Source organism: Paenibacillus sp. QJM3NY_38 (assembly GCF_056173265.1).
This window is the reverse complement of sequence record NZ_CM149665.1, coordinates 5921698-5979368: the sequence shown is the minus strand read 5'-3', so window position 1 is coordinate 5979368 and position 57671 is coordinate 5921698. Positions and strand designations below refer to the sequence as shown.

Sequence of the window (57671 nt, the reverse complement as noted above, 5' to 3'; positions counted from 1 at the left end):
TGAGGAAACTGAGATGTAAGGTACACAGAAAGATATCAAAAGCCCCCTTCACAATTCATAGAAGGGGGCCAGAAAATATTACTTATTAATTAAATGCTGATAAGGCTTGTAGTCGATTTCCTTCTTCTGGAGGAAATTCATCAGGAATTTGTAATCCCGCTTCGGCGTAGCCACGATGTAACCTTTGATGCAGTGATCCCGGGTGACTTCGGTTGCGCCGGATTCGACGGCGATTTTGCCGATTTCGGCTGCAATGGAGTGTTTGGCGATATCCCGGAACGGTCCCGGAACAGGCTGCACCAGCTCGTCCAGAAATGCTTTGGATTCATCCGTCCACAGCGGGCGGCTTCGCTCTACCCAGTAATTTTGCCAATCGAGCTTCGATTTGCCGTCAGCCTTGGGAAGCACTTTCAGAAACTTGCGGAACATGAAAAATCCGCCGATGCCCATCAGCCCGAGCATGACCCATCCCCAGAAGGCAATGGAGTTCATGAACCATGACGGCGGCGCACTGGACGACAAATAGCCCATGACGGCCCCTGTGCTCTTCATCTGTATATCACCTCAACGATTATTGTCACATGACACTTTCATGAGAATTATAACGCATTTCTAGATTTATTTCGATATACAAGCTAAAATAGGTGTAATTGTGTGTTAAAAAAGGGGGATGCAGCATGTTGAAAATTGGTTCCCACGTGTCGTTTTCGGACAAGGGATTGCTGACTGCGACGGCTGAAGCCACGTCATATGGCTCAAGCTCGTTCATGATATATACCGGCGCGCCGCAAAACACGCGCCGCAAGCCGATCGATTCGATGTTTATCGAAGAAGGCAAAGCCGCCATGCAGGAAAGCGGCATTGAGGAGATCGTGGTCCATGCGCCGTACATTATTAACCTCGGATCGTACAAGCCCAACACGTTTGAGCTGGCGGTAAGCTTTTTGCAAGAGGAGATTCGCCGTACGCATGCGGTCGGCGTGAAGAATATCGTTCTCCATCCCGGTGCGTATACCGATAAGGATGCTGAATACGGCATCGACCGAATTGCCGAAGGCCTTAATGAAGTGCTCGGCGGTACGGATGAGACCGAAGTGAAGATTGCACTGGAGACGATGGCAGGTAAAGGCACCGAGATGGGACGCAGTTTTGAAGAAATTGCTTCCATTATTGATAAGGTGAAGTACAATGACCGCTTGGCCATCTGCCTCGACACCTGCCATATTCATGATGCGGGTTACGATATCGTAAATGATCTGGACGGCGTGCTGGAGCAGTTCGACAAGCTGATCGGACTTGACCGGTTAACGGTCGTGCACGTGAATGACAGCAAGAATCCGCGTGGAGCGGGTAAAGACCGTCATACGCCGATTGGAACCGGATGGATCGGCTATGAAGCCATTCAAAGAGTGGTTCATCATGAGAAGCTTCAGGGCAGACCGTTCATTCTGGAGACGCCGTGGATCGGTAAAGATCCGAAAACGCAGCGTCCGATGTATGAGATCGAAATTGCGCTTCTGCGCGGGGATGTGGAAGGCCGTTTCGGGCCGACTTTTGCTCAGCAAGTAGAAGAACTGGGTGCTTTCTTTGCGAAGGAAGGCATCGACTCCCGTTCGTTCGTGCTGGATACCTGGACGCTTCTGAAGAATGATGCCAAAGCCAAAAAGGCGGATCCTCGCGAACCGATGGAGCGTCTGTATGATATGGTCATGGCAGCCGGCCTGCTGTCCGACCTTTCGGAGGAGCAGATCAATCAGCGCCTGATCGCTTGGTTGTCCGGTGTTTCCCTGACTTCATAAGCTTCATTAAATGGCTTTATAATCAGAATACTAAGGCATTCTTCGGGATAACGTCCGCAAGTCGCGGCATGTTTTCCTGAGAGGCCGATTGACGTTAATTGCAGATTTAAAAGGAGGATCACCAAGTCTCATGGAAATTCACATCAAGAAGGATCTGTCGTCTGCGGCAGGTCAGTACCCTAATCGTGCCCGCATGCTGATCTCCTGTCCGGATGGACCGGGAATTGTGGCGGCGGTCTCCCAGTTTCTGTACCAGCATGGCGCCAACATCGTCCAGTCTGATCAATATACAATGGATCCGGCCGGCGGCATGTTTTTTATGCGGGTTGAATTTGATCTGGAGGATTTGAACACGAAGCTTCCCCAGCTGGAGGAGTCCTTCCGGGAAGTTGCCGATCAATTCCGTATGGAATGGAATATCTACCATGCGGTCCGTAAGAAACGGCTGGCGATTTTTGTTTCAAAAGAAGATCACTGCCTTGTAGAGCTGTTGTGGCAATGGCAGGCCGGCGATCTGGACGCGGATATCGCGCTGGTGGTAAGCAACCATCTGGATATGAAGGAATACGTGGAATCGTTCGGTATCCCGTATCACCACATTCCGGTTACGGCGGATACGAAGCCTCAAGCGGAGCAGCGTCAGCTGGATGTGATCGGCGATGATATCGACGTGATTATCCTTGCGCGTTATATGCAGATTATTTCGCCAACCTTTATCGAACATTACCGCAACCGGATTATCAACATCCACCATTCATTCCTTCCTGCCTTTGTCGGCGGCAAGCCTTATGCGCAAGCCTATAACCGCGGGGTGAAAATTATCGGAGCAACCGCCCATTATGTAACCGAAGAGCTGGATGGCGGGCCGATTATTGAGCAGGACGTGCAGCGCGTTAGCCACCGGGATGATGTCAACGAGTTGAAGCGTATTGGCCGTACCATCGAACGCGTGGTGCTTGCAAGAGCCGTCAAATGGCATGTCGAGGATCGGATTCTGGTGCATAACAATAAAACGGTTGTATTCAACTAACGGTCTGCAAAAGATTTGCAAGCGTGTGTATGATCAGACAGGAAGACAGCCAGCAGGTTCGGAAACAGCACGAACACGATGGCGAGCGATGCCAGAGTAACCGGGCATATGCCTGAGATACAAGTAAGATATGAGGCTGTATTCGGACGATTCATCATAGATAGTACAATGGAGCAGCCCAACACTTTAACGCTGCAATGGATTACCCCTTGATCCCGCTCCTCTTATTGGAGTGGGATTTTTATTTATGGAAGGAAACGTCAAACTTTTTATAGATTCGACTCGTCAATATAGTTGAACTTGTGAAGAGAACCTTTACATACGTCTTCTGAACATAGGTGTCATTTGTCATGAGAAAGCAATTTATATGTGGAGAGGGGAATCATCAGTTGTCGTTTTATACAAAAAAAACGTGGATGTTGCTGCCGATGGTGGCGCTGCTGATTGTTGCAACGTTATCCTTCTCGTTCCCGGCCGGAAACGTCTACGCCGACGGAGCGAAGATTGGCATTCAATCCGAAATGGGTTATCAAGGCAAGATTAAACATGATAAATGGAATCCGCTCAAACTGACCTTAACCAGTGACCGGGATATATCCGGTGACGTGGTCGTGCAGATTCAGAACTACAATGGCTTCGGATATCAAACCTCCTACGTCCAGCAGGTGGACCTGCCGAAGGATACGCCGAAGGAAGTCGTGATCGGCATTCCAGGGGCTGTGCTGAATAAAGATAATAACCAGATCCTCTTCTATGAAGGATCTTATACCAAGGGGAAGCAGATTCCGTTTGCCTCAGGTAAAAATTACGTGCAGGCTTCTCCGTATCAAGGCGCACTCATTGCCGTGTTATCCGATGATCCGGATACGATGAATTTCATGAATGTCCTTAACGGCAAGGGCAACAGCGTGAACGTGTTCCCGCTTAAGAACGCCAGCGTTCCATCGGATGGAATGCTGCTGAACGGACTGGACGTCATCGTGATCAACAATTTTGCTTCCGATACGCTGTCAGAGCCACAACGCAAGGCGATTACAGATTGGGTGAATGGCGGCGGCACCCTGATTCTGGCCGGCGGCGCGGGATATGCCAAAACAGCGGCACCGTTTGCCGACATCACGCCGGTCGTTGCGGATGGAACCACCACCGTTCATTCGCTGGCTGAGCTGGAGAAGCTTGGCGGGAAGCCGCTGAACCTGGATGGGGCATTTACCATTTCCACAGCGAAAGCGGTGGAAGGCGCTCAAATCGGAATTGAAGCGAACGGACAACCTTTGTTTGCCTCGAAAGGCTATGGCCAAGGGAGTGTTCAATATGCGGCCTATGATCTGGCCATGGAGCCGGTGAGCTCATGGGCAGGCCATCCGGATGCTTGGGCATCGATATTGCGCAATAACCTTCCCATGGTGGGCGCGCAGAATGGCATGTACTACAATTCGCTGATGGACAGTTTGAATTACGTTCTGGAGTATTTTCCATCACTGAAGATGCCTTCCTTCACGCTGCTGCTGTGGATGCTCATTATTTATGCGGTCGTCGTTGCCCCGCTGCTCTACTATATCTTGAAGAAGGCGGACAAGCGGGAATGGGCGTGGTTCTTGATCCCGATCATTGCCGTCATCGCGAGCGGTTCCGTTTACGTGGTCGGTTCATCGGACAAGACGCGGGAACTCGCGCACACCATCAACTTGATTGAACTAAACGGTCAGGGGGATGCGGTTAAATCGACGGCTTCCGCATTTTTCACGCCTCGAAGCGGGAACTATGCTTTGGAATTTCCGGAGAATACGTATTTGAAAACGGGGCAGTCCCAGACCAGGTTTGGAGGAATGGGCGAGAATAAGAGTTTTGTCCGAGTGGAGCAGGCGTCCACGACGCTGGAGCTACGCGACATGTCCCAATGGTCATTAGCCAAGGTCTGGGTGGACCGTCAAGGAACCGAGGAGATGGGGCGTCTGGGCATGGATTTGAAGCTGGATGCCAAAGGAGAATTAAACGGTAAGGTCACCAATGACACGATTAACGATTTGACCGAGGTTGTGCTGGTTGTCGGGGGCAAAGCCTACAAGCTGGGAGATATCAAGAAGGGGGATGCTGCAGCCGTTCCTCAGGACCCGAAACAAATCATCAAGTTTACGGGCGGTGACTTGTCCGGGATGCTGTACCCTTATTCGCAGAATGATCCGAAACAGCGTGAGCGCGATATTATGTCCCAATACGGATATTCCAACAGAATGGTCAACAGGGATGCTTACATTTTGGGATGGAGCAAGGACCATTTGACGAATTATACGCTGAAAGGCGCTGAGGTGGACAGTGATCAGCTCAATTTCTGGATACAGCCGGTGGAGATGGATTGGGGACTGAACGGGAAGATCAACATTCCTTATGGCTTTCTGTCTCCCGAGATATCGCAGGTGAATGCGCCGATGTTCGGGGTTTACCCTCATGGAGTTGAAATGGGACAGGGCAGCTTGATCGCCGAGTTCCCGTTAATATCGGAAGGCAACGTGAAGTATTCGGAATTGTCCGTGAAAGGCACCAAATTCAACAACAACGTTACGATGGAGATCTGGAACTCGAAGAAGAGCGCATGGGAGCCTGTTACAGACGCGAACAATGTGTTTACCATTACCAAGAATCCGGAGCAGTATATCGTGGGGAATCGGATCCGCTTCATGATCACCGCCAAGGATCAGACCAACTTTATGATGCCGGAGCTGTCTGTGAAGGGGGAGGCCACTCAATGATCGAGATTAGAAACCTGAGTAAAAAATACGGAACTTTCCATGCGTTGAAGGACATCAGTCTTCATATCGAAAAAGGGACGGTGTTTGGATTTGTCGGTCCGAACGGAGCCGGCAAATCCACAACGATGTCCATATTGGCCACCCTGATGCTGCCAACCTCGGGTGTTGCCAAGGTCGGCGGCTTCGACGTGACCCAGCATCCCAAGGAGGTCCGCAAGCGGATCGGCTACATGCCCGATTTCTTTGGCGTGTATGACCAGCTGAAGTCTACCGAATATTTGCATTTTTACGGGGCAAGTTACGGCATTCCGCGCGCCGAGCGGGAACAGCTCATTCCGCAGCTCCTGGAGCTGGTCAACCTGAGCGACAAAGCGGATACCTACGTCGACAGTCTCTCGCGGGGCATGAAGCAGCGGTTATGCCTTGCCCGGTGCCTGGTGCATGATCCGGACGTCTTGATTCTGGATGAGCCGGCTTCGGGGCTGGATCCGCGGGCGCGGATCGAGATGCGTGAAATATTGAAGGAATTGAAGCTGATGGGCAAGACGATAATCATTTCGTCGCATATTTTGCCTGAGCTGGCGGAGATGGTGGATGAAATCGGCGTGATCGAGCACGGCGAGATGGTTGCCCAAGGCAAGGTGGCCGATATTCAGAGCCGTCTCCGCGTGAAAAAAGTCATCCACATCCGCACGCTCGAGCGTGAAGAGGAATTGGCCGAGAAGCTGCGGGACGAACCGTTTGTCACGTCGGTATTAACGGATAACACCGGCGTCCATGTTCATTACGGCGGGGATGACACGCAGCAGAGCGCTCTGCTGCGACAGGTGGTCTCCTGGGAAATTCCGATTGTCTCGTTTCAGGAAGCGCAGAGCAATCTGGAGGATGTATTCCTCGAAATTACCAAAGGAGGGTCCCGCGAATGAATTGGAGCAGAAAGCTAATTAATCCGGTCATTGACAAGGAATTTCGGCTGCGGATGCGTTCTACGCGTTCCATGCTGTCGGTGTTGTTTTATGTATTGGCGCTCGGAGCCGTTGCGATGGGCTTCATTTATCTCTTCTTATATTTGGGACAGCGGGGACCACAGCGATTCGATCCGCAGATGAGCCAAATGATGTTCTACGTGCTGAGTTTTGCCCAGCTTGTCCTCATCGCATTCATGGCGCCCGCTCTTACCGCCGGTGTCATCAGCAGCGAGCGGGAGAAGCAAACGCTGAGCATGCTGCTGACAACGCAGCAGAGCTCGGCCACGATTGTGCTGAGCAAGCTGGTGTCGGCACTCAGCTTCATGACACTGATCGTGCTGGCCACCCTGCCGGTATACAGCATTGTTTTCCTGTATGGGGGGATTTCGCCGAAACAGCTCATATCCGTCTTTGTTTTTTATTTATTCGTGATGCTGCTGCTCGGTTCGCTTGGGGTGATGTTCTCGACTTTATTTAAAAGAACCATTGTCGCAATTATTGTCACCTACGGTGCGGGACTGATTATCTTCCTTATAACAGGACTTCTGTATTTGTTCTTCATGGGAATTGAACAGCAGAATATGTATCAAAGCGGGCAGGCGCCAACGCCAGGCAGCTATTCCTGGGTCGGATATTTGCTGGGCTTGAATCCGGCTGGGGCGATGATGAGTTTGTTTAACCCGTCCTTCTCAAAAGACGTGTTCCTGCTGCACGGAGGAAGCTTGAACAGCAAGGCTCCCATTGAATTGTGGCTGGAATTTTTCATCGTCTATTCGGTTGTGATCGTTCTCGCCCTGTGGGTTGCCGTACGGAATATCCGTCCTGTCGCCAGGCGGAAGCGTAAGGATAAGAACGAAGAACAGCTCCCGCAAATATCGGAAATGACGCGGGACGAAGCGTAACCTAAAGCATAACAGCAGGGTAAGGAGGAAGAGCAATGGACAACATCATGCGTTTTATCGAAGCCGCGAGACGGCGGCTGCAGCGATTCCGCGTCATAACGTATGTTTTATACGGACTGATGGCAGGGTTTGCCGCACTGCTGCTGCTTCTGGTGCTGGGGAGATTCGTGCCCATAGCCTGGCTTCCCGTTGCATCCGTCGCCATTCCCGTCGGGGCAGGATTCGTGGGTTTGTTATGGGGATGGCTGCATCGGATTCCGATCGAAGAGGCTGCTTCTGCGATGGATCATGTTCCTGACGGAGCGGAGCGAAGTGACATGATGGTGACGGCACTATCGTTCAAAGAAGAGGAGTCGCAGGCCGCAAAATGGCAGCGCGAGCAGGCGGAGCGCTATGGCGCACGTTTTGCAGAGCAATTGCCGGAGCGTCTTCCTTACCCTAACCGTAAAAGACATCTCTTGATCTGTGGCGCTTCGTTGGCTGCCGTGCTCATCCTTGTTTTTGTTCCAAACCCGATGGATAAGAAGGTAGAAGCGGCAAAAGAAGCTCAGAGCTGGATGAAGGAGCAGGCAGCCAAAACCGAAAAGCTGGCGGAAGAACTCCAGAAAGAAACGATCGATCCTGCTGACAGGAAGAAGCTGCAGGAGAAGCTGGATGCCTTGAAAAAAGCGCTGGAGCGTGAGAAGCATCCCGAGCAAGCGCTGGAGAAGCTGGAAGAAACCATGAAAGAGCTGGAGAAAATGGCGAAACAGCAGGAGGAAAAAGCGAAGGCATTGTCGGAGCTGGCCCAAAAAATGCAGCAGGAGAAGGCGTTGTCCCAGGTAGGGAAAAAGCTAGCCGAGGGCATGGCCGATGAGCTCAAGCAGGAAATGAAGAAACTCACCGAGCAGGTGAAAAAGATGTCCCAGGAAGAGAAGAACGAGCTGGCCGATGCTTTGAAAAAGTTGGCTGAGGAAGCGGCCAAGCAGCTGGAGGACGGGAAGCTGGAGCAAGAGCTCAAGAAAGCGGCAGACTCGCTGAAGGAAGGCAAGCTGCCGAAAGAGCTGGAAGAAGCGCTCCAGCAGCTGGCCGAGGAGCTGGCTAAAGCGGCCCAAGCTAAAGCCGCATCCGACAGTCAATCGCAATCCGCCGCTTCGCTGGCGTCCTCCCTTGCTTCGCAAGGACTGAGCTTGGCCGATCAGATGACGGCTGCCGGGATGTCGGTATCGGATGCCTGGAGTAACGGCGGCAGTGCGGAGGCGTTGGCGCAGGCGGGATCCGGGGAAGGCTCGGGAGAAGAAGGCGAAGGCTCGGAGGGAAGCTCCGGGGAAGGCGGCTCCGGGGCCGGTCAAGGTCAAGGCGCCGGCAGTGGGTCCGGTTCGGGGAGCGGCTCTGGATCAGGAGCAGGCTCCGGCTCAGGCGGCAGCGGAGGATCGGGAAGCGGAACCGGAAGCGGAGCCGGCTTCGGCTCAGGCGGTCGCGAGCTTGTGACGATCCCTAGGGATTTCAAGGGCAGCGGCAATGTGCAGAACGATTCCGGCGAGATCAAGGGCAGCGGCGGAGATATTCAGAAGGGCGGCGTTTCGCCGACCGTTCCGGGTATGTCCAGGCCTTATGAGGAAGTGTACCGCGATTATGAGACCGAAGCGCGCAAAACGTTAGATCGCAATCCGCTGCCTGACCAGATGCAAGGGTTGGTTGAGGAGTATTTCATACAGATCAATCCGAATCCGTAGGGGATCGAGGAACCGATAACGAAAAGCTATATAGATTAAACTAAAGAAAAGAAGAACTTCAACGAAAGAAGGCGGAATTATTCTGGAGAAACGAAGTGGTCGCCTTTGTCCCCGGATTTTAACCATGCTATGGATGTATAGAAGAAATCTGGGGGCAACAGTGATCGGAAGAATAATCCGCATTCGTAGTGATGCTCAGGCTAAGAATCTTTAGTTCAACTTATATAGAATGAGTACTTGAACTTTACCAAGAAGATGGAGGTTTCGTCCATGTCGGATATAGCAGTGAGACCACAGGAATGGATGGAGAAAATATCAGGCCTGCGGGAACATATCGGCAAGGTGATTGTCGGGCAGCAGGATGTTGTGGAGCAAATGCTCTGGTGTATCTTTGCAGGAGGGCACGCCCTCCTGGAGGGGATTCCGGGTCTCGGTAAAACGATGCTCGTCCGCACGGTGTCGGAAGCGTTGGAGCTGTCTTTTTCCCGCATACAGTTCACGCCGGATTTGATGCCGAGCGATATAACGGGTACCAATATCCTGTCGTTCGGGCAGCATGGGGACACCGGGATGACCTTTCAAAAGGGTCCGCTGTTCAGCAGCATTGTGCTGGCCGACGAGATTAACCGGGCCACGCCCAAAACCCAAAGTGCCTTGCTGGAGGCCATGCAGGAGAAGACCGTCACGGTGGGTGGGGTAACCCACCAGCTGCCAAAACCTTTCTTCGTTCTTGCCACGCAAAACCCGCTGGAAAACGAGGGAACGTATCCATTGCCGGAGGCGCAGCTTGACCGCTTTCTGCTGAAGATCGAAGTGTCGTATCCAAGCGCGGATGAACTGAAGGAAATCGTGAAGCGAACGACATCCTCCCACGAATTCCAGGTGGAACGGCAAATGACCGGCGACGAGCTGCTGGAAATCCAGCGCGGAGCCCGGGAAGTGCTGGTTGCCGAGGAGATTTTGGACTATGCGGTTCGTCTGCTCATGATGACGCATCCCGAAGAGGCAGCGGCCCCGGAGGCGGTGCGAAAATACGTCCAGTTCGGTTCCGGACCGCGGGGCATTCAGTCCATCATATCAGTGAGCAAGGTCCGTGCATTGTGCAGCGGGCGGATGCATGTATCGACAGGGGATATTCGCGCCGTGGCTTTATCTGCGCTGCGCCACCGTTTGTTCCTGAATTTCGAGGGGCAGGCGCTCGGCATTACGACAGACCATGTCATTCAGGAGGTTCTGCAAGCGCTGGAGGCATCCGCGTGAGCGGGGGCGGGCACCTGCTTCCTCCGGAATGGCTTCCGCGTCTGGAGCGCCTGAGCCTGGGTGCCAAGCGGCGGGTTGCCGGGACGCTGCAGGGAAAGAGGCGATCCCGCCGGCTCGGATCGTCTCTCGAGTTCGCCGATTACCGAGTGTATGCACCCGGCGATGATGTCCGCAGGTTTGACTGGGGCGTCTATTCTCGTACGGGAAAAGCATTCGTGCGTCAATTCATGGACGAACAGGAGCTGACGGTCAGTCTATTCGTGGATTGCTCGGCATCGATGGGGGCTGTCATGTCATCGTCATCCGAACTATCTGCTGCAGATCCGGCAGGAACGAAGGAAAGTCCGAAATGGCTGCTCGCACGTCAACTCGCCGCAAGCATCGGCTACATGGCATTGTCCTCTTACGACAGGCTGCAGATCGCCTGTTACAGCCGTTCGATTAACGCGCGCCTTCCGATCATGAGAGGAAAGGGCTCGGCCCATCGCCTGTTTTCGTTCCTGCAAGGGGCAGAAACGGGAGGCGAGGGCAGTTTGGGCGCAGCGCTTGCGGTTCCTGGCGCACTCCCCCGGCAGCCGGGGATGACCTGGGTGTTCTCGGATTTTTGGCTCGAGGGCGGCGAGGAGGAGTTGTTCAGGGCGCTTTCCCTTTTATCCGGCACCGGGCAGGAAGTGGTGCTGGTGCATGTGTTGTCAAGGGAAGAACTGGAACCTAAATTGACCGGCGATTTGCGATTGGTTGACAGCGAAACGATGAGCGGCAAGGAAGTGGCGTTGACGGGTAAAGTGCTCGATGCTTACAAAGAGGAGCTGGAGCGGTACCGGACGATGCTGTCCCGCGTGTGCGCGGATCGGGGGATGTCTTACGTGCTCATTCCGGCGGACATGCCGCTTACGGATGCGATGTTCGGGGTGCTTGCGGGAGCTGGCCTGGTTACTGGATAGAGCGGGATCCCTTGCAGGGCCCCGTGTCCAAGCATCTGCCGAACTTCATACGTATTTGGGAAGCTGATAGACGGGGAACACCGGTGAATACACATCTATGAAATGCGGGCTTCACGAGCACCTGTTTGTGATCTATATAGAAGAAACAAGAAGAGAACTCATTGAAATAAAACAGGAACAGATGACAGGCCTTCATCCGATGCTTTGAGAAAACGTCCAAGTCGTGTTAGTCAGGGTCCACGGGAGTAAGGAGGGGACACGTTGGGGATTCAATCTTGGCTGAGTCTATGGTTCGGTTTAACGCTGCCGGCCATCGTGCTTATGTATATGTTCAAACGAAAATATGTCGATACAACCGTTCCCAGCCATTTGCTGTGGGAGCGGGTCCTTCGGAACCTGGAGGCCAACAGGCCGTGGCAGAAGCTGCAGAACCGGCTTCTGCTGTGGCTCCAGCTGCTTGCTGCTGCGCTGATGGTCTTCGCACTGATGCAGCCTTTTCTGCAGGTGTCTGGCGGAGGCAGCGCCCACGTGGTCATCGTTGCCGATACCTCGGGCAGCATGAGCGCGCAGTTTCAGCCATCGGCTGAAGGCGAAGCCGCATCCAGGCTGCAATGGATGCAGGAACGAATAAAGGAATACGTGAAGAACCAAGGGAGACGGAGCGAAATCACCCTCCTGTCCGTGGGAGCAAGTCCCATGACGTTGGTCTCCCATGAAAGCGACCGCACCGTCATTGATCAGGCTGTGGATGGGCTGCGGCCCTATTACGGCCAGGCATCCTACAGGGAAACCTTATCGCTCGCTTCCGCTCTGACACGGGAAGAGCGGGATGCAGAGGTCGTTATTTTTACGGACAGCTACTGGAAGCAGGATGCGGCTCCCATAACGTTTCAGGTTCCGGTATCCGTAGAGAAGGTGCAGGGGGAGCTCCCTCTTAACGTGTCCATTGACCAATTCGGCATTTCACCCAAGGGTGAAACAGGTTCATCCTATGGGGCGGTCGCTGTCCTCAGCACGAATGCCAAGGAATCGATGTCGGCTGAAGTGAATCTTTACGGGGATGAACAGCTATTGACCAGCAAGATGCTTGAACTGGAGCCTGGTAAAAAATTAACCGAATCCTTTTCCGATCTGCCGTTTGCGGAAGTGTACCGGCTTGAGTTGTCGCAGGATGACGGATATGCCGCAGACAATCAATCCTTGGCATTCGGTTTGGGTCATGGATCTTCGCGCGTGCTTCTGCTGACTTCGGGCAACTTGTTTCTGGAGAAGGCCTTGCAGCTAAGCGGAGCCGAAGTCACCCGGGTTGCTTTGGACGAGTCCAAAGACAAGACCGCCGAGGACAATGGCAGTGCGGATAAGGAGGCGGGTAAGGGCAGCACAGCTGCGGATGTACCGCCCGTGCCCGAAGGCGAATTTGATCTGCTCGTCATCGACGGGGACGTGCCGGAAGGGTTCAAGCAAGGGAAGTGGGCGGAACTGGCCGCCAAAACGCCGCTCTGGACGATCGGCGGAGAAGGTGCCAAAGTCGGCAACCAAGGGGGGCGCGCCGTGCTTTCCAAGCATCCAGTGACCGCCTATGTAACCTTGTCAGGCGTCTATTTTGGCACGCTACTGGAACAGGCCCCTGCCTGGGGAGAGCCCGTTATAAAGCTGGGGGATCAACCGATCGTCTATGCGGGAAGCGAAAACGGGCGACCGCGCTTGTCGTTTAATTTCCTGCTACAGGATAGTGATCTTCCGTTATCGCCGGAGTTCCCGGTCATGGTCAGCAATGCACTGGAGTGGATGACCTCGGGCAAGGGAAGCGGCCTTGGCCGCTATATGGCTGGCGCGCAAGCGGATATACCGATTGCGGCGGATACGGTAGCGGCAAAATGGGTACCTGCGAGCGGTCTTGCTCTTACTGGCGGCATCCCTGCTGCGGAAGCGCTCCGGAATGAGCAAGGGATATCGCCGGTACAGCTTGTGCCGGAATATCCGGGGCTGTACGCTTTTGAACAGCAAAATGAAGCGGGTGAGAAGCTTAGGTTCTGGCTGGCCGTGACGGCGGATCCATACGAGGCGGATTGGAGCAACGATCAGGGGCCGGTCGTAAGTCAAGCGGCTCCGAACTTGGATGAGTCTGAAGCGGGAGAGCATGCCGGGACATCCGACAGCAACGAAACCGCAAACCGCGCCGGCTCGTTAATGCCATGGCTTGCTTGTCTTGGCACTGGCTGTGATCGCAGCAGAATGGGGGGTGTACCAGCGTGGGCGTTCAATTTAGCCAACCATGGTTGTTGCTGCTGTTGATTCCGGCAGGATTATTTCTCTACTATGCATACAAATCGGATTTTCGATTAAACGGCTTTCGGAAGAAACTGGCTTTATTCTTTAGAACCTGCGTCATTCTATTATTGATTCTTATGATTTCGGGTTTGCATGGCTTTACCGTCCTGAGAGATAAACAGGTTGTATATCTGGCCGACCGTTCCGACAGTATGGGGGATTCAGCCCGGATCGCGAGCTGGATTAACGATTCTCTCACGGCAAAAGGCGAGAAGGATGGCACGGCCGTTGTTTCTACGGGGCTTGAGGGCGCTGTAGAACGGCGGTTAACCTCTGCAGAGAATGCAGGAGCCTCTCTTAATGCGCTGCTGGAGCAGCAGTTTACGGGGCTGGAGTCCGGTCTTCAGCTTGCGGGGAGCCTGTTCGAGGGCAACAGCGATTCCAGAATTGTGTTGATCTCGGACGGGGAAGAGAATGTAGGCAGCATGGCAGCGGCCGGGAGGCTGCTGAAGGACCGGGGCATTGCGGTTGATGTGCTTCCGACGCCGAAGCAGGCCATCCGTGACGTTGCGGTGGAGGAACTGAAAGTACCGGATAAGCTGTATCAAGCGGAGTCTTTCTATGTGGAGGTTATGATCCGCAGCACGTTTAAGACCTCCGGTGAGCTGCGCATTTACGAGGACAACCGTGAGATCGGCCGGGAACGCGTAGACGTCACCCCGGGCGAGAACCGGTATGCCGTGAAAGGCCTGGCCAAGAGTCCGGGACTTCACCGTTACCGTGCCGAAATCTTCATGGACGGGGATGAAGCGTCCGCCAATAATGCTGCGTTCGATTTCACCCGGGTGGAAGGTCCGCCGAACGTACTGATCGTGGAAGGAACCCCGGGAACGTCGGGGAATATCACGGCAGCCCTCGAGTCCGGCATGATCGGCACCGAGGTGATTCCGCCGGAACTGCTCCCGCTGGAAGCGGCCAAGTATGCCGTATACGACAGTATCATCTTTAATAACGTTTCGGGCAGTGACGTTGGCGGCAAGCAGATGGATCTGATCGAGCAGGCGGTCCGCAGCTTTGGCATCGGGTTTATGATGGCGGGCGGCGAGGACAGCTTCGGGATGGGCGGATATTTTAAAACCCCGATCGAAAAGGCGCTGCCGGTCTCCATGGAGCTGGAAGGCAAACGGGAGATTCCATCCCTGGGCCTCATACTCGTCATCGACCGTTCGGGGAGCATGGACGGCAACAAAATCGAATTGGCCAAGGAATCGGCGATGCGAACGGTGGAACTGATGAGAGCCAAGGATACGGTCGGCGTTGTCGCCTTTGACGATCAGCCGTGGTGGGTCGTTCCGCCGCAGAAGCTCGGGGACAAGGAAGAGGTGCTCAGCAGCATCCAGTCGATTCCGAGCGGGGGAGGGACCAACATCTATCCTGCCGTTTCCTCGGCGCTTGAGGAAATGCTGAAGATTAAAACCCAGCGCAGACATATCATTCTGATGACCGACGGGCAGTCCGCCATGAATTCCGGTTATCAGGATTTGACCGATACGATGGTGGAGAACAAAATCACGATGTCTTCCGTGGCGGTCGGGATGGATGCGGACACCAACCTGCTTCAATCCTTGGCGGATGCGGCCAAAGGCCGGTATTACTTCGTTGAGGATGAAACGACGCTGCCGGCGGTATTCAGCCGGGAGGCCGTCATGCTGGCCAAATCCTATATCGTGGATAAACCCTTTGTCCCGGCCGTTCAGAACCCGGCCGATTGGACGAGCCTGTTCCAGCAGGGCGTTCCGGGGCTGTATGGTTATGTAGCGACAACGCCGAAGTCTTCCGCCCAGACGATTCTGTCCAGTCCGGAGCCGGACCCGATCCTGTCACGCTGGCAGTACGGATCCGGACGAACGGTGGCATGGACGAGCGATTTAAGCGGAAAGTGGTCCAAGGAATGGGTATCGTGGTCCGGCTTTGCCAACACGTTGACCGAAATCGTGAAGTGGACATTCCCGCAGTTTACGTCGTCGCCCTATGAAGTGACTACCGAGACGGCCGGCAACCAAGTAAAGCTCCATGTTATGGCAGAGGGCGAGAATCCGCCGGAGAAGCTGAATGCGGTGATCGGGGACGATGAAGCCGGCGAGCAGACGGTAGTGCTCATTCAGGAGGCGCCCGGCCGTTATACCGGACTCGTCAACGTATCCAAGCCGGGAGCCTTCCTCATGTCCCTTGAGGACGCGAGCGGGGAAGAGCCGCTGCAAGCCGCGCCGGGCACCGGTTTTGTTGTGCCGTATTCGCCGGAATACCGGCTATCTTCCGGCAGCGGCGAGGAAGCCATGAAGCGGCTGGCCGAGATAACCGGGGGCCGCGTACTATCCTGGGATAACCCGGCCGAAGTGTTCGACCGGCAGGCGGCCTCGCGGATGCAGCTCCATGATTGGAGTTATCCGCTGCTGGCGGCGGCCCTGCTGCTGTGGGTCGCCGACATCGCCGTGCGGCGCCTGGCTCTGCCATGGGGCGCCATCGGCGCTAGGCTGGCCGCCCTGCTCCGCAGGCGGCCTGCACCTGCCGGCGAGGCCGGGCGTGACGCCGGCCTCGAGCGGCTGGCGGCGCGCAAAGCCCGCGCCGCCCAGTTCTACGGCGGCAGCTCCGCGAAGCCGCCGCCGCAGGCCCCGCCCGCGCGCGAACGCAGCGGCGCGGGCCAGGGCGCCGGGGGCGGGAACCCCGCCCCGGCAGCTGGCGCAGCTCCGGCAGGGGGCCGCAAGGCCCCGCCGGAGGCGCGCGATTCGCAGCGGGTGAATGCCCCGCTGCGGGAAGAGCGGCCGGCGCAGGCGAAGCCGGCCGCAAGCCAGGGCGCGCGCAAGGGAAGCGCGCCCACGCCACCCCCGCCCCCGCCGCCGAAGGCGCAGGGGGACGGCAGCGGCCGGCCCGGGGAGACCGGGCCGGCTCCGGAAGGAGGCTCCTCCATGGATCGCCTCCTTAAAGCCAAAAAACGCGGCACGCGCTGATGTGCCGCCTCACGCTTCGGCCGAAGCTGTCTAATGTGCAGCTTCGGCCGAAGCTTTTTTAATTGTCGAATGAAGTAACTTTTTCCATGCCGCCGATGTCCGTAAAATCGTTTAACGGATGTCGAATCCGGTTATAACCGGACTATTAAGGGAAATAATGCAAGGGGGATGTCGTTCGCCCTGGCGGCTTTTACACAACTTTGACAATTACGTTATGGAAATGAAAGACGTGTGGTGATACAATAAGAGTCAAAATGATATTCTCAACATTCCTAACTGCTCTGATACCATGTGGATTGGGGCTGGAGGGACGTAAGAAGCCTTCATTTTCGAAGCTTACTATGGAAAAGATTTGAGGAGGACGAATCATGACAACTGAACATAACCAAACGATCGACAACCTGTCCATCGCAACGATCCGGACACTGGCGATCGACGCGATCGAAAAAGCCAACTCCGGTCATCCGGGCATGCCGATGGGGTCTGCACCTATGGGCTACCAACTGTTCGCGAAGACGATGAACCATAACCCGGACCAGCCGGCGTGGATTAACCGCGACCGTTTTGTCTTGTCTGCAGGCCATGGCTCCATGCTGCTCTACAGCCTGCTTCACCTGAGCGGTTATGACTTGTCCATTGAGGATCTCAAACAGTTCCGTCAATGGGGAAGCAAAACCCCGGGTCACCCGGAATTCGGCCACACGGCCGGCGTAGATGCAACGACAGGTCCGCTTGGACAAGGCGTGGCTATGGCTGTAGGTATGGCAATGGCTGAAGCTCATTTGGGCGCGACTTACAATAAAGACGGCTTCAACGTAGTGGATCACTATACGTATGCGATTTGCGGCGACGGTGACATGATGGAGGGCGTGGCTTCCGAGGCAGCTTCCCTGGCAGGTCATTTGAAGCTTGGCAAACTGATCATGTTGTACGATTCCAATGATATCTCCCTTGACGGCGAGCTCAGCCTGGCATTCTCCGAGAACGTAGCGAAGCGCTTTGATGCTTATGGCTGGCAAGTGCTGCGCGTAGAAGATGGTAACGATTTGCCTGCGATCGAGAAAGCGATCGAGGAAGCGAAAGCCGATACGGACCGTCCGACGCTGATCGAAGTGAAGACCGTCATTGGTTACGGCAGCCCGAACAAACAAGGTAAAGGCGGCCATGGCGGTACGCACGGTTCTCCGCTTGGAGCTGATGAAGCGAAGCTGACCAAGGATTTCTATAATTGGGTATATGAAGAGGATTTCTATGTGCCTGAGGAAGTGCGCGAGCATTTCGGCAAAGTGAAAGAGCGCGGCATTGCAGCTTATCAAGCTTGGGTTGATCAATTTGCGAAATACAAAGAAGCTTATCCTGAGCTGGCGGCGCAATTCGAGCGCGGTGAATCCGGCGAATTGGCTGAAGGATGGGACAAAGACCTTCCGAAATACAGCGCGGATGACAAAGCGGTATCCACTCGCGTGGCTTCCGGTAAAGCGCTGAACGGGTTGACTGCAGGCGTACCGCAGCTGCTCGGCGGATCAGCTGACCTGGAAAGCTCCACGATGACTCACTTGAACGACTTGGCCTCTTTCACAGCGAACAGCTACGAAGGCCGCAACGTGTATTATGGTGTTCGTGAATTCGCAATGGCCGGTGCCATGAACGGTATCGCTCTTCATGGCGGACTGAAGATTTTCGGCGGTACGTTCTTCGTATTTACGGATTATCTCCGTCCGGCTGTACGTCTGGCTGCGATCATGAAGCTGCCGGTTACGTATGTACTGACTCATGACAGCATCGCTGTCGGTGAAGACGGTCCTACGCATGAACCGATTGAACAATTGGCTTCCCTGCGCATCATTCCTGGCTTGACGGTGATCCGTCCTGCGGATGCCAACGAAACTTCCGCGGCATGGGCTTATGCGGTTGAGAACACAGACCGTCCGGTAGCGCTGGTGCTGACTCGTCAGAATCTGCCGATCCTTGCAGGCACGGCGGATCATGCACGTGAAGGCATCAAACGCGGCGCTTATGTTGTTGCTGACGCGAAGGATGGCAACGTGCAGGCTCAAATCATTGCAACGGGTTCCGAGGTTCAGCTTGCCGTTAAAGCGCAAGCAGCATTGGCTGAAGAAGGAATCGCCGTACGCGTCATCAGCATGCCGAGCTGGGATCTGTTCGACAGCCAGGATCAGGCATACAAAGATTCCGTGCTGCTTCCTGACGTAAAAGCCCGTCTGGCTATTGAAATGGCTCATCCGTTCGGATGGGAGCGTTATGTCGGAGACAAAGGCGACATCCTGGGCATCAACACATTTGGTGCTTCGGCTCCTGGCGACCGCGTCATTGCCGAATACGGATTTACCGTTGAGAACGTGGTTAGCCGCGTAAAAGGCTTGCTGTAATCCAAGTGGATCTAACTCTATATTGATTTTCCGGCACCCGCATCATGCGGGTGCCGTCCATATATTAAGCCATAACGATGTTGGAGGAGGAGAGTTTGTCGATGTCACAATTTAAGAATGCTACCGTCACAAAGGCAGCCAACGTTTACTATGAGGGGAAGGTAACCAGCCGTACGGTGCTGCTGGAGAATGGCGAGAAGGTAACGCTCGGTATCATGCTTCCGGGAAGCTATGAATTCGGAACGGATGGCCCTGAGATTATGGAGATTTTGTCGGGCGATTTGCGTGTTCTGCTGCCTGGAGAGCAGGAGTGGTTAGAGATTCAAGGGTCTGCGACCTTTAACGTTCCGGGCAATTCAAGCTTTAAGCTGGAAATCCGCACCGTTACGGATTATTGCTGCTCTTATCCGACCATGTAATAGTTTTAGCGCTCCACATGACTTTGTGTCCGTAAATAAACATCAAAAAGGCTCAGAGCCGTTGGCTCTGAACCCTTACTGTCAATGCCGGATATCAACGCATGCCGTTAACGTTGGTTGCTATAATGGACTTATTCCTCCGGGATCGTCACGATCTCGCCTTTATATCCGGGAGCCCGGTTATCAAGCTCTACGTATCCTTCGCTCCATTCCTGATTACGGTCGAGCAGTTTGTAGCTGGTGACGCCGGAAGGATAACGGAATGCGAATTCGGCTACAGTCCAGTTTCTGGCATCCGGCTGCTTACCGATCTCGGCTTGAACCGGGGGCAGGAAGAACAGGTTCTGATTCGCAGCCGCTTTGGCGGAGTAATCCAGCTTGCCTTGCCATTTCAAATATTTGACGCCACCCTGGATCTCGTAATATTCGGCGATGTCGTTATCGACCAGGAAGAAGCGATTGGATTTGCCTCTTGGAAAATAATAATCCACGCCCTGCATTTCCACAGGGAGCATTTCCAGCTCAGGTTTCTGCAGTTGGGATGAATAAGGCAGCTTGGCTGCAGCATTCCGGGCGGTGGCCAGATCGGAGCTCTTTAAGTCAGCGAGCATAGCAGCATCTGCTTTATTGATATATGTCGTCTTTAGAGAACCATTCCAGGCGATGTCAGCATCAAAAGCTTGGGCTACGGCCCTCAGGGGAATCATGGTCTTGCCTTTATGGAGCAGCGGGGCTGCAGGCAGCGTCTTCTGAACTCCGCTCACTTCCATGCGTGTGCTTCCCGCTGTGAGAATCACCGTTCGGTGGTCACCCTGAATCGTCACCTGTTTCTTGCTGTTGTCGTACTTCATGACGTAGTTACCCAGAGGTTTGAGATCGGTTAGGGTAACAAAGGTGGAGCCCTGCTTGATCAGCACTTCACCGCTCGCGGTAACATTGTTAATCGAAGCGGTTGGTTTGGCTGCGGCAGAAGCAGGTGTACCGGCTATTGCAGGAGACAGAACAGCGGTTAGTATGACAGCAGCTGCCATTGCTTTTAATCTTTTGGTCCATTTCATGTTGTAATTCCTCCCTTTGCATAGTAGACGGAAGTGAAATGCAAAAAGTTTCTTTCCGAGAGGGAAATGATGGAATGACCAAAAAAATAGCTCCTTCCTCCTGGTCCGGATGAACCGAAAACCAGCAAGAAGGAGCCATTATAAGATTTAGCACGGCTTGTTTGTTATTACTGCTGTTGTTCGCCGATCTTCTGGCCGATCCAGGCCTCATAGCATTTCACGACAGCGGAAAGATCCTCTTCGCCATAACCTTCGCTGGCACCGGCTTGGAACAGGCTCTTGGCCAGATTCAGCATAGGGGAAGGCATTCCGATGCCATCGGTGAGCGAGGAGGCCAGCTTGAGGTCCTTGAGCATGAGCGCAAGCGAGAACTGGTTGCTGAAGTCGCCCTCGATAATTTTGCGTCCCTTCAGCTCAGCCGCTTTGCTGCCGGCTGATCCCAGCTGCACGAGCTCCAGGAAGTTGTCAGCGGGAATGCCTGATTTCGCCGCGATGGCGAAGCCTTCGGCAAGGGCCAGATTGTTAATGCCCACGATGGTATTATGCGCAAGCTTCGCGACAGCGCCGCTTCCGTTAGGTCCCATGTGGATGACTTTTTTGCCCAGGGTGTCAAATACGTCCGCATGAGCTTCGATGACCGCGGCATCGCCGCCAACCATGAAGACCAAGGTTCCATCCATCGCTGCAGGCTTGCTGCCGGTTACCGGGGCATCCAGGAAGGAAGCGCCGAGACCGGATACGGCGGAAGCAATTTCCTTGACAAGGCTCTCGGAGATCGTGCTGCAGTCAATGACGGTCATCCCGCTCGTCAGGGAGCCGAGCAGACCATTCTCTCCATAGAATACATCGCGGATGGATTGGTCGTTGCTTACCATTGTAATGACAAGATCTTGTCCATCAGCCGCTTCACGAGGCGTCTCCGCAATGGAGGCTCCCTGTTCGGCGAGCGGACGGCATTTTTCGTGGGTGCGGTTATACACGGTCACATCGTAATCCTGCTTCAGCAGATTGGAGGCCATGGGAGCGCCCATGGTGCCCAGTCCGATAAACCCGATTTTTTTCATAGCTATATCACCTTCGATTATGGATTCCTGATCCACTCTATCTTAGCATGGGTTCCTGAAACGAAGCCAGCGTTTGTGAGGAATGGAAGCGCAAGGGAGATCCGCGCATGAAGAATAGATGACAGTTGGCCTGCGAAACTTGCGGTCTTTATTAAATTAAAGTATCCTATTTCTAAATTCACAGGAGGTTTAAGGCATGTCTAAAAAAATCAAGTTTGATTACAGTAAAGCACTGACTTTTGTCAATCAGCACGAAGTTGACTATTTCGCTGAGCCGATCCGCACAGCTCATGACCAGTTACATAACGGTACGGGAGCCGGCTCCGATTATCTGGGCTGGATCGACCTGCCGACGCAGTATGATAAAGAAGAATTCTCGCGCATCCAGAAAGCGGCTGCCAAAATCCAAAACGATTCGGACGTCCTGATCGTTATCGGAATCGGAGGCTCCTATCTCGGGGCACGCGCGGCCATCGAAATGCTCTCGCACTCGTTCTATAATGAGCTGTCGAAGGACCAGCGCAAGACACCGGAAATCTATTTTGCGGGTAACAACATTAGCTCCACTTATGTGACTCACCTGCTTCAATTGATTGAAGGCAAGGACTTCTCCGTCAACGTCATCTCCAAATCCGGCACAACGACAGAGCCGGCTATCGCATTCCGTATTTTCCGTGCGGAACTGGAGAAGAAATACGGCAAAGAAGAAGCTCGCAAACGCATTTACGCTACGACGGATCAATCGAAGGGCGCCCTTAAGAAGCTGGCTACCGAAGAAGGCTACGAGTCCTTTATCATCCCTGACGATGTGGGCGGACGTTACTCCGTGCTGACAGCGGTCGGTCTGCTTCCGATTGCTACGGCAGGCATCAACATTGAAGAAATGATGCAAGGCGCGGCTGACGCATCCAAGGAATACAGCAGCCCGAACGTAGCCGAGAACGAAGCTTACCAATATGCGGCGGTTCGTAACGCGCTTTACCGTAAAGGCAAAGGCATCGAGATCCTCGTGAACTACGAGCCTTCCCTGCATTTTGTATCGGAATGGTGGAAGCAGCTTTACGGCGAGAGTGAAGGCAAGGATTACAAGGGGATTTACCCGGCATCCGTCGATTTCTCTACGGATCTGCACTCCATGGGTCAATTTATCCAGGAAGGCAGCCGCAACATCTTCGAAACGGTCATTCAGGTGGAGAACGTATCCGAGCATATTACGATCGAATCGGATCCGGACGATCTGGACGGCTTGAACTTCCTGACCGGGAAAACATTGGATTTTGTTAACAAAAAGGCCTTCCAAGGCACGATGCTGGCCCATACAGACGGACAAGTTCCGAATTTGATTGTGACAATTCCAGATTTCACTCCCTATTCGTTCGGATATCTGGTATACTTTTTCGAAAAGGCCTGCGGTATCAGCGGCTATCTGTTGGGTGTCAACCCGTTTGACCAACCGGGCGTAGAGGCGTACAAGAAAAATATGTTCGCACTGCTCGGCAAACCTGGGTATGAGAAAGAGAAGGCCGAATTGGAAGCTAGACTTTCCAAATAACCTGACACTTTCATTGGATTAGACGTAAGACGCTGAAGGAAGCAGTCCGCTGGCATATCATTGCCGTGGACTGCTTTCTTGGCAATATAGAGGTGGTTGTAGTTTCATGCTGGATCGTTACAAAACGGTACGTCAGGCGGGCTCCAAAGAGATCGTCATCAAGAAATCGCGTTTCATCGGGCATGTGATGCCGGTTGAAACCGAAGAGGAAGCCGTCGCTTTTATTGAAGAGATCAAGAAAAAACATTGGAATGCTACCCATAACTGTTCCGCTTATATGATCGGCGAGCGGGATGAGATTCAGAAGCAATCGGACGACGGGGAACCGAGCGGAACGGCTGGTAAGCCAATTCTCGAGGTGATCCGCAATCAGGGGCGGAAGAATGTAGCCATTGTGGTCACGCGTTATTTTGGCGGCATTATGCTGGGTGCGGGCGGATTGATCCGGGCGTACACCGACGGAGCCGTGGCTGCGATTGAGTCAGGCGATCCGATTACAAGGGTTCTTCATCGGGAGATTTTCGTGGAGCTGGATTATACCTGGCTGGGTAAAGTGGAGAACGAGCTACGCAACCGAGGCGTTCGTATGGGAGAGACAAACTTTGCCGACACGGTGACCTTGACCTGCTTGCCGCTCGATGGTGATGCGGAGAGCTTTATGTCTTGGATGGTGGATTTGACACAGGGGCAGTCCCTGATCACAGAGGGAGAGCGGCTTTATTTTATTGAAGGGGAATAAAATAATATGGCAAGAAGAGCAGTCGAACGCGAGTTGTCGAGAGAGCGGATACTGGAAGCAGCCAGGCATTTGTTCATAACCAAAGGATACAGGGCCATATCGATGCGAAGCATCGGGCAGCATCTGGGTTATAGCCACGGCTCCTTGTATTATCATTTTAAGGAAAAGGCGGAGCTTTTCTACGCCATTGTCATGAAGGACTTTAATGATCTAAGTGATTTGCTGTTGGAAGTCTCGGGAAAGCCTCCCTGTGACGGGGTATCGAAGCTGGAGCAGCTGATGCTGGAATTCGTTCGTTTCGGTCTGGATAATCCTTACCAGTACGAAATCATGTTCATGATTCGGGACGAAGAGCTGCTGTCCTACTGTCGCTCTGAGCAGGGACGCTGTTTTGAAATGTTTGCTATGCTGGTCCGTCAGTATTTGCTTGAGGAGAATTACAGTGAGGAAGAACGGCGAACCGTTCCGTTGACTTTGTTTTTGTCGCTGCATGGATTTATATCGTATTATATTCAGGACAGAATTGGTTTTGATGAGATTAAACCAGCCGCTCTTACCCATATCAAAGTGTTATGCCGGAGTTTGTACAGCAGGGTCTGATGTTTAAATACGGTCAAAACGCGCAGCTTGATGCTTCAATCCGTTACAACGATCTAGCGTTGAAACGTCAATCACCTAATGAATAAAACACAGACAGGTTCACGCCCCCTAGCATGTGCCTGTCTGCTTTTTGTGTTGTTATACATACGCTGGCGTCAACATAACATCTTATTTGAGGGATCATCCTTCCATGATCTTCACATGATATTGGCGCTGCCGCGGTCCGTCGAATTCGCAGAAATAAATGCCCTGCCAACGTCCGAGGAGCAGGTGCCCGTTCTGAATGATCACGGTCTGGGAAGGGCCGCAGGTGATCGATTTGAGGTGGGAAGCGGTGTTGCCCTCCGCATGGCGATACTTGGGATGATTCCAAGGATAGACCTCATCGAGCGACATCAGGACGTCCCGTTTCACATCAGGATCCGCATTCTCATTGATGGCAATCCCCGCCGTCGTATGCGGGCAGTAGATCAGGACCGTTCCCTGCTGGACCCCGCTTTGTTTCACATAGGAGTGGATCTCCCTTGTAATATCCCTCATCTCATCTCGACCTTGCGTATCCAATTCACCGGTATACAGCATGTAGATACCTCCTCATTATTTGCCATTTCTTTTATTTTACCCGATAAAGTGCAAAAGATGGATTGACGATGGGATTCCGCTTTTGGTAAAGTATGTGTAAAGAAAACCAAGTATACAAATAGGAAATATAAAGATGGTTTGCGAAAGTGTCGACCGGAATGCCATCCGGAGGCGGGAGGGATACGAGATGACAACATGGATTCGTCATAAAGGTTGGACTTGGGGGTTTCGAAGTACCGTACTGCTTTATTTTCTTGCCTTGATCGTACTGCCGATCTTTGGGGTATATGTGCAATCATTCTCTGCAGGATGGAGTCATTTTACGGAGAGCATTATGGATCCGATAGCATGGAAGGCTGTGCTGCTTACCATCAAGCTGGGCGTCATCTCTACTTTCATCAACGTGCTTATCGGAACGATGATTGCATGGGTGCTTATCCGATATAAGTTTCCGGGAAGGACGCTGCTGAACAGTCTGGTCGACCTGCCCTTTGCACTGCCGACAGCCGTTGGCGGTCTGATGATATTGCTGCTGCTGGGCCCCGGGAGCTTTCTCGGTGGTTTGGCAGAGAAATTGGGTTTTGAAATTGTATTCCACCAGCCCGCGATTGTGATAGCGATGATGTTTGTCACGTTTCCGTTTGTCATCCGTGCGGTTCAGCCGCTGCTGGAGGAGCTCGACCCGCTGGAGGAAGAAGCGGCTTATACGATGGGAGCTTCCAGGACGAGAACCTTCTTTAAAGTCATCCTGCCGTCGATGCTGCCCGGGATTATCAGCGGAGGAATGCTGGCATTCTCAAGGGCATTAGCCGAATTCGGGGCCGTTGTCTTGGTGGCCGGCAACATTCCGGGAAGAACACTTATTGCCTCGGTTTTTATTTTTGGTGAGGTCGAGAGCGATAATCCTGCTGGAGCAGCTGCGGTATCTATTCTGCTCCTTACCCTCTCTTTCATCATCCTCTGGGTGATCAATGCCGTACAGCAGAGGGGGAGACGAGTTTGAGACGTCTGTGGATCGGACTTACGTACGCTGTATTTATTATTCTGCTAATCATCCCCCTGTCCCGAATTGCGATCGGTGCGTTTGATAAAGGGCTGAGCGGGTTTGCCGAAGGTTTGTTCAGGCCGGAAGCCTTGCATGCCCTGATGATGACGGGGCTTATAGTGGTATTCGTTACGTTCTTCAATGCGTTGTTTGGCATCATGATGGCGTTGTACCTGGTACGGGCGAATTGGCTGAGCCGAAAGATCAAGGGCATTCTGAACAGCATTGTCGATTTGCCCTATGCGGTATCGCCGGTCATTGGCGGTTTGATGATTGTACTGCTGCTCGGACCCGACAGCATCATCGGCGGTTTTTTTGAAGGGATCGGGTTTAAAGTGGTGTATGCTTTCCCAGGTATGGTAATCGCCACACTGTTCGTCACGTTTCCGCTCATGGTTCGTGAGGTCATGCCTGTATTGCAGGAAATTGGAAATGATCAGGAACAGGCGGCAGCGACGCTGGGGGCTTACGAATGGACAACGTTCCGAAAGGTAACATGGCCTTCCATCCGGTGGGCTGTCGTATATGGCCTGGTACTCACGGTGGCCCGTTCATTGGGCGAGTTTGGTGCGGTGCTGGTGGTGTCCGGTAATATCATGAATAAAACTCAAACGGCGACAACGTTAGTATACCAGGATGTGGAGAATTTTAACGTGGCTGCGGCGAATGGCGTCGCATTGGTATTGGCTGCCTTCTCGGTAGGACTCTTGCTGCTGATGGAATGGGCCAAAAAAAGAAAGGATGTGCATTGATATGCATGTGGAGGTTCGCGATCTGAACAAGCATTTTGGTACGTTTCATGCCGTCAAGGATGTCAGCTTCGAGATTGAGAAGGGACATCTGATTGGACTTCTGGGGCCCAGCGGAGGCGGCAAAACCTCCATCCTGCGCATGCTGGCCGGGCTTGAGAATCCGGACTCCGGGCAAATCTCCTTTCACGGCCAAGTGGTCAATGATCTGCCGCCGCAGGAGCGCGGCATCGGCTTTGTATTCCAGAACTATGCCTTGTTTAAGCATATGACCGTGTTTGATAACATCGCTTTCGGCTTGAAGGTGAAGAAGACTCCCAAGGCGATAATCAGGGACCGGGTAATGGAATTGGTGGAGCTGACCGGCTTAAAAGGTTTCGAGAGCCGCTATCCGCACCAGTTATCGGGCGGACAGCGTCAGCGTGTAGCCTTTGCCAGAGCGCTGGCACCTGAACCGCAGCTGCTCTTATTGGATGAACCGTTCGCTGCCATCGATGCGAAGATCCGCCAGGAGCTGCGCTCCTGGCTTCGCGAGCTGATCGAGCGGGTCGGCATTACATCGATATTTGTTACGCATGACCAGGATGAGGCGATTGAAGTCGCCGACGAAATTATGATTATTAATCAGGGACGCGTTGAGCAGAAGGGGACGCCTTGGGATATTTACAAGGAGCCGAAGACGCCGTTTGTCGCTTCATTCATAGGGGAATCCACCGTGATTTCGAGCGCGGCCGAGCTGAAGGGATTTGAAGCAGCGGCTAACAAGAATGCGACGCGTGCGCTGATTCGTCCGGAATACATCGAGATTGGAAGCAAGCATGATTTCAGCGTGTTGTCCGCAACGGAGACGGGGATCGTCCGTCATCTGCATTTCCGCGGCAGCGAATGGCTGGTGGAGGTGGAGGTTAAGGGACATAAGCTGATCACCTACCGTTCACTAGAGAAGGAAACGCTGTATCCGGGTCAAGAGGTCCGGGTCCTCGTTCACCGGGCTTATCTCTTTAATGAAGAGCACAGCTGGATCGAGGAGAATCGACTGAAGGTCGACCCGATGCCAATTATGATCTGATGGTTCTAAATATCCGAAGGGAAGTGGATTCATTCATGCGGATCTTAAATATGAAACGCACCTCATTCCTGCTGGTTGGCATGGCGCTTCTCTTCAGTTTTTTTATGGCAGGATGCGCCAGTGATCCGCCGGATCGCGAAGAAGTGATATCCCGAGCGGGAGAGAGAACGATCGTTCTGGGCGCGTACAGCGTGGCCAGAGATGCCCTGTCCGAGATCATCCCTGCTTTTCAAGCGCAGTGGAAGGAGCAGACGGGAGAAACCATTCGGTTTCAGGAATCCTACGAGGCTTCCGGAACACAAGCTCGTGCCATCACGGGCGGATTTGAGGCCGACGTAACGCTGCTTGCCATGGAAGGGGATGTCGACAAGCTGGTTCGGGAAGGGCTTGTGGACCCGGAATGGAAATCTCAGCCGTATAACGGCATGGTGACACGATCGATTGTCGTTCTCGGCACGCGCGAGGGAAATCCGAAAGGAATACGGGATTTCGACGATCTGACCCGATCGGACGTCAAGGTGCTGTATCCGAATCCGAAGACCTCGGGCGGCGCCCAGTGGGACATTAACGCAATCTACGGCGCGGGGCTGAAACAATCGGAAGAGAACGGAAAGCGTGACCCTGCCGAAGCGAAAGCCTTCCTTGAAGCGGTTCACCGCAATGTGGAATCGCTCGATAAAAGCGGGCGGGCTTCCATGGCGGCTTTTGAATACGGGGTCGGCGACGTGATCGTCACGTATGAGAACGAGCTGCTCGCCCGGATTGCTCAAGGCGTCCAGTATGATATCGTTGTGCCGCAGCACACGATGCTGATCGAGAATCCGGCTGCAGTCGTCGAGCGTTTCGCTGAAAAACACGGCACGCTGGATGTATCGGCAGCTTTCGTAGAGTACTTGCGCACGCCGGAGGCGCAGAGCATATTTGTGAAGTATGGGTTCCGTCCAGTTGAAGAATCGGTGTTTGAACAGACGAAGGATCAGTTTTCCAATCCGCCGGGGTTATTCGATATCGAGTATCTGGGTGGATGGGATCAGGTGCGCGAGACGCTGTATTCCAAGCGCGGAGTCTGGTATCAGGTGCTGGCCGGTCTATGATGCTCGCGGCAAACGGGAGCGATTGAGGGTTCATGAGGGGCAGTCGCGTGCTGAACTGCGTTTCGCAAATGACCCGTCGATCAAAAAAGACAAAAAAGCGAGCCGTCCAGGATCTCCTGGCCGGCTCTTATTTGTATATATAGAACATTAAGCGATAACGCCTCATGTACTGGAAGTTTCCCATGTAAACGGATGGTGCCGTACAATCCTTGCCCTACACGCTCAATTTCCGCGCTTCCCATTCTTCGCGCAGAATGCCCATGCGAATGGAATCGTAGTAGACGCCCTCGTAATATCTGCACTTTCGCATACGGCCTTCGAGCTGCATGCCAACCTTCTCCGCGCAGCGCATCATTCTCGGGTTGCCGGACCAGGTGGTGATGCCGACACGAGCGATGGTGAGATTTTGAAACAGACATTCCACCCACAGCGACAGCGCTTCCGTACCGTATCCGCCGCTCCAATGGCTCGGATCGTATATCAGGATGCCCGCTTCCAGCCAGCGTGAGGCTTCATGCTCCCAATAGAACGTGACGATGCCAATCGTCTTTCCCCCTGCTTCGATGAGCAAATCACTCGGAAATTGATCGGTTTCGAAGTCGGCGTTCCACTGGGTTTCAAATATTTCGTAGGAAATCTGCTTGAGCGGGAAATAAGGAGCGTCGTATTTTTTCCATTCCGGATTCTTCGTGCCATAGATCAGATTATATAAAACCGGGGTATCCTCGGGTTTCCTGGATCTAAGCGTCACTTTGCTGCCTTCAAGGCGAATTTTTTGCATATGTAGAAATTCCTTTCGCTCTGTATTCTGTACATGCTTAAGTACGGTCCGGGTTCTCTACATTGTAACGGTGAACAAGATGGTTGCCAACTAAATTTGGATAAATGATCCTTTATATGAAACATTAGGTGAGGCCATTCCGTCAATAGCAGATAGACAAAGAATCTGAGATTGAAGGGGGACAAGGTTATGCGAAAAAGAATGGTACTCTCGGGCCTTTGTTTACTTATGGGGCTTACCGCTTGCGCTCAGGACAGCGATATTCAGTCAGGGGAACCGCAAGCCATTGTGGATATGCAGCCCAAAGTGAAGGAATTGTCCGCTGAGGAACGTAAAGAGGTATTGACCAAGATTGATACCGGCATGGTGGAAGCGCAGAATGATTTTGGCTTACGATTGCATCAGGCGTTATCGAATAACCCGGAGTACAGAAGCGATAATCTGATTATTTCTCCGTACAGCGTTACGCAAGCTTTGGCACTGGCCTATAACGGGACAGCGGGCGGTACGGCCGCCGAGATGTCCGACGTACTTGGATGGAAGGGCATGAACGTGGCTGATATCAACGATGGGAACCGCCAGCTGCAATTATTGCTGGAGAACGGGGGAGGCGTCGTGCTGAATGTGGCCAATTCCGTTTGGTACCAGCCTGGCCTTGAGATGAAGAAGACGTATTTGCAGGCCGTTAAGGATAGCTATCGTGCTGAAATTAAGGAGGCCGACTTGTTGCATGCCGATGCAATGGATGCCATAAATCGGTGGGTGAACGACAAGACGAGCGGCATGATTCCTTCGATATATGATAAGCCACCGGGCGGCGTTGCGGTTCTCATCAATGCCATTTATTTTAACGGCGGGTGGATGGATGAATTTGATCCGGCGAATACCGTGGATGAAGAATTCACGCTTTCTGACGGCACCACTCAAAAAATTCCGATGATGAAGCGGGAAGGGCAATACAGTTACAAAGAAGGGGAGTCCTGGCAGGCGATCCGCATCCCTTATGGAGATGGCCGCATGCATATGCTGGTCATCCTGCCGAAGGAATCCTCATCCATGGATGAGCTGCAGCAGCAGTTGTGGAAGGATACGTCCGTCTGGAAAGGTGATTTCCCGCATGAGACCATCCAGCTTGGGCTGCCCAAATTTAAGGTAGAACAGACCTTCGAGCTCCCGGATGCGCTTCAAAGTTTGGGGATGATTCAGGCATTCGACAGGGATGCAGCTGATTTTAGCGCCATGGCTGCCGATGGAGAGAAATTTTGGATTGACAAGGTAAAACACAAAACGGTGGTGGATGTCAGTGAGAAGGGCACAGAGGCCGCTGCGATCACAGCGGTTGGGGTCGAGACAAGTGCTGCTCAGCCTACCGAGCCGATCGTCATGAATGTCGACCGCCCTTTTTTCTTCGCCATTGAAGATCGGGACACGGGTGCATGGTTATTTATGGGGTCTGTTTTGAAACCGTAGCATATACTATACCAACATGCGCCTGCCATAATTTTCACCCAAAAATAGGCAACTTTGTTATAATGGTCGAATAAGACTAAAATGTATAACAAAGGGAGAATAGGATGTGCCTATGACCATACCGAAGCCGAATTTATTCATAGGCTCTTCCAGAGAGGCCATCAAGTATGCAAGGGCGATCCACGAACAGCTTAAACGGTCCGCCCAAGTGACACCTTGGTACGGCGGAACGTTCGGGGCGAACATGTATACGATGGAAGCTTTGGAGAAGCAGCTGACGTCCAGTGATTTTGGTGTGTTCGTCTTTTCTCCGGATGATGTGGCACTCATTCGAGGCAAACATGTATTTGTTACCCGCGACAACACGCTGTTCGAGATGGGGCTGTATTGGGGAAGGCTCGGGCGGCGAAGGGTGTACTGCATCATCCCGGATGAGGTGGAGGCAGACAGCAGTTCCGTTCAAGACGTTATCGTTAAGGATTACCATCTACTCTCCGACCTGCAGGGCTTAACGCTGCTCGAATATGAACTGCGAAGCGATGACGATTACAAATCCGCCGTCGATGTCGCTTGCGGGCATATTCTGAGCGCGATCGAAACCGAAGGGTTCTACAACAATCCGAGCGCCGTGATTGAACAGAAGGATGCGGAGCTGAGGCGCAAGCAAAGCGTGCTGCATTTTTTCTGGGAATATAACCGAAATGTGCATGTGAGTGATGAAGCGGAAAAATATCATGCACTGAGTGAAGCTGTCCGAAATTCCTTGCTCCCGCCGACTGCAGGGGATTTCAGGGTGACCGGGGCCGCCTTCTGGGGCCGAAGAGATGAAGGCATTGCCCAAATTGGGGGTAATGTAGGTAGAGGACGGTATTTCCCGTTCGATGGGAGTAAGGAACATTCGCCAAGTAACCAGTCGATTTACGTGATAGATGTCTATAATAGTGGAAAATGGGCATTTTATCACGAAGAGGAAGTTGCGCAGGTGTATGTGTTCTGCTATCCTTTAGGTGTAAATCATGTATTGTCCGTGCATTTTACGGGACATGAGATTCTTACGGATGAAGATCTCGCGGAGGTTGTAGAACAGAATCGTGAGCTGCTTCGTACCATCAGGCATTTAGTTGGAGGGGATTCGTCGTGAGCAGGAATGAGAAGAAGAGAACGTCAGGTCATCCGCAGGGGTCCGCCAATGGCAGCAGCTGGGTGGTTCGGGGACCCGTACCGATGATGAGTACGCTGAAATCCCGGAAGCGCTCGGTTAGACGACCAAGCAAGAACAGTGTATATGTTGGTCCTTCTGTGGAAGGTGTAGATAAGAAATACGTCAAGGTCATCAGCGGAGCTGTTGACGATAATAAGCCCTCATTTGCTTAATGAATTGCTATGATACCGTTTAAGACGAAAGACCGTTCGGGATGATCCGGGCGGTCTTTGTTTTTTCTTGGTGCGCTTATACAATATAGGGACAAGGTTTACGCAAACAAGAACAAATCTATAAAACACAAATGGGGGATGTCATGTGAGCGGGGATACATTGACTTTTTTGGGAACGGGAGATGCCATGGGCGTTCCGCGGGTATATTGCGATTGTGAGGTATGCACGGAAGCCCGGAATACGGGGAACAATCGGCGCTTGCGCTCTGCCGTTATGGTGGAGTGCGATGAAACGTCCTTCATGATCGACTGCGGTCCGGATTGGCGCTCTATGATGGAGGGGCTGGGAAAGCGGAAGATGAGCGATATGCTGATTACGCACGCCCACTTTGATCATATCGGCGGCCTGCCGGAATGGAGCGATGCCTGCAGATGGCAGAGGGAAAAGGGACGGTTATACGCCCCTGCCGAGGTGCTGGAGCAAATTGTCCGCCAGTATCCATGGCTTCCGCGACAGATGGAGATGACGCCAGTCGATGATGGCTTTTCACTGGGCGGCTGGGAGATTTCCTGCTGGAAGGTAAACCATGGACAGAACGGATATTCTTATGCATATCGGTTTCAGAAGGACGGGTACGTCTGGGTATACAATTCCGACTCGATTAATCTGAGCCCTGCGGAAAAGGAGCCGCTGAATGGCGTGGATTTGCTGGTCCTCGGAACCAGCTTTGTTCATGAAACCGCCAAATTTGAGACGCGCTCCGTCTATGACATGAAGGAAGCGGCAGAGCTGCTCGCCGAGGTGAAGCCTCGCCAAACGGTGTATACCCATATGTCTCATGACGTCGACGTTCGGAAGGAGCTGCCTCTTCCGGAGGGAGTCCGTGTGGCGAGGACGGGGATGACAATAAAGCTGAGTAAATGAAAAATATAGCGTAGGCCGGGCATGCGTGGGGCTCGGTTGCTCCCGTGCCGAGACCTATAGCGTGAAAATGCGGCAGGATTGCCGCTTTAAGTGCTTCCGGGGCTCTCTCTTACAATGACCTGGCCATGCCGTATCGATCAGGGTACAGCAGCTTGAAGCCGGCATGTTGGTACAGCTTGATTCCGGGCACGTCGGTGATGACGGTGACTTCGGCTCCGCTTGGCGCTATTTTTGCCAGCCGGGAGAGCAGTTCGGACACGATCATCTCTTCAACCCCTTGATCAAGGTGGGAGGCCGCAACCATAATGTCCACCAGTTGAAAATAGAAAGCACCATCGCCTACGACCCTTCCCATCCCGATCAGCCGGTCATTGTCGTCTCTGGCCAGAAGGGACAGCACGCTGCGGTTTAGCGCCGTCGCTATGGCCGAAATCTCAACCTCAGGCAGCCCTGTAACTGCTTTTAGATCCATGTATTCTTGATTCTGTGGAAACTCCTCGGTTATGTTCACGTTCATCATAATCGCCTCCCGCGGATAATATTAAGTTTATCTTGCCTCTACACCACTCAATATACAACATTGATGCAAGTGAGAAGATGTCTTGCAGCGGATCCAACCAAGCCGAGGACATCATCCAACAGACATTCTCAGAGCACTTTAATGTTTTAATTTAAGGTTTGCCAATGGCTTGCGATTCTGGTAAAGTAGGTTCTCAATCGTGATTGGGGAGGGAACGGCATGCATTACTACAAGCCGAAAGATATCGCCAAAGAGCTGCAAATCAGCACGAGTGCTTTAAGGCATTATGAATCTTGGGGGGTCGTACCCCCTCCTGCCCGGAACGAGAAGGGCTACCGTTTATACACGCAAATGCATATGGCTTACTTCCGTTGTCTGCGCGCCATGTTTCCGGGCTTTGGTTACGCGGTTACTTATGATGTGATTCGCCACATTCAGAAGAGGGAGATGGATGAAGCCCTCTGGCTCGTGAATGGGGAGCAGGTCAAACTGTTGCAGGAAAAAAAGATTGCGGACGAAACGCTAGCCTTGCTCGAGAATCCCGAACTTAACATCATCAAGGATAAAAAGCTCAAACCCCAAATGACAATCGGCGAGGTCGCCGAACTGACCAACGTGGAATCGTCCGCCATCCGCCACTGGGAGAAGGAAGGCTTGATCACCCCGGATCGAAACCCCGAGAATGGATATCGGCTGTACACCCCGTCGCAAGTCAGGCAGATTTTGCTGATCCGCTCGCTCAGGCGGACCGTATATTACTTGGAGAGTATCAAGGAGATTATTCAGGCCGTGGAGCATCAGAGCATTGAGCAGGCCCAAAAAATGGTTCGCGAAGCGTTGTCCGTCATCCATCAACGGAATCTGCAGCAATACAACGGCATTCATAAATTGATGGAGCTCTGCATGGAGGTAGGCCTGCTGGAGTTCAACGATGCGGCGCTTTTGAAGCCGATTCTAACGTTTAACCCGGATCGGGAATGACGGACAGGCCGCGGCGGCTTTGCGCCATCCCAGGTGACCGGTTAGGGAACGCACTGGCTGCGTTTTTTATGGACATGAACAAGCCCCCATGGATACCATGGAGGCTTATTTGCGCAGATTTATTTGTTCCGGATATTAACCTTGGTTGAGCACGAATTTATCAATGACATGTTTCACGCCGTCTTCGTTATTCCCAAGCGTAACGTAATCGGCAATCGCCTTAAGCGGCTCGATCGCATTGCCCATGGCGACGCCAAGACCGGCGGCTTCCAGCATCTCGTGATCGTTCCAGGAATCGCCGACAGCGATGGTTTCCTTGAGATCGCAGCCGAAATGATCGGCCAGGAAGGTGAGCGCATGTCCCTTCGTGCCTTCCTTATGCATAAACTCCAGAAAATGCGGTTTGGATTTGGTAATGTGCATGTCATCGCCCAGCAGCTCACGGAATACAGGGATCAGTTCATCCAGATAGTCCGGATCGTCAATGATGAGCATTTTCGGGGTCGGTTGCTGAACCATTTTCATAAAATCAGGCTCGATGTAATACGGCGTCCGGTTCAGGGCGCAGTAATCGATCAGCTTCTGATTCTCTTCACGGGCATACAGCTTGTCATCGATGTAGGTTTGCAGATGGAGATTGTGCTCTACGCAGTATTCATACAGCTTCACGGCTGCATCGACGGGTACGAAGCGTTCGTAGAGAACCTTCTCGTCGAGCAGATTTTTAATCAGGGCACCCTGGTAGGTGATAATGGGAACGTTGAGTCCGGTTTGACGGGCAATAGCTTGAGCGGACGCATAGGCACGTCCGGTTGCCAGTGTCACAACGACACCGTGGGCTACGGCTTGCTCAAGCGCCTGCTGGACGCCGGGGGTTACTTCCTTATCGTCATTGATCAGGGTATCGTCAATGTCGATGGCCATCAATTTGTAAGTTGTCATGGGTATCTCTCCTTTTGTTTCTGTCTCTGTCTTTAACTCTATTGTACCTTCTGTGGCGCAGACTTCAATTCCGCAATCATCATTCCTGCCAAAATGCATAGACAACCGATGCCGCCGATGAGCGTAAGCCGCTCTCCGGCGAACAGGATTCCGGTCAGCGCGGCGAATACCGGCTCCGTTGCATAGATGATGGCCACCCTGGACGGCGTCGTATATTTTTGACAGACGGTTTGGATCCAGAAGGCAAATGCGCTGGTAGGTCCGATGGATACAGCCAGCGCCCACAGCACGTTCGGCTGGGTCAGCTTCCCTATCAGGTCGGTCACATTGCCGACATGCTCGGTTAGCGCAGATGCCGCTAAGCTCAATATCCCCACGACAGCCATCTGGAGCGCCGCCAGCAGCAAAGAGGGATATCGGCCGGCATAAACGCCCGTGTAACCGATATGGAGCGCAAAACCGATGGCGCAAACGAGCACCAGCAAATCCCCTTTATTCAGGCTCATGCCGGATCCGGTGAAGGTAAGCAGATACAGCCCTGCCACGGCAAGCAAGGCGCTGATCCAGGTGAATTTGGAGATGGAGTGCCTTAGCAGGACATAGGATATGAAAGGGACCAGCACGACGGACAAGCCGGTAATAAAGCCTGTATTGGACGTGGTGGTGTACAGAAGGCCCGCGGTTTGAAAGGCGTACCCTATAAATAAAAAAAGACCCAGCAGGCAAGCATGCAGCAGCATTTTGACGGATATTAGCTTCCACTGGCTCCGGTAAAAGAGGGTGATGATCCATGCAAGGAGCAGGGCCGCTCCCAGAAAGCGGACCGAATTGAAAGCCATCGGCGGGAGCACGCGGACCGCATGCTGAACGATGAGGAACGTAGATCCCCACATCATGGCCACCAGAAGCAGGCTGAGATCGGCAATTCGTGAGCGATTCACTCGGTAGTCATCCTTTCTTGAAGATGTGAAACTCCTGATGAGATTCCCGTACATTCGTCCCCGGTCGTAACCTTGGGCAAGTGATCAAATTGTATCCCATATCAGAGAATCGGACAACCATTTTTAGGCCTAACCCAAGTGGAAGGGGTAGACAAAAAGAGGATGATTTTGCTATACTAATGAACCGAACGTACATTCTCATGACCCTGGGCTATCGGACGTGAAGGTCGGCAAGCGATCCATCGATCCCTTAGTCAGCAGCTTAGAAAGGAAGATTGTCATCATGATGGGCAGAGCTCATTTGATTATTAGCACAGGGGTCACGTTATCCGTCATGGGCATGAGCGGAGTGCCTGTCACATTGCCGGCTGCCGCAGTGGCTTTGGTTAGCGCGCTGCTTCCCGATATTGACGAGCCCAACTCTCTGCTGGTGCGCAAGGCGATTCCTTCCGGGTTGCTGCGAATCCTACAGCTGGCCATGATCGGCGCAGCCATCTTTGTTGTCTTCTACGGCAAGGAGTATGCCCCCTGGAACATCGCCCTGGCCGGACTGATCGGGGTGGTTTCGTACCTGCCAAGCCGGACCCTGCGCCATATCGTCATGTTCCTGATCGGTCTCGGACTGATATCCTTCGGGCAGGGCTTCAGCCCCTGGAACACGATCGCAGGCAGCGTGCTCATTGCAGGCTCCTTGGTGACCCACCGGGGGTTGACCCATACCGTCTATGCCGCTGCCGGATGGACGGGCCTATTGTATTTTGCATCGCAGGGTAAGATCGGCGGGGAAAGCCTATGGTTTGCCGGCGGTTTATCCTACTCCATTCATTTGCTTGCAGATGCATTGACCAATCGCGGAATCCGCCCGCTTCCTCCGTTCAAATGGAGAATTAAACTGAAAATCATGAGCACCGGAAGCAAATGGGGACGTACGGTAGAGAATGCCTGCATTGTGTTAACGCTGGTCCTCGTTTGGTATGTGTTTATGACCTCCTCTTGATCCGAGGTATACCTGTTTGAAATGAAAAATAAAGCCTCTCACCCTTTTGCAGCATACGGGCGGGAGGCTTATTTAATACGAGCCGGCTCTATTCCTCTAGGAAAATCAAGCCGATCAAATCGTCGAGCTCAAGGTTGCCGAAGTAAAACTTGACGTCGATGCCGGATAACGCGGTGCGCACCGCTGTTTCTTCATACCGTTTGCCGCGAAGCAGGTTCTCGATATCAGCGACATCGCCGACGCCGAAGAAGTCGCCGTAAATCTTGATCTCTCCGATATGTCCTTCACGGATGTCCATTCGGATATCGATAATGCCCACCGGGAACTTCTTGGCATGCTTCACGTTGCTTTCAGGGGATAGCCCATAGTTCCAATCCCAGTTCTGGTAGCGTTCCTTCGAGATCTGGTTGATCATCTCCCAGTCCTTCTCTTGAAGGACATATTGCGGTACTTGATCCGGCTCCATCCCGAAAATCGAGCGAAGCAGCTCGGCGCGGAACTGTTCAATCGTCATATCCGAGCCAAGCAGCTCCTTGATGTTCGCCACGCGGCTGCGGACGGATTTGGTGCTCTTGGATTTGAATTTTTCCGGATTGGCATTCAGCGAGGCTTGGACATCATCCAGGTTCAGGTCAAACATGAGCGTGCCGTGGCTGAACATGCGTCCGCGCGTCGAGAACTGCGCGTTCCCCGAAATTTTCTTCTCGCCGACCTGCAGGTCATTCCGGCCGCTAAGCTCGGCGGGCACGCCCATCTTTTGCAGGAAGTCGATAACCGGCTGCGTGAACTTCAGGAAGTTGTGGAAGGACTGTCCGTCATCCTTCGTAATGAAGCTGAAGTTCAGGTTGCCGAGATCATGGTATACGGCTCCGCCCCCGGACAGCCGGCGCACAACCTGAATGTTGTTGTCACGAACGTATTCCTGGTTGATCTCTTCGATCGTATTCTGATGCTTTCCGATAATAATGGAAGGCTTGTTGATATAAAAAAGAAGGTAGCTCTCGTCCATGGACAAGTGTTTCAAGGCATATTCTTCAATCGCTAGGTTAATGGAAGGATCGTGGATCCCCTGATTATCGATAAATAGCATAGCATCCTCCGTCGTCACAAATCAAAATGTGGTGCTTCCAGACTATTGTAAACCAATTTTAAGGCAGAGACAAAGCATTCCATGTTGACGAGGCAGGGACGGTAGCGACATAATGATGGCATTACATAACGGCAGGGCTTGCAAGAGCCAGGACATGGAACAGGAGGAGCCCTTATGAATGACAAAAAACAACCCTTGATCGAGGTGTATGGCCACGGAGGAGACGTGGAGACGGCTGCTGCTGCATTCGGAAGGCAAGCCTCGGCTTTCCTGGATTACAGCGCCAATATTAACCCGCTCGGACCGCCGCAAGGGGTTATTACGGCCTTGCAAGAGGGAATGAGTGCGGTCATTCGTTATCCGGATCCGGGACACCGCAGGTTCAAGGAGCGGCTCGCAGCTGAGTTAGGCACCGATACCAGACGAATCCTTGTCGGCAACGGAGCGGCAGAGTGCATGGCGCTATTGTTGATGGGTCTGACGCCAGGGATTGTGGGCGTGGTTGACCCGTGTTTTTCCGAATATCGGGAATTGTCCTTGAAATTTGGTTCGGACATCCGCTCCGTGTGCGGGCATCCGGAGAGGGACTGGCGTGCAGACAAGGCGGATGTGATGGAGCTGTTGGCTCGTACGGATCTCGTGTTTTTGGGCCAGCCCAACAATCCGAATGGGGTTCAATACAGCTTGGAGGATATTCGTGAAATAGCGGTATGTGCAGAGCAAGAAGGGACCTGGCTGGTGCTGGATGAAGCCTTCATCGATTTCATTCCGCCGGAGGACAGACAGACCTTGATGCCGGAGCTGCAGGATTATCCGCGGACGATCATTGTCCGGTCAATGACCAAGTTTTATGCGATTCCGGGCCTGCGGCTCGGATATACGGTCGCGCATCCCGACGTGATACGCAAGATGGCAGGCAAACAGGTGACGTGGAGCGTCAATGGACTGGCGCTGCTTGCCGGAAAGGCTTGTCTTGGCAGCGGCAGGGAATATGAACTGGCTACGCTGCAATTGATTCGCGCAGAGCGAGAGAAGCTGATACGGGGGTTACAAGCGATGGAGCTTGACGTTACGCCGGGGGAGGCCAATTTTCTGCTCATTGAGCTTCCGCGGCCATGGAGTGCCGAGAGGTTTCAGTCGGAGATGGGCAGATGCGGCGTGCTTGTCCGCAGCTGCGCCATGTACCCGGGCCTTGGTGAGCGTCATATCCGGCTAGCCGTTAAGGATGCCGGAGCTAATGACAGGCTGCTGGCCATAACCGCGGAGGTCCTTGGAAATCCTTCTGCTGGCGTGACATAGGGATGTCTAGCAGCAGAGCTATATGAAGAACGCTACAGGTACAGTTGGTTCAGATATTTAAGGAGCAGGGAGAGAAAAAACATGGCAGTACCTTTTCTGAAAGGCAACACGCGTCCGTATTGCTCGAATGCATGGCCGGGAGCCACAGTGTCCTTGGAATCGGAGCGGCAGCATCCGCATATCCGGATCTCGCTTCCGGAGCCGGCTGCGTCCATAAGCAGCGCCATATACGGCGGCGGATTCGTGCTATTGGATCATATCGTAAACCGTTATGTGGACAAGCATTACGATTGCAGCGACCCTGTGAACGATATGGTTAACTTTATGGCTGTTCACGGTTATCCGGCTGAATCTACAACTGGATTGATGACAGCGGTGAAACTGAAGTATGCTGCCATCCGGGAAGAGCGGAGTGAACAGTCTTCTATCCTGTGCTGCACCACCGCCGGCGTGGGCAATGCAGCCCGCGCAGGGTCGAGCCGTACGACCTTTGCGGCCTACCAGCCGGGCACGATTAATATCATGCTGATGGTGGACGGGATGATGACGCCGGCTTGCATGGTGAACGCGATGCTGACGGCGACGGAAGCGAAAGCCGCTGCACTGTATGATCTGGGCGTGAAGGATCATGAGACCGGAGCCGTTGCGACCGGAACGACGACGGACGCGATGGTCCTTGGGGTCAGCGGCAATGCAGCCTATGGCGTGAACCACCATTATGCCGGAACTGCCACCGATCTGGGCGGCATGATCGGCCGTCTTGTCTACGAGAGTGTTACGGAAAGCATTGTCACCGAAAGAGAGGACCGGATATGACTGTCGTGTGGGTCATTTGGGCAGCGGTCGTGCTGGATCTGCTGATCGGAGATCCGAGATGGCTTCCCCATCCTGTCATTGGCATGGGGAAAGCCATCCGCCGGGTTGAAGGCTGGATACGCCAACAGGCGACTACCGCTCAGAGCCTGAAGCGAGCGGGCATTCTGCTGCCGGTGATCGTGGCCGGCGGCTCCTTCGTACTGGCATGGCTGCTGCTGGAGCTGTGCGGGGCGATTCATCCTTGGCTAGCGTGGGGAGTAGAGATCGTGCTTATTGCGACTACGATTGCCATCAAGGGGCTGCGTGAAGCCGGATTGGAGGTCTACGGCCATCTTCGCTCCGGGAATATCGCGGAGGCCAGGCGCTCGCTCAGCATGGTGGTCGGAAGAGACACCGGTCATCTGGATGAGCCGGAGATCGTGCGGGGAACGGTGGAGACGGTTGCGGAGAATATCGTGGATGCGGTCATCGCTCCGCTGTTTTTTGCCCTGATCGGGGGAGCGCCGCTGGCGATGGCTTACCGGGCCGTGAATACGCTCGACTCCATGGTCGGATATAAAAACGACAAATACCAGCATATCGGCTGGGCATCCGCAAGGCTGGACGATATCGCCAATTGGATACCGGCGCGTCTGACGGCAGGACTGTTGGCCATGGTGGCTGCCATGTTGTCGCTGCAATGGAAAAAAGCGATCAAGATGGTCAGAAGAGATGCGCGAAAGCACCCCAGTCCGAACAGCGGCTTCCCGGAATCGGCCGTTGCCGGTGCGCTGGGGGTTCGTCTCGGGGGAGAAAACTCCTATCAAGGCGTGATCTCGTTCCGGGCTTATATGGGGGATCCCGAACGCCCGCTTAAAGCGGAGCATATTCGGGTGACAAACCGTCTGCTGCTGGGCGTATCGGTATTGTTTACGTTGTTGGGTACCCTGGTGCTTGGACTTGTTGCCGCAGCCGGAGGAAGCCTATGGTTATGAGGATCACCCTGCATCTGGTCCGTCACGGCCGCACGTTGTGGAACGAGGAACGCCGTTATCTCGGCCACGAGGATCTGGGAATCCTGGTTGAGGGAAGAGAACAGCTCCTCCCGCTGCGGGATAGGTTTTTTACCAGGCACTTTGTCCGGATCTATTGCAGCGATCTCCTTCGATGCAGACAGACGCTGAATGTTATCCTATCGGACTCCAAAATGACTGCCATTCCTGATGGTGAAGTTTTGGGCAGGATTATACCGGGAGTGGTGTATGATCCGCGGCTGCGCGAGCTCGATTTAGGAGATTGGGAAGGGAAAACCTACGAGGATTTGAAATCGGATATCTCCTATCGGCGCTGGATTGATAACCCCGCAGAAGTTACGCCGCCGAATGGGGAGAGCTGGGAGGCGTTCCGTTCCCGGATTCAGACATTCTTGACCGGAATGTATTTGGATTTAAAGGAACTGTTGCATGTAGAGGAAGATCCGGATACCCTTGTGCAGGCAGAGGCAGAGGCAGAGGCAGAGGCAGAGGCAGAGGCAGAGGCAGAGGCAGAGGCAGAGGCAGAGGCAGAGGCAGAGGCAGAGGCAGAGGCAGAGGCAGAGACAATGGCAATGCCAGTTAGTTATGTCCTTGGAGCACAGAGGGCGGAGCTTGATGTGCTTGTGGTCACCCATGGGGGCGTCATCCGGCAGATCGCGGCAGCAGCCCTTCCGCATACGGAATTCTGGGAGACGCAGGTGTCGCCGGGGGAGGAGCTCCAGTTGCAATTGACTTGGGATGGAGAACGCTGGCTAGGCGTACGGTTAAGCGATTAAACGAAATCGTATGATATCGGTGCGGAATGGGCGATAACGGGATAAATCCGTATCATAAGGCATTTGAAATGACCGAAACTTTCGGTTGTAAGAGGGAGGTTTATCGCCTATAATCTTGGGCAGAGAAACCATGCTTGGCCTAACATACATAAATTCATATTATTTGCGAGGGTCCCGGACAGAAGGCATTTATTGTCATCTGCCGGGTTAATAGGGAAGCCGGTGCAAGTCCGGCACGGTCCCGCCACTGTGAAGCAGGGACTTCTCCATATGCCACTGAGCCGAAAGCGCTTGGGAAGGCGGAGAAGTCGTTACAGCCTGCAAGTCAGGAGACCTGCCCTCGGCGAATGAATGACGGTCCTTCGAGGAGAGGATTACGTTTGCCGGACCCATGCAGCATGTGTGGGCGGAAGTTTAAGGCGCTATCTGTGAACGGTGGTCCAGATGTCCTTATGTTAAAACGTAATCCCTGATTCCTTGTTTACGAGGAGTCAGGGATTTTTGCTTCTTTGGAGTATGACGATTGATGTTTTTTTCTCCCGGTAAGGATCGGTCGAAGGAATGTAAACTCGCAGCGCCAGGTTCTCAATTATGTATAGGGGGATTTCAAGAGATGAAAGCATTGAACAAAACATGGTCCGTACTTCTGGTAGCCATACTGATGGCTCTGGCCTTGATCGGCTGTGGAGGCGAAGAAGCGGCGCCGAAGGATACAACGCCGCCGGCACAGCAGGAAGAGCAGAATAACGAAGCGCCTGCGGATTCGGGCGAAGAGCTTAAAACGACGTATCCGCTGACCGTTAAGGATTCAACCGGGGTTGAAATGACGTTTGAGAAGGCTCCGGTCAAAATTGCATCCCTGACACCGTCCGAGACGGAAAAACTGTTCGCTTTGGGCCTGGATGAGGAAATTGTGGGCGTGTCCGATAATGACGATTATCCGGAAGCTGCCAAATCCAAGCCGAAATTGGGCGGGTTCCAAGTAAATGAAGAGGCTATTATTGCAGCCGATGCCGATGTGGTATTCGCCGCTTCGATGAATGCCGAGAATGCCGAGAAATTGCGTGAGCTTGGCGTGACCCTGTTCGTCAATGATCCGAAAACCATTGATGCCGTGATGGAGAACATCGAACTGATCGGGCAAATTACGGACCGTCAAGCGGAGGCGAAAGCGGTCGTGGATCAGATGAAGCAGGAATTGACTACCGTTACGGATGCCGTAAAATCCGTGAAGGATGAAGACAAGAAAAAAGTGTATGTGGAATTCTCTCCAGGATGGACCGTCGGCAAGGGCGAGTTTATGGATGAGATCATCACCTTAGCTGGCGGCGTTAACGCAGCCGGCGAAGCGGAAGGCTGGTTCGAAATCAGCGAGGAGAATATTATCGCTGCAAACCCCGACGTCATACTGTACACGGACGATGTCGTTGACGAAGCAACCAAGAAAACATTGGAACAGCTGATTAAGGAGCGCGGCGGCTGGGATCAGATCGAAGCCATCAAGAACGATCAGGTCATATCCGTGGATGCGAATCTGTTAAGCCGTCCGGGTCCCCGTGTAACGCAAGGGTTGATTGAAGTGGCGAAGGCCGTTTATCCGGAACTGATGAATCCATGAGTAAAAAACTTGCAGGATTCGGTGCGGCCGGCATCATCCTATTACTGTTAACCTTGGTTGTCAGTCTCGGAATCGGCTCCGTGCACCTGCCTGTGAGAGAGATTGGGGCGATGCTGCTGCATCGGCTGCCGGGAATCGGCGATTCCATCGTTCCGGGCTGGGAAGCTTCATCCGAGCAAATCTTAATGAAGGTGAGATTGCCGCGCATATTGCTGGGGATGCTCGTAGGAGCCTCCCTGGCCGTCGCCGGAGCCGCCTTTCAAGGGGTATTGCGCAATCCGCTGGCGGATCCGTTTACGCTCGGTGTATCCTCGGGTGCTGCGCTTGGCGCAGCATCCCTGATTTTTTTCGGGATGGAATACTCCTTTGCCGGAGGTTACACGCTCCCGCTTGTAGCGTTTTTGACCGGAGCAGGGACCTTATGGGTCGTTCTGCTGCTGGCAAGGGATCAAGGGAAGCTGCCGATCCACGGGCTCATTCTGTCCGGCGTGGTGATGCAGTCGTTTCTGGGCGCCGTCGTTTCCTTCCTGACGGTCATGTCCAAAGATACGGTAAACCAGATCCTGTACTGGACGATGGGGAGCCTCAGCATGCGTGGATGGTCGTATACGGCCATCCTTTTCCCGTATTTTATCGCAGGTTTTATATACTTATGGAGCAGGTCGCGAGCGCTTAATATTTTATCGCTGGGGGAACGGCAGGCCGCCCATATGGGCTTGAATGTGGATCGGCTGAAGACCAGCGTGCTCATCGTTGCTACCCTGCTCGCCGCCGCAGCCGTGTCGGTTTCCGGCGTGATTGGATTCGTGGGACTTGTGGTACCGCATATGATCCGGCTGATCACCGGCTCCGATTACCGCGTCATTGTTCCACTGTCGGCTCTGGGCGGCGCGGTGTTCATGGTCTGGTGCGATACGGCGGCACGGTCCGTGCTGGCACCAACGGAAATACCGCTGGGTGTAGTTACGGCATTCATAGGCGCTCCGTTCTTTGCGTATTTGCTATACCGGAACAAAAAAAGGCGCAGGGAGGGTTTATCATGATTACAGCTCAAGGACTTGGCAAAGCCTATGGCAAGGTGCCGATTCTTGAAGGTGTGGACCTTCATATTGCCGAAGGGGAATGGTGGGGGATCATCGGTCCGAACGGAAGCGGTAAATCCACCCTCATGCAGCTGTTATCCGGTGTGGAGAGTCCCACGACAGGAAGCGTGACCCTTCGGGGCAAGGAGCTTGGACGCTATACCCGAAAGGCGCTTGCACGGATCGTGGCGGTGCTTCAGCAGGAAGGGCTTGACCCTACCGATTTTACGGTCCGGGAAGTGCTGGAGATGGGGAGATTCCCCTTTCTAAACTGGCTTGGTCGTGAAGATAAGGATGCAGCGCCGCTCATTGAGGCCGTTATCCGAAAGCTGGATCTGAACGGTCTGGAGGAACGGCGGCTTACCGAGTTAAGCGGGGGCCAGCGTCAGCGTGTCGCGCTTGGTAAGGTGATGGTCCAGGAACCCTCGCTGCTGATGCTGGATGAACCAACGACTTATCTGGATATCCGCTATCAGCTTCAGTTTATGGATATGGTGGCGCAGTGGCGGAGCTCGTCCGGAATTACCGTGATCAGCGTACTGCATGATCTAAACCTGGCAGCCCAGTTTTGCGATCAGCTGCTGGTCCTTGATCAGGGAAAGATCGCGGGGGTTGGTAAGCCGAAAGAAGTTTTGACAGCGGCGTATATACGCCAAATTTTCCGGGTGGAGCCCTCGATTGTGGCCCATCCCGAGAATGGCGCTCCGCAGGTGCTGTTAACGGCAAATAGCACGTGGTCCTGACCGATGCTGCCGCATGTTCCGGGCGGGGATGCAAGATTTAGGAACAAGATATGAGGAGGTCGTTTCATTGACGGATACCATCGTGAATCGTTTAAATCGTTTCATTGCTAACATAAAACCGCTGAATGTCCAGGTGCAGAACGAAACAGCCGCTTATTTGGATACGCTGACGAAGCCTCCGGGCAGTCTGGGCAAGCTGGAATCGCTAGCGATCCAATTAGCGGGCATTACAGGGAATATGAAACCGTCGTTCACCAAAAAATCCGTCGTTGTCATGGCTGGTGATCATGGAGTCTGTGAAGAAGGAATCAGCGCCTTTCCGGCTGAGGTAACGCCCCAGATGGTCATGAACTTCCTGAATGGAGGGGCGGCTGTGAATGTGCTGGCCCGTCAGGCGGGGGCAGACGTTCATTGTGTGGACATCGGGGTCGCGATCGAGTTGAACCATGAGAAGCTGATGTCGCGGAACGTTGGCAGAGGAACCGCCAATATGGCCAAAGGGCCTGCGATGACAAAAGAAGCGGCACTGGAGTCCATTGTAGCCGGTGCGGAGGTTGCTGCCGAATTGGTATCGCGAGGAACGCAAATGTTCGTCACCGGAGAGATGGGCATTGGGAATACGACACCGAGTGCGGCGATCTTCTCCGTTCTGTCCGGCAATCAGCCTTCTGACGTCGTGGGGAGGGGAACCGGCGTAACGGATGAACGGCTGCTGCATAAGATTCGAGTGGTGGAACAGGCTATACAAGTTAATAGACCTCATGCCGATGATCCCCTCGACGTGCTCGCCAAAGTTGGAGGATATGAAATCGGCGGGTTGGCTGGACTGATCCTGGGTGCGGCTGCTCACGGTTGTCCTGTTATCATTGACGGTTTCATATCCAGTGCGGCGGCGCTGGTTGCTAAATGCATCTGCCCGGACGCTCTCTCCTATATGATTGCCTCTCATGTTTCGCATGAGCAGGCGCATGTTCTTCTGCTGAAAGAGCTCGGACTCCAGCCGATGCTGCAAATGGACATGCGTCTTGGCGAGGGGACGGGCGGGGTGCTGTGCCTTCATCTGGTCGAGGCGGCGTGCAGGATCGTGAACGAGATGGCGACGTTTGAGAGCGCTGGAATCAGCGGAGGGGCCGTATGAGCCATCGTGGAAGCGTGTTGGTAACAGGCGGGGCCAGAAGCGGAAAGAGTTCATTCGCGGAGAAGCTGTGCATGAAGCGATCGGAGTCGGGAACGTACGTGGCGACTGCGCAAGCCTACGACGAAGAGATGAGGGAACGGATCCGGATTCATCAAGACCGCAGGCAGGATTCAGCCTATCGTTGGGAGACGGTGGAGGAGCCTGTTGCACTGCCTGAATTGCTGGAAACGCTCGGTCAGTCTGCCTCGGATGCCCCTGCGGTGGTAGTGGACTGCCTGACGCTGTGGCTTACGAACGTGCTGCTGCAAGCTGAGCCTGAAGGAAGTGCTGCAATGGAAGAACGGTTAGGACTTCAAATCGGCAGACTCGCAAGAGCGGTACAGGGTTACCCCGGCATGGTCATTCTGGTAACCAATGAAGTGGGGTCGGGTATTGTACCGGAATTTCCGCTAGGCCGAATATATCGCGACTGGGCAGGGATCATGAATCAGAGGCTGGCTCAGATATGCGATGAAGTATTTTTGGTGACGGCGGGAATTCCAATGGAAATCAAGAGCAAGGAGTATCTCATATGAGCAAGATGATCGAAGCGGCTGCGGCCGCTTTTCAATTTCTATCGAGGCTGCCGGTGCGGAGAGAAATTCCTTTTACCCCGGAAGTGCAGCAACGGAGCGTCGTTTTTTATCCTTTGGTAGGGGCGGTCATAGGCTTTATCGTTGGCGGATTGGGACTGGGCTTAAGCTATGTGCTGCCTTCCCTTCCTGCTGCCGTCATCCTGCTGGTTGTATGGGTGGCGCTGACCGGAGGCCTTCATCTCGATGGCTGGATGGACAGCGCGGATGCGCTGCTCAGCCATCGGTCGCGCGAACGGATGCTTGAAATCATGAAGGATAGCCGTGTGGGTGCGATGGGCGTCATGGCGTGTATGCTGCTGCTCCTTCTGAAGGCTTCCTTGATCATGTCTGTATGGGATTTGTCAGCCGGGGCATGGAAACAAGAGGCATGGCTGCTGGTGCTCGCTCCGGTTTGGAGCCGCTGGTTTATGGTCCATGCGATGTATCGCTGGCCGATGGCACGGGGAAGTGAGGGGCTTGCCGCTCTATTTCACGGATTGACGGCCGGAAGGAGATCGCTGGCGGGCGTAATGGCTGCTCTTTTAACGCTAGTTACTGTAGGCTTCCTATGGATCACGGCAGGCGAGACTAATCTTTGGACGATTGCAGTCGGAGGAATCCTTGTCATTCCGTTCATAGCCTGGGCAGCTGGAAGTTTAACGGCTGAACGGATGAGCCGAAGACTTGGAGGACTGACGGGGGATACATATGGAGCGCTCAATGAACTGATTGAAACGGTTTTGTTAATATTTGTGGTTCTCCTTTTGAAGTTTACATGATATGATAGTAGGGTGATATCAGTGGTAATCCGATCAACATAGTCGACATAATCCGCATCGATGGGAAACTAACGATTTTGACAGGAATTTTCTCAATCGGGTAATGATATGTTTAGAGTGGGCTGTAATGGATATGAATACATACTAGCGCACTTATGACATGAGGATGGAGCACATATATCCTTATTTAAAGAATGGGAGGAATCATTAGGATGGAAACGCTTTGGGTTATCATCAATGTCCTTGTTCTGATTCTGCTGGTCGGTATTCTGTACTGGATGCAGAGAAAGCATATCTCGTTTACCAAACGCGTGTTTGCCGGACTCGGACTGGGTGTGTTGTTCGGAGTGGCACTGCAGCTCATCTACACTTCGACCTCCGATGTGGTGGTGAAATCCACCGATTGGTTTAATTTGATAGGATACGGCTACGTCAGGCTGCTGCAAATGATGGTCATTCCGCTGATCATGGTGTCAATCATATCGGCTATCATGAAGCTGAAGGGCGGAAAGAATCTGGGCAAAATGAGCGGACTTATCATCACGGTGCTGCTTCTGACGACAGCCGTAGCCGCTGCAGTCGGGATTACAACCGCGCTGGCGTTCGATTTGTCCGCCGTCAATATCCAAGGCGGTGCTGCGGAGGAGCAGCAGGGTGCACTGCTGCAAGAACGGCTCGGGGATGTTGAGGGCCGTACGCTCCCGCAGCAGATCCTGGATTTCATTCCGAGCAATCCGTTTGCCGACATGACGGGGGCACGAAGAACTTCGACGATTGCGGTCGTTATTTTCTCGGCATTCATCGGGATCGCGGTTCTCGGGTTAGACCGAAAAAACAAGGAGCAGGCGGAAACGTTCCGCAATATGATCTCTGCGGTGTATGGCGTGGTCATGCGCATCGTGACGCTGGTGCTTCGTCTGACCCCTTACGGGATTCTGGCGCTTATGGCCAAAACGATTGCCACGACCGACCTTGCGGTCATCATGAATTTGATCGATTTCGTCCTTGCTTCGTACGTGGCCTTGATCGCCATGTTCATTATCCATCTGGTACTGCTGGCGATATTCGGGTTCAACCCGCTTAAATATGTGAAAAAGGTATTCCCGACGCTGACCTTCGCCTTTACGTCGCGTTCCAGCGCGGCTACGATTCCGCTTAACGTGCAGACCCAGAACAAAAAGCTGGGTGTCTCGGAAGGCATCGCGAATCTCTCGGCATCGTTTGGCGCCACGATTGGGCAGAACGGCTGCGCGGGCATTTATCCTGCCATGCTGGCCGTCATGATTGCGCCGACAGCCGGCGTGGACCCGACCTCATGGTCGTTCATCCTTACCCTGATTGTGGTCGTTATGATCAGTTCCTTCGGCGTGGCGGGTGTCGGAGGCGGGGCTACCTTCGCCTCGCTCATCGTGCTCTCTACGATGAACCTGCCGGTTGCCTTGGCGGGCCTGTTGATTTCCGTCGAGCCGCTGATCGATATGGGACGGACGGCACTGAACGTGAATGACTCCATGACAGCGGGCGTGATTACCGGGAAAGTCATGAATGAAGTGGATAAAGACGTGTATAACGACGACAACATTGAACTGGATATGGTTCAGGCATAAGAACGTAACCATGGGAGCCATCTTGGAGGCATTGTTTCTGCCGGAGGATGGCTCTTCTGGTACATAGAGAAAGCCCGAATACCGTAAATAAAACGATATCCGGGCTTTTTTTTATCATACTGAAAATGGAATTATCCGATGCTAGTCAGTTCTTTTCGGGAAGGAGGTCAGCACCTCGACGCCATCCTCGGTTACGATCACATCGTCCTCGATCCGCACGCCGCCTACGCCTTGCAGATAAATGCCGGGCTCGATCGTGAATACAGCCCCGGGCTGTAAAATGTCCTGGTTCAAACCGTGGATAGACGGATATTCATGAACATCCATGCCAAGCCCGTGCCCCAAGCGATGTACAAAAGCATGGCCGTACCCTGCGTCGTCAATCACTTTGCGAGCGGCTTGGTCAATCGAGCCATAGGTTACGCCGGGTTTTACGGCCTGAATGCCGGCCAGGTTCGCTGCGAGAACCGTCTCATAGATGTTGACGGCTTCAGGCTTCAGCTCGCCTACGGCAAAGGTACGGGTAATATCCGACGCATAACCACCCGCATAAACTCCCATATCGAACATGAGCAAATCGCCTGCTTCGATCCGGCGCGTACCGGGAACACCGTGAGGCAAGGCGGTATTAGGGCCGGATAATACCATTGTGGCGAAGGACGGAGCATCGGCACCCATTTTTTTCATTAAGTATTCCAGCTCTGCCACAACCTCAATCTCGCTGACGCCGATTTTGATCTGGGCCAGGCCTTGCGTCAGAACATCCTCAATTAGTCTTACTGCATGTTTGATGATCTTCACTTCATCGGCCGACTTTCGAATGCGGAGCTCCCGGAGCACAGCGCCAACATCCTCGACCCGGCTCGCGTTCAGATGCTGCTGCAGCTGCTCATAACGGGAGACCGTAAGCTGATCCTTCTCTAGCGCCAGCGTACCGACTGCACCTTGAAACTGCTGCTTGAGCAAGAGATACGGATTATCGATATCCTGGTGCGTGACAATATGCTTAACCGTTGAAGCGGCCGCTGCCGCGTCGGCATCCAATGCGGGGACAATCAGCACCGGATCATTCGCAGAGGAGAGGAGCAGGCCCAGGAAACGCTCATGGGGATCACTCGCAAATCCGGTCAAATAGTAAACATGCTTGGGGTCTGTCACAAGGACATGATCCCAGCCCTGTGTATTCATGGATTGTAGCAAACTTTGCAATCGTTCGTTCATTCTGTTCATTCCTTTCATCATCAGAAGACGGTTCTCACGCTATTAATGTTAGGTTATCGCGTTCAATCACGTAAGTAAAGTGTTCCTTTATTATGAGCTTGATCTTCCTATATAATGTTTTGGAGTTAAAAATTACATAATATATAGGGGGAATTACACTCGAATGGATCCGAATCAAGTTCAGGAGAACAATCTTGATTCATCACCGCAGGGCCAGACACCCAAATACCTTATAAAACTTAAAGTGGAAGGGCTTGGCGGATGGCTTGTATTAGTCCAGATTTCTATGTATTTTTCATTGATCACGATCACATACCTGCTGTTTAATCATATTTTCCCGGTGTTCGAGCCGGAGATATGGAGTATGATTACCGATAAAGGATCGGCTGCTTATAATCAATCGCTTGTCCAGCTAATCCTTTTTGAGACCGTAGTTAATGTGTTGTTTATTATTGCATTAGTCTTTGCTTTATTTTTGCTCTATCGCAAAAAAAGGGCGTTTCCCAAATTGATGATCGGTTATATTTTATTTAGTCTGCTGACCAGCATAGTGGACTATGTCGCAGTCAGCCAAATCGAAATCCTGGCTCAGGGGGATGATGGGACATTCATGCGTGAAGTTACCCGGTCCATTCTGTACGCCTGTATCTGGATCCCGTATTTCACTCGCTCCAAGCGTGTGCGAAACACCTTCGTGAATTAATGCCGCTTGAAAAAACAGAAGCGTTTTTCCGCTGCCTCTTGTACAATAGATCTCGTAATAAAGACTACGCATCTATTCGGAGGTAGGACATCGTGACGCAACAATACCGTATCGATTATGCCGTCAAAGAGGATTTGCCGGCCATTGTGGACATTTACAATTCGACGATCTCAGGCAGAAAAGTAACCGCCGATCTGGAGCCGGTCACGGTGGAGAGCCGTATACGCTGGTTCGAAGAGCACAGCAACGATTTTCGTCCGCTGTGGGTCATGCGGTCCGATGACGGAATGGTTGCATGGATGAGCTTTCAATCCTTTTATGGCCGTCCGGCCTATAACGGCACAGCTGAGATCAGCATATACGTAAACGAGAAATATCGCGGCATCGGTGCTGGAAGCATATTAATTCAGAAGGCAATTGAGGAGTGCCCGCGCCTTCGCGTCAGTAATCTGGTCGGATTTGTATTCGGCCATAATGAACCGAGCCTTAAGCTGTTGATGAAGTTTGGCTTTGATCAATGGGGGCTTCTCCCCGGGGTTGCGGAGCTTGACGGCATTAAGCGGGATTTGGTCATTGTAGGTCGTGCAGTTTAAAGTGTCGATACGTTAAGACTAACATATCAAAATGCTGTCCTTTTAGTAAATGAGAGGACAGCTTTTTCATGGTGTGAACTCAACCATAACAAAATTCGAAGCCGGTACGGTTACTGGAAGGCGAGCGGTTCCACTTGCGTCCCTTTGGAGAAGAGGATGCCGTGGAGTTTTTCAAATGCTGTTAAATCCGGAAATCATGACACCATCCTGGATGCTTGAAGATGAAGTTGCGTGCAAACCGTTCGTGATTTTATGCATTCCAAACCCTGATCGACTTCTAGTACACTTGGGGGAACATCGGATGTAAAGGAAGTGCGTGATTTGAAAGCAGAGATTCATATATATCAAGCGGAACAGAAGGATCTGGTCAAGGCAGCCGCTCTGTTTAATGAGTATCGGCAATTCTATATGCGGGAAGATGATTTGAACGGGGCCGAGGAATATATCAGGGAGAGGCTGAACCTGGGCGATTCCGTTTTGTATTTAGCGGATTGCAATAGAGGAGAAAACCTGTTTACGGCTGGCTTTCTCCAGTTATATCCATCCTTCTCATCGCTATCGATGTCCAGGTTGTGGATCTTGAATGATCTGTTCGTGGACTCCGAATATCGCGGGCTTGGTATCGGAAGGAAACTGCTACATCAAGCCAAAGCGCACGCCCTTCAGACCGGAGCCATGGGGCTGACCCTGTCCACGCAGCTTCATAACGTGACAGCTCAGCATTTGTATGAATCCGCAGGGTATGTGCAGGATGAAGAATTTGCTAATTATTATTTGGATTTATCATAACGAAGGGTCAGATAGCAAACAAAGACGATACTCCAGAAGGGGTTATCGTCTTTGTTTGCTATTGATATATCGAGCGTATTTTACGGAAAACCTCAACCCGGGCAATTTTAAGTTCCCACATTTGGTCCAGCAGCTTCCGCTGCATATCTTTATCATCCGTTGCTTTCAGTTCATTGTAAAGGGCAAACATCCGGTCATTGATTTGGTTCAAGCATTGCCACAGTTCTTGTTCCGTACATTCCTCCGACTTCGCTTGCTTCTTGCCCTGCGGTTCCAACATATGACGAAGTGTACGAACAATGTCTGCTTGCCACTTCCGATCTTCCAAGCGAATAGCCAAATTGAGAAGGTCCAGATAATCATCGAGGGTCAGAGATGTTGGTTCTTTATCGCATTGATCCAAGTTGAAAGCCCCCTTAGCAAACTTCTAATCATCTTTATACCAAGTATTATACTTGGAATTATGAGTTTTTCAAGAGAAAAAATAACGAGTATATTGTTATAAACATTGCTTTCGCTTGTTGCAACAATGCGAAGGAATCAATATAGTTAAATGTGACCGTATTTTTCCAATCCAAGGAGTAATATGAATGAAGGTAATTCTCGTAGATGACGAACCGTTGGCCTTGAAGTATTTAGAACGTCAGCTGTTAAAACTGGATACCATGTCTATAGAGGTAATCGGTACATATACGAATCCCTTTGAAGGACGAAAAGAAATTCTCGCAAGGGACGTCGATATCGTATTTTTGGATATCAGCTTGCCGGAATTAAACGGCATTGAGCTGGCAGAGCAGCTGCTTGAGCAGAAGCCTCATCTTTGTATTGTATTTGTGACGGGGTATCACGAATATGCAGTCACTGCCTTTGAATTGAATGCCGTAGACTATATTGTTAAACCTGTCCAGATTGATCGAGTCGCCAAAACGATGGAGCGTTTGCGAAGCCGCATTGCGTCCAGGCCGGAAGAGGTCATGGATTCCAATCGCAACCTTCGGATGACAATGTTCCGCCAGGTTATGATCGAGCAGCCGAATGAGCAGGGGCAATTTGCTCTGCTTCATTGGCGGACAACCCGGGCTCAGGAGATCTTCATTTATTTGCTTCAGCATAGAGGACAGCTTGTACGAAAGTCGGCTTTGATCGATATGTTATGGCCGGAGTTTGATATGGATAAAGCCTATCCCCAGCTGTACACGGCCATTTATCATATTCGAAAAACATTGGAGCCTTATGATACCCGATTCCAAATCACCAACACGACGGAAGGCTATGTGCTGAATATGGAAGGCGTGCAGCTGGACATTGAGGAGTGGGAGAATTGGTTTATGTCAAACACCTCCGTTTCGGCTGAATCGATTGAGCGACATATTGAAATGATGAAGTTGTACACAGGGGACTACCTGCAGGAATATGACTACTGGTGGGCAGAAGGAGAGCGTCAAAGGCTGAAGGAGCTGTGGCTTAGCGTTTCTTTATCCATGGCGGAATGGTATGTGGATCAGGAACGCATCGATGAAGCCATATTATGCTACTTCTCGATCCAGAGGCAGCATCCCCTGGAGGAGAAGGCCTATTTTTCATTGATGAAAATATATGCTGTGCAGGATAATCCGGCCCAGGTGCACCGTCTATTCAGTCTTCTGTGTCAGGTGTTAGAAGATGAGATGGGCGAGGAGCCAAGCCCTTACATTGTGAAATGGTACGACGAATGGAGCAATGGAATTCAAGCCGCCAATATGAAATAGATGAGATAGCCAAAGACGCATTCGAGATGAAATCACCGGTTGTTCGACCGGTGATTTTTTGGTATATTCTTGCCTGATTTTATGGTTCCCCCGGTGTTGTTCAGAAATTGTAGAGGACGGTCTCCTATACTGTGGAGTGAACCATAACAATCGGGAGGTACATGATTCGGTTATGAAATTCATTCGGAAATTTAAGGAATCTTCGCTGCATAAGGCCATGGGATTGGAGCTTGGAACGTTCCGGGAGTTCGAGCTTGATGCGGAGAAGGACCTCCAGCATTGCAGAGGCTTCTATGCTCACTTCAACGGCAAGCGGATTGGCATCGTTGCTACGGATGAGGGTCCGGTATTTCTGTGTGGTCAGGAAAAGTATTTGCTGGATGAGCGTACCGTTCATTTTTTGTTGCAAAAAAATGCCGAGGTTAACACATTTATCTTTATGTGGGACGGGGGAGTGAAACTCCAAATTCCTTATTTGCGGTCGTTGATTGAGTACAACGGAAAATGGGTGGATGATTCGATTTTTGACTTTTTTTCGTGGATCTATGAAGCATCCGGTAGAAAAAGATTCTACTCTTACTATACGGTGAAGTATGTATCCGCTGCGGAATTATGTCCGTACCAGCCGCTGCAGCGTCCAGGCAAGACATTATCGTTTGTATAGCGGCCTGACCCGGCCCGCTTATGTTATTGGACTTATGGAAAAGGAACAGACAACAGCTCCGTAACGATGTAAAATAATGGACAGTTGTGTAGGGGTGTTGATTTTTTACAATATGTTAAAAGGACTGTTATTATTGTCGACCTATTCCAACTCGAACTCAAACTCGAAATCGAAACCGATCTCCAGCAGAAGGCTGCTGGGGATTACTTTTCTGTTTATTGTTATTTTACTCTCTGTGCGGTTGGCTTATTTTAAAATCATCATGATCCCTGAGGAAGTTCCGTTTCAGCAAGGAGTGCTGGATCTTCGGGATTGGCGGGCGGATGACCGCAATACGGTCGCGCTGAACGGGGAGTGGACCTTTTATCCGAATCAATGGATGGGCCCGGATAGATGGTCTCAAGGGGAGCGGAAGCCTGTCGCCGATCCGCGCTGGATAAAGGCTCCCGGTCCATGGGAAGGCGTAAACGAGTACGGGTCCCAAATGGGCTTCGGCACTTATCGTCTCAAGCTGCTCGTACCGGAACGTAACGTAACTTACGGCCTCTGGATCACCGATATCCGTACAGCCTATCGTTTGTATGTCAATGGCGAGTTATTGTACGAATCCGGACATCCCTCCGATACGCCAAAGACCCATGTGGCAAGAATCGTTCCCCATATCGAACTCATCCCCCCGGCTGACGGAGACGAGCTGGATATTATCCTGGAAGTAAGCAATTACCAATATGCCGATTCAGGCGGGATTAGGTTGCCAATCAAATTCGGGACTGCAGAAGCGGTGATGAAGGGAAAAGCGTTCTCGGAGAACATGCAGCTGCTGGTCTGCGTAGTGCTATTTCTTCATGTTATGTATGTCTTAATTTTGTATCTGATCGGCTATCGGAGCAAAGGCCTCTAATATTTTGCGGCCCTTATACTGTTTACGCTGCTGGCTACGCTGGTTGACGACGATAAGCTCCTGCTCGTTTGGCAGCCTGCTATCCGTTTCGAATGGTCAGTGAAGCTTAAGGTTGTTGCTTATGTGGCTATATCCTTATGTTTGATTCTGTGCACCAAGCATTTACTCCGGCCGAGAATCAAAGAAGGATTTTACCGGGCCTATACAATCTTTGTGGTTTCGTATGCCGTCGCTTATTTGCTGCTTCCGTTTCATCTGATGGTACATCTCTCTACTTATTTATCATTGGTATTAATAAGCTCCGTGCTGTTCCTGCCTTCGATTGCCAGGAAGGCGGTCAGCGAGCGGACGGAAGCGGCCATATTTATCTTGCTGTCGGCGGTTGCGGTTTCCTGCAACATTATCGTAAGCGGAATTTTAAGGTTTCGGTATTTTAAGGAACTGCCTTATTATCCGATTGACCTGATCGTTGCGTTTCTCGGATTTGCTTCCTTCTGGTTTATCCGGTTTGCCCGAAACACTGTGGTGCTGAGGGAAC

At 52.6% G+C, this 57671-nt stretch carries 54 protein-coding genes and 1 riboswitch (1 of these 55 running past the window's edge); of the genes, 43 read left to right on the top strand and 11 right to left on the bottom strand.

The window, feature by feature from the left end:
- Window positions 1-78: 78 nt before the first annotated feature.
- Window positions 79-552, bottom strand: coding sequence for a DUF2621 domain-containing protein (locus tag AC0VZ8_RS27575; RefSeq protein ID WP_009594427.1), 474 nt, complete (start codon window positions 550-552; stop codon window positions 79-81).
- Between the two features lie 125 nt (window positions 553-677).
- On the opposite strand from AC0VZ8_RS27575, the gene AC0VZ8_RS27570 reads away from it, so the two are divergent.
- The 12 genes from AC0VZ8_RS27570 to ppnP all read left to right on the top strand — a co-directional run bounded on the left by AC0VZ8_RS27570 (window position 678) and on the right by ppnP (window position 19456).
- Complete coding sequence (locus AC0VZ8_RS27570) at window positions 678-1799, top strand: deoxyribonuclease IV (protein ID WP_260067887.1); 1122 nt, start codon at window positions 678-680, stop codon at window positions 1797-1799.
- Window positions 1800-1929: 130 nt separating this feature from the next.
- Window positions 1930-2829 (top strand): formyltetrahydrofolate deformylase, encoded by a 900-nt coding sequence (purU, locus tag AC0VZ8_RS27565; RefSeq protein WP_071222601.1) that lies wholly within the window; start codon window positions 1930-1932, stop codon window positions 2827-2829.
- A 350-nt stretch (window positions 2830-3179) separates the two neighbouring features.
- Window positions 3180-5579, top strand: coding sequence for a hypothetical protein (locus tag AC0VZ8_RS27560; protein ID WP_475485087.1), 2400 nt, complete (start codon window positions 3180-3182; stop codon window positions 5577-5579).
- On the top strand, window positions 5576-6505 hold the full coding sequence (locus AC0VZ8_RS27555) for an ABC transporter ATP-binding protein (RefSeq protein WP_475485086.1): 930 nt from the start codon (window positions 5576-5578) through the stop codon (window positions 6503-6505). Before AC0VZ8_RS27560 ends, AC0VZ8_RS27555 begins: the two co-directional genes overlap by 4 nt.
- Window positions 6502-7449, top strand: a complete 948-nt coding sequence (locus AC0VZ8_RS27550) for an ABC transporter permease (RefSeq protein WP_475485085.1) — start codon at window positions 6502-6504, stop codon at window positions 7447-7449. Before AC0VZ8_RS27555 ends, AC0VZ8_RS27550 begins: the two co-directional genes overlap by 4 nt.
- A 35-nt stretch (window positions 7450-7484) precedes the next feature.
- Window positions 7485-9164, top strand: a complete 1680-nt coding sequence (locus tag AC0VZ8_RS27545) for a phage tail tape measure protein (RefSeq protein WP_475485084.1) — start codon at window positions 7485-7487, stop codon at window positions 9162-9164.
- A gap of 270 nt (window positions 9165-9434) precedes the next feature.
- Window positions 9435-10424 (top strand): AAA family ATPase, encoded by a 990-nt coding sequence (locus AC0VZ8_RS27540; protein ID WP_071222606.1) that lies wholly within the window; start codon window positions 9435-9437, stop codon window positions 10422-10424.
- Entirely contained in the window at window positions 10421-11368 is a 948-nt protein-coding gene (locus AC0VZ8_RS27535; RefSeq protein WP_475485083.1) for a DUF58 domain-containing protein, read from the top strand. The genes AC0VZ8_RS27540 and AC0VZ8_RS27535 overlap by 4 nt, the downstream gene beginning before the upstream one ends.
- Before the next feature lie 261 nt (window positions 11369-11629).
- Complete coding sequence (locus AC0VZ8_RS27530; RefSeq protein WP_475485082.1) at window positions 11630-13663, top strand: vWA domain-containing protein; 2034 nt, start codon at window positions 11630-11632, stop codon at window positions 13661-13663.
- Window positions 13621-16647 (top strand): VWA domain-containing protein, encoded by a 3027-nt coding sequence (locus AC0VZ8_RS27525; protein ID WP_475485081.1) that lies wholly within the window; start codon window positions 13621-13623, stop codon window positions 16645-16647. Before AC0VZ8_RS27530 ends, AC0VZ8_RS27525 begins: the two co-directional genes overlap by 43 nt.
- Window positions 16648-17015: 368 nt before the next feature.
- Window positions 17016-19037: a transketolase gene (tkt, locus tag AC0VZ8_RS27520; protein ID WP_475485080.1), complete on the top strand. Its 2022-nt coding sequence runs from the start codon at window positions 17016-17018 to the stop codon at window positions 19035-19037.
- Between the two features lie 101 nt (window positions 19038-19138).
- The gene (gene ppnP / locus AC0VZ8_RS27515) at window positions 19139-19456 is read left to right on the top strand and encodes a pyrimidine/purine nucleoside phosphorylase (RefSeq protein WP_006212330.1); all 318 of its coding nucleotides are present in this window, start codon (window positions 19139-19141) and stop codon (window positions 19454-19456) included.
- A 131-nt stretch (window positions 19457-19587) separates the two neighbouring features.
- Here ppnP and AC0VZ8_RS27510 read toward each other — a convergent pair whose 3' ends face one another.
- Window positions 19588-20514, bottom strand: a complete 927-nt coding sequence (locus tag AC0VZ8_RS27510; RefSeq protein ID WP_475485079.1) for a copper amine oxidase N-terminal domain-containing protein — start codon at window positions 20512-20514, stop codon at window positions 19588-19590.
- A gap of 167 nt (window positions 20515-20681) precedes the next feature.
- Window positions 20682-21578: an NAD(P)-dependent oxidoreductase gene (locus AC0VZ8_RS27505; protein ID WP_071222612.1), complete on the bottom strand. Its 897-nt coding sequence runs from the start codon at window positions 21576-21578 to the stop codon at window positions 20682-20684.
- Window positions 21579-21774: 196 nt separating this feature from the next.
- Between AC0VZ8_RS27505 and AC0VZ8_RS27500 the strand changes: the two genes are divergently transcribed.
- The 3 genes from AC0VZ8_RS27500 (at window position 21775) to AC0VZ8_RS27490 (ending at window position 24469) form a co-directional block, all read left to right on the top strand.
- The gene (locus tag AC0VZ8_RS27500; protein WP_475485078.1) at window positions 21775-23130 is read left to right on the top strand and encodes a glucose-6-phosphate isomerase; all 1356 of its coding nucleotides are present in this window, start codon (window positions 21775-21777) and stop codon (window positions 23128-23130) included.
- A 106-nt stretch (window positions 23131-23236) separates the two neighbouring features.
- Window positions 23237-23869, top strand: coding sequence for a YigZ family protein (locus tag AC0VZ8_RS27495; RefSeq protein ID WP_475485077.1), 633 nt, complete (start codon window positions 23237-23239; stop codon window positions 23867-23869).
- A gap of 6 nt (window positions 23870-23875) precedes the next feature.
- The gene (locus AC0VZ8_RS27490) at window positions 23876-24469 is read left to right on the top strand and encodes a TetR/AcrR family transcriptional regulator (protein WP_113061516.1); all 594 of its coding nucleotides are present in this window, start codon (window positions 23876-23878) and stop codon (window positions 24467-24469) included.
- Between the two features lie 180 nt (window positions 24470-24649).
- Here AC0VZ8_RS27490 and AC0VZ8_RS27485 read toward each other — a convergent pair whose 3' ends face one another.
- A complete protein-coding gene (locus tag AC0VZ8_RS27485) occupies window positions 24650-25051 on the bottom strand; it encodes a secondary thiamine-phosphate synthase enzyme YjbQ (RefSeq protein ID WP_071222616.1) in 402 nt (133 codons plus the stop codon).
- Window positions 25052-25238: 187 nt separating this feature from the next.
- Here AC0VZ8_RS27485 and cysT point away from each other — a divergent pair, with 187 nt between their 5' ends.
- Genes cysT through AC0VZ8_RS27465 form a run of 4 tightly spaced genes read left to right on the top strand, consistent with a single transcriptional unit; the run spans window position 25239 to window position 29008 of the window.
- Window positions 25239-26054 (top strand): sulfate ABC transporter permease subunit CysT, encoded by an 816-nt coding sequence (gene cysT / locus AC0VZ8_RS27480; protein ID WP_071222617.1) that lies wholly within the window; start codon window positions 25239-25241, stop codon window positions 26052-26054.
- Window positions 26051-26848, top strand: a complete 798-nt coding sequence (locus AC0VZ8_RS27475) for a sulfate ABC transporter permease subunit (protein ID WP_071222618.1) — start codon at window positions 26051-26053, stop codon at window positions 26846-26848. The genes cysT and AC0VZ8_RS27475 overlap by 4 nt, the downstream gene beginning before the upstream one ends.
- A gap of 1 nt (window position 26849) precedes the next feature.
- The gene (locus AC0VZ8_RS27470; protein WP_194544383.1) at window positions 26850-27914 is read left to right on the top strand and encodes a sulfate/molybdate ABC transporter ATP-binding protein; all 1065 of its coding nucleotides are present in this window, start codon (window positions 26850-26852) and stop codon (window positions 27912-27914) included.
- Window positions 27915-27949: 35 nt separating this feature from the next.
- The gene (locus AC0VZ8_RS27465) at window positions 27950-29008 is read left to right on the top strand and encodes a sulfate ABC transporter substrate-binding protein (RefSeq protein WP_475485076.1); all 1059 of its coding nucleotides are present in this window, start codon (window positions 27950-27952) and stop codon (window positions 29006-29008) included.
- Window positions 29009-29222: 214 nt separating this feature from the next.
- Here AC0VZ8_RS27465 and AC0VZ8_RS27460 read toward each other — a convergent pair whose 3' ends face one another.
- The gene (locus AC0VZ8_RS27460) at window positions 29223-29789 is read right to left on the bottom strand and encodes a GNAT family N-acetyltransferase (protein ID WP_475485075.1); all 567 of its coding nucleotides are present in this window, start codon (window positions 29787-29789) and stop codon (window positions 29223-29225) included.
- 189 nt (window positions 29790-29978) lie between these two features.
- Here AC0VZ8_RS27460 and AC0VZ8_RS27455 point away from each other — a divergent pair, with 189 nt between their 5' ends.
- The 4 genes from AC0VZ8_RS27455 to AC0VZ8_RS27440 all read left to right on the top strand — a co-directional run bounded on the left by AC0VZ8_RS27455 (window position 29979) and on the right by AC0VZ8_RS27440 (window position 33558).
- On the top strand, window positions 29979-31259 hold the full coding sequence (locus tag AC0VZ8_RS27455) for a serpin family protein (protein WP_475485074.1): 1281 nt from the start codon (window positions 29979-29981) through the stop codon (window positions 31257-31259).
- Window positions 31260-31371: 112 nt separating this feature from the next.
- Window positions 31372-32400 (top strand): TIR domain-containing protein, encoded by a 1029-nt coding sequence (locus tag AC0VZ8_RS27450; RefSeq protein WP_475487775.1) that lies wholly within the window; start codon window positions 31372-31374, stop codon window positions 32398-32400.
- Entirely contained in the window at window positions 32397-32633 is a 237-nt protein-coding gene (locus AC0VZ8_RS27445) for a hypothetical protein (protein WP_071222624.1), read from the top strand. The genes AC0VZ8_RS27450 and AC0VZ8_RS27445 overlap by 4 nt, the downstream gene beginning before the upstream one ends.
- 187 nt (window positions 32634-32820) lie before the next feature.
- Window positions 32821-33558 carry an MBL fold metallo-hydrolase gene (locus tag AC0VZ8_RS27440; RefSeq protein ID WP_475487774.1) on the top strand — a complete coding sequence of 246 codons (738 nt, stop codon included), beginning with the start codon at window positions 32821-32823 and terminating at the stop codon, window positions 33556-33558.
- Window positions 33559-33667: 109 nt separating this feature from the next.
- Here AC0VZ8_RS27440 and AC0VZ8_RS27435 read toward each other — a convergent pair whose 3' ends face one another.
- Window positions 33668-34078 (bottom strand): GNAT family N-acetyltransferase, encoded by a 411-nt coding sequence (locus tag AC0VZ8_RS27435; RefSeq protein ID WP_475485073.1) that lies wholly within the window; start codon window positions 34076-34078, stop codon window positions 33668-33670.
- 219 nt (window positions 34079-34297) lie between these two features.
- Between AC0VZ8_RS27435 and AC0VZ8_RS27430 the strand changes: the two genes are divergently transcribed.
- Window positions 34298-35059, top strand: a complete 762-nt coding sequence (locus AC0VZ8_RS27430) for a TioE family transcriptional regulator (RefSeq protein WP_475485072.1) — start codon at window positions 34298-34300, stop codon at window positions 35057-35059.
- Window positions 35060-35194: 135 nt separating this feature from the next.
- On the opposite strand, the gene AC0VZ8_RS27425 is transcribed toward AC0VZ8_RS27430, so the two are convergent.
- Together AC0VZ8_RS27425 and AC0VZ8_RS27420 are read right to left on the bottom strand one after the other, a co-directional pair.
- The gene (locus tag AC0VZ8_RS27425; RefSeq protein ID WP_071222628.1) at window positions 35195-36001 is read right to left on the bottom strand and encodes a Cof-type HAD-IIB family hydrolase; all 807 of its coding nucleotides are present in this window, start codon (window positions 35999-36001) and stop codon (window positions 35195-35197) included.
- 38 nt (window positions 36002-36039) lie between these two features.
- Window positions 36040-36942, bottom strand: a complete 903-nt coding sequence (locus tag AC0VZ8_RS27420; protein WP_260069564.1) for a DMT family transporter — start codon at window positions 36940-36942, stop codon at window positions 36040-36042.
- A 283-nt stretch (window positions 36943-37225) separates the two neighbouring features.
- On the opposite strand from AC0VZ8_RS27420, the gene AC0VZ8_RS27415 reads away from it, so the two are divergent.
- Entirely contained in the window at window positions 37226-37939 is a 714-nt protein-coding gene (locus AC0VZ8_RS27415) for a metal-dependent hydrolase (RefSeq protein ID WP_475485071.1), read from the top strand.
- A gap of 88 nt (window positions 37940-38027) precedes the next feature.
- On the opposite strand, the gene AC0VZ8_RS27410 is transcribed toward AC0VZ8_RS27415, so the two are convergent.
- Window positions 38028-39029 carry a lipoate--protein ligase gene (locus AC0VZ8_RS27410; RefSeq protein ID WP_260069563.1) on the bottom strand — a complete coding sequence of 334 codons (1002 nt, stop codon included), beginning with the start codon at window positions 39027-39029 and terminating at the stop codon, window positions 38028-38030.
- Window positions 39030-39203: 174 nt separating this feature from the next.
- Here AC0VZ8_RS27410 and AC0VZ8_RS27405 point away from each other — a divergent pair, with 174 nt between their 5' ends.
- The 11 genes from AC0VZ8_RS27405 (at window position 39204) to AC0VZ8_RS27355 (ending at window position 50514) form a co-directional block, all read left to right on the top strand.
- Complete coding sequence (locus tag AC0VZ8_RS27405) at window positions 39204-40328, top strand: pyridoxal phosphate-dependent aminotransferase (RefSeq protein ID WP_475485070.1); 1125 nt, start codon at window positions 39204-39206, stop codon at window positions 40326-40328.
- An 81-nt stretch (window positions 40329-40409) separates the two neighbouring features.
- Window positions 40410-41144, top strand: coding sequence for an adenosylcobinamide amidohydrolase (locus AC0VZ8_RS27400; protein WP_475485069.1), 735 nt, complete (start codon window positions 40410-40412; stop codon window positions 41142-41144).
- Entirely contained in the window at window positions 41141-42118 is a 978-nt protein-coding gene (cbiB, locus tag AC0VZ8_RS27395; RefSeq protein WP_475485068.1) for an adenosylcobinamide-phosphate synthase CbiB, read from the top strand. The genes AC0VZ8_RS27400 and cbiB overlap by 4 nt, the downstream gene beginning before the upstream one ends.
- Window positions 42109-42933, top strand: coding sequence for a histidine phosphatase family protein (locus tag AC0VZ8_RS27390; protein WP_475485067.1), 825 nt, complete (start codon window positions 42109-42111; stop codon window positions 42931-42933). The genes cbiB and AC0VZ8_RS27390 overlap by 10 nt, the downstream gene beginning before the upstream one ends.
- Before the next feature lie 152 nt (window positions 42934-43085).
- A riboswitch (cobalamin riboswitch) is annotated at window positions 43086-43289 on the top strand.
- Between the two features lie 257 nt (window positions 43290-43546).
- A complete protein-coding gene (locus tag AC0VZ8_RS27385; protein WP_475485066.1) occupies window positions 43547-44551 on the top strand; it encodes an ABC transporter substrate-binding protein in 1005 nt (334 codons plus the stop codon).
- Window positions 44548-45594 carry a FecCD family ABC transporter permease gene (locus tag AC0VZ8_RS27380; protein WP_071222637.1) on the top strand — a complete coding sequence of 349 codons (1047 nt, stop codon included), beginning with the start codon at window positions 44548-44550 and terminating at the stop codon, window positions 45592-45594. The genes AC0VZ8_RS27385 and AC0VZ8_RS27380 overlap by 4 nt, the downstream gene beginning before the upstream one ends.
- On the top strand, window positions 45591-46376 hold the full coding sequence (locus AC0VZ8_RS27375; protein WP_475485065.1) for an ABC transporter ATP-binding protein: 786 nt from the start codon (window positions 45591-45593) through the stop codon (window positions 46374-46376). The genes AC0VZ8_RS27380 and AC0VZ8_RS27375 overlap by 4 nt, the downstream gene beginning before the upstream one ends.
- 67 nt (window positions 46377-46443) lie before the next feature.
- Entirely contained in the window at window positions 46444-47514 is a 1071-nt protein-coding gene (gene cobT / locus AC0VZ8_RS27370; RefSeq protein ID WP_475485064.1) for a nicotinate-nucleotide--dimethylbenzimidazole phosphoribosyltransferase, read from the top strand.
- Complete coding sequence (gene cobU, locus AC0VZ8_RS27365; RefSeq protein WP_475485063.1) at window positions 47511-48089, top strand: bifunctional adenosylcobinamide kinase/adenosylcobinamide-phosphate guanylyltransferase; 579 nt, start codon at window positions 47511-47513, stop codon at window positions 48087-48089. Before cobT ends, cobU begins: the two co-directional genes overlap by 4 nt.
- Window positions 48086-48907 carry an adenosylcobinamide-GDP ribazoletransferase gene (gene cobS, locus AC0VZ8_RS27360; protein ID WP_475485062.1) on the top strand — a complete coding sequence of 274 codons (822 nt, stop codon included), beginning with the start codon at window positions 48086-48088 and terminating at the stop codon, window positions 48905-48907. The genes cobU and cobS overlap by 4 nt, the downstream gene beginning before the upstream one ends.
- A gap of 212 nt (window positions 48908-49119) precedes the next feature.
- Window positions 49120-50514, top strand: a complete 1395-nt coding sequence (locus tag AC0VZ8_RS27355) for an L-cystine transporter (protein WP_071222641.1) — start codon at window positions 49120-49122, stop codon at window positions 50512-50514.
- Between the two features lie 141 nt (window positions 50515-50655).
- On the opposite strand, the gene AC0VZ8_RS27350 is transcribed toward AC0VZ8_RS27355, so the two are convergent.
- Entirely contained in the window at window positions 50656-51735 is a 1080-nt protein-coding gene (locus tag AC0VZ8_RS27350) for a M24 family metallopeptidase (protein ID WP_475485061.1), read from the bottom strand.
- A gap of 163 nt (window positions 51736-51898) precedes the next feature.
- Here AC0VZ8_RS27350 and AC0VZ8_RS27345 point away from each other — a divergent pair, with 163 nt between their 5' ends.
- The 3 genes from AC0VZ8_RS27345 (at window position 51899) to AC0VZ8_RS27335 (ending at window position 53820) form a co-directional block, all read left to right on the top strand.
- Window positions 51899-52438 carry a DUF2569 domain-containing protein gene (locus AC0VZ8_RS27345; protein ID WP_475485060.1) on the top strand — a complete coding sequence of 180 codons (540 nt, stop codon included), beginning with the start codon at window positions 51899-51901 and terminating at the stop codon, window positions 52436-52438.
- A 92-nt stretch (window positions 52439-52530) separates the two neighbouring features.
- On the top strand, window positions 52531-53031 hold the full coding sequence (locus AC0VZ8_RS27340) for a GNAT family N-acetyltransferase (protein ID WP_071222644.1): 501 nt from the start codon (window positions 52531-52533) through the stop codon (window positions 53029-53031).
- 312 nt (window positions 53032-53343) lie between these two features.
- Window positions 53344-53820 carry a GNAT family N-acetyltransferase gene (locus tag AC0VZ8_RS27335; protein WP_475485059.1) on the top strand — a complete coding sequence of 159 codons (477 nt, stop codon included), beginning with the start codon at window positions 53344-53346 and terminating at the stop codon, window positions 53818-53820.
- A gap of 58 nt (window positions 53821-53878) precedes the next feature.
- Here AC0VZ8_RS27335 and AC0VZ8_RS27330 read toward each other — a convergent pair whose 3' ends face one another.
- Complete coding sequence (locus AC0VZ8_RS27330; RefSeq protein ID WP_475485058.1) at window positions 53879-54223, bottom strand: hypothetical protein; 345 nt, start codon at window positions 54221-54223, stop codon at window positions 53879-53881.
- 187 nt (window positions 54224-54410) lie between these two features.
- Between AC0VZ8_RS27330 and AC0VZ8_RS27325 the strand changes: the two genes are divergently transcribed.
- From AC0VZ8_RS27325 to AC0VZ8_RS27310, 4 genes are all read left to right on the top strand, one after another.
- The gene (locus AC0VZ8_RS27325) at window positions 54411-55568 is read left to right on the top strand and encodes a response regulator (RefSeq protein WP_475485057.1); all 1158 of its coding nucleotides are present in this window, start codon (window positions 54411-54413) and stop codon (window positions 55566-55568) included.
- A 172-nt stretch (window positions 55569-55740) separates the two neighbouring features.
- Window positions 55741-56232 carry a hypothetical protein gene (locus AC0VZ8_RS27320; protein ID WP_071222647.1) on the top strand — a complete coding sequence of 164 codons (492 nt, stop codon included), beginning with the start codon at window positions 55741-55743 and terminating at the stop codon, window positions 56230-56232.
- A 112-nt stretch (window positions 56233-56344) separates the two neighbouring features.
- The gene (locus AC0VZ8_RS27315) at window positions 56345-57133 is read left to right on the top strand and encodes a hypothetical protein (RefSeq protein WP_475485056.1); all 789 of its coding nucleotides are present in this window, start codon (window positions 56345-56347) and stop codon (window positions 57131-57133) included.
- A gap of 123 nt (window positions 57134-57256) precedes the next feature.
- Window positions 57257-57671: the 5' end (the start) of an ATP-binding protein gene (locus AC0VZ8_RS27310; protein WP_475485055.1), read on the top strand. It continues 1859 nt past the right edge of the window; 415 of the gene's 2274 nt are visible here — the first part of the coding sequence; the start codon lies at window positions 57257-57259; its stop codon lies off the right edge, out of view.

Coding starts and splice junctions, on each gene's coding strand:
- AC0VZ8_RS27575 (WP_009594427.1), bottom strand. CDS start 552: ATGAAGAGCACAGGGGCCGTCATGGGCTATTTGTCGTCCAGTGCGCCG.
- AC0VZ8_RS27570 (WP_260067887.1), top strand. CDS start 678: ATGTTGAAAATTGGTTCCCACGTGTCGTTTTCGGACAAGGGATTGCTG.
- purU (WP_071222601.1), top strand. CDS start 1,930: ATGGAAATTCACATCAAGAAGGATCTGTCGTCTGCGGCAGGTCAGTAC.
- AC0VZ8_RS27560 (WP_475485087.1), top strand. CDS start 3,180: ATGAGAAAGCAATTTATATGTGGAGAGGGGAATCATCAGTTGTCGTTT.
- AC0VZ8_RS27555 (WP_475485086.1), top strand. CDS start 5,576: ATGATCGAGATTAGAAACCTGAGTAAAAAATACGGAACTTTCCATGCG.
- AC0VZ8_RS27550 (WP_475485085.1), top strand. CDS start 6,502: ATGAATTGGAGCAGAAAGCTAATTAATCCGGTCATTGACAAGGAATTT.
- AC0VZ8_RS27545 (WP_475485084.1), top strand. CDS start 7,485: ATGGACAACATCATGCGTTTTATCGAAGCCGCGAGACGGCGGCTGCAG.
- AC0VZ8_RS27540 (WP_071222606.1), top strand. CDS start 9,435: ATGTCGGATATAGCAGTGAGACCACAGGAATGGATGGAGAAAATATCA.
- tkt (WP_475485080.1), top strand. CDS start 17,016: ATGACAACTGAACATAACCAAACGATCGACAACCTGTCCATCGCAACG.
- ppnP (WP_006212330.1), top strand. CDS start 19,139: ATGTCACAATTTAAGAATGCTACCGTCACAAAGGCAGCCAACGTTTAC.
- AC0VZ8_RS27510 (WP_475485079.1), bottom strand. CDS start 20,514: ATGAAATGGACCAAAAGATTAAAAGCAATGGCAGCTGCTGTCATACTA.
- AC0VZ8_RS27505 (WP_071222612.1), bottom strand. CDS start 21,578: ATGAAAAAAATCGGGTTTATCGGACTGGGCACCATGGGCGCTCCCATG.
- AC0VZ8_RS27500 (WP_475485078.1), top strand. CDS start 21,775: ATGTCTAAAAAAATCAAGTTTGATTACAGTAAAGCACTGACTTTTGTC.
- AC0VZ8_RS27495 (WP_475485077.1), top strand. CDS start 23,237: ATGCTGGATCGTTACAAAACGGTACGTCAGGCGGGCTCCAAAGAGATC.
- AC0VZ8_RS27490 (WP_113061516.1), top strand. CDS start 23,876: ATGGCAAGAAGAGCAGTCGAACGCGAGTTGTCGAGAGAGCGGATACTG.
- AC0VZ8_RS27485 (WP_071222616.1), bottom strand. CDS start 25,051: ATGCTGTATACCGGTGAATTGGATACGCAAGGTCGAGATGAGATGAGG.
- cysT (WP_071222617.1), top strand. CDS start 25,239: ATGACAACATGGATTCGTCATAAAGGTTGGACTTGGGGGTTTCGAAGT.
- AC0VZ8_RS27470 (WP_194544383.1), top strand. CDS start 26,850: ATGCATGTGGAGGTTCGCGATCTGAACAAGCATTTTGGTACGTTTCAT.
- AC0VZ8_RS27465 (WP_475485076.1), top strand. CDS start 27,950: ATGCGGATCTTAAATATGAAACGCACCTCATTCCTGCTGGTTGGCATG.
- AC0VZ8_RS27460 (WP_475485075.1), bottom strand. CDS start 29,789: ATGCAAAAAATTCGCCTTGAAGGCAGCAAAGTGACGCTTAGATCCAGG.
- AC0VZ8_RS27455 (WP_475485074.1), top strand. CDS start 29,979: ATGCGAAAAAGAATGGTACTCTCGGGCCTTTGTTTACTTATGGGGCTT.
- AC0VZ8_RS27450 (WP_475487775.1), top strand. CDS start 31,372: ATGACCATACCGAAGCCGAATTTATTCATAGGCTCTTCCAGAGAGGCC.
- AC0VZ8_RS27440 (WP_475487774.1), top strand. CDS start 32,821: ATGGGCGTTCCGCGGGTATATTGCGATTGTGAGGTATGCACGGAAGCC.
- AC0VZ8_RS27435 (WP_475485073.1), bottom strand. CDS start 34,078: ATGATGAACGTGAACATAACCGAGGAGTTTCCACAGAATCAAGAATAC.
- AC0VZ8_RS27430 (WP_475485072.1), top strand. CDS start 34,298: ATGCATTACTACAAGCCGAAAGATATCGCCAAAGAGCTGCAAATCAGC.
- AC0VZ8_RS27425 (WP_071222628.1), bottom strand. CDS start 36,001: ATGACAACTTACAAATTGATGGCCATCGACATTGACGATACCCTGATC.
- AC0VZ8_RS27415 (WP_475485071.1), top strand. CDS start 37,226: ATGATGGGCAGAGCTCATTTGATTATTAGCACAGGGGTCACGTTATCC.
- AC0VZ8_RS27410 (WP_260069563.1), bottom strand. CDS start 39,029: ATGCTATTTATCGATAATCAGGGGATCCACGATCCTTCCATTAACCTA.
- AC0VZ8_RS27405 (WP_475485070.1), top strand. CDS start 39,204: ATGAATGACAAAAAACAACCCTTGATCGAGGTGTATGGCCACGGAGGA.
- AC0VZ8_RS27400 (WP_475485069.1), top strand. CDS start 40,410: ATGGCAGTACCTTTTCTGAAAGGCAACACGCGTCCGTATTGCTCGAAT.
- cbiB (WP_475485068.1), top strand. CDS start 41,141: ATGACTGTCGTGTGGGTCATTTGGGCAGCGGTCGTGCTGGATCTGCTG.
- AC0VZ8_RS27390 (WP_475485067.1), top strand. CDS start 42,109: ATGGTTATGAGGATCACCCTGCATCTGGTCCGTCACGGCCGCACGTTG.
- AC0VZ8_RS27385 (WP_475485066.1), top strand. CDS start 43,547: ATGAAAGCATTGAACAAAACATGGTCCGTACTTCTGGTAGCCATACTG.
- AC0VZ8_RS27380 (WP_071222637.1), top strand. CDS start 44,548: ATGAGTAAAAAACTTGCAGGATTCGGTGCGGCCGGCATCATCCTATTA.
- AC0VZ8_RS27375 (WP_475485065.1), top strand. CDS start 45,591: ATGATTACAGCTCAAGGACTTGGCAAAGCCTATGGCAAGGTGCCGATT.
- cobU (WP_475485063.1), top strand. CDS start 47,511: ATGAGCCATCGTGGAAGCGTGTTGGTAACAGGCGGGGCCAGAAGCGGA.
- cobS (WP_475485062.1), top strand. CDS start 48,086: ATGAGCAAGATGATCGAAGCGGCTGCGGCCGCTTTTCAATTTCTATCG.
- AC0VZ8_RS27355 (WP_071222641.1), top strand. CDS start 49,120: ATGGAAACGCTTTGGGTTATCATCAATGTCCTTGTTCTGATTCTGCTG.
- AC0VZ8_RS27350 (WP_475485061.1), bottom strand. CDS start 51,735: ATGAACGAACGATTGCAAAGTTTGCTACAATCCATGAATACACAGGGC.
- AC0VZ8_RS27345 (WP_475485060.1), top strand. CDS start 51,899: ATGGATCCGAATCAAGTTCAGGAGAACAATCTTGATTCATCACCGCAG.
- AC0VZ8_RS27325 (WP_475485057.1), top strand. CDS start 54,411: ATGAAGGTAATTCTCGTAGATGACGAACCGTTGGCCTTGAAGTATTTA.
- AC0VZ8_RS27320 (WP_071222647.1), top strand. CDS start 55,741: ATGAAATTCATTCGGAAATTTAAGGAATCTTCGCTGCATAAGGCCATG.
- AC0VZ8_RS27315 (WP_475485056.1), top strand. CDS start 56,345: ATGTTAAAAGGACTGTTATTATTGTCGACCTATTCCAACTCGAACTCA.